Source organism: Sphingomonas floccifaciens, assembly GCF_042681125.1.
In the GTDB taxonomy this organism is placed as follows: Bacteria; Pseudomonadota; Alphaproteobacteria; order Sphingomonadales; family Sphingomonadaceae; genus Sphingomonas; species Sphingomonas floccifaciens.
Genome location: NZ_JBHUFC010000016.1, coordinates 1 through 41799, shown reverse-complemented (window position 1 = coordinate 41799; position 41799 = coordinate 1). Strand labels below are relative to the sequence as shown.

Here is a 41799-nt window from a genome sequence, read left to right as displayed (position 1 = left end):
AGGTCCGCAGCCGCGAGGGTGAAGCGGTGGACGATTTCGTCGGCGGATTGGTGCGTCATCTTCTGTCATCCTTCCTTTTTTTCCTCACTTCCCATGAGGGCAGTTCAGAAAAGGAACGTTGGAGAGCCCATCACTCGGTGCGAAGGCGAAGCGGCTTCTTGCGTCAGCGCCGGTAGCGGCCATGCCAGTCAATCCGTTCGACGACGGGCCGAACCGATGGCCCGAGCGAGCGGAGGAAGACGCTCTCGCCGGAGATCCGTTCGTTATCCCCGTCGATCCACCAGAGGCGACGCCGGGCATCCCAGCGGTATCCTGCACGCCTCAACACGTCCTTCATCGCCATCGGCGCATGGTGTGCGAACAATCGCCATGTCGGCCGGCGCGCACGCTCGACCAGATGCGCTGCGGTGGCACGGCCATCATCGGCGATCCGGGCCAACAGGCAGGCCAGAGCCCAGGCGTCGGCGCTGGCACGGTGCGCACCCGCCAGGAAATAGCCGGCCGAGGCGAGCAGATGCCCGAGTGCACGACCTTCCAGGCCCTGCCGCTTCCAGTCCATGTCACCCAGCGTACAGGCCCACGGAAGGTCGAGATCGCCGAAGCGCCGTGTGAGGAATCCGCGGTCGAACGCCGCATTGTGGCTGACGATGACGTCGACGCCCGCGATCGCTTGCGAAAACATCCTGTCGTCGAAACGCTGCCCCTGGAGTTCCGAAGCGGAAATCCCCGTCAGTTCCTCGATCTCGGGCGACAAGAGACCGCCCGGATCTTCCATCATCCCCAGCGGAGCCGATAGTTCGACGAGATTGCCATCCCCGTCGAGGCCCATCCGGACGACCGCAAGCTCGATCATCACATCGCTGTCGGGATCCAGTCCGGTCGTTTCCGCATCGACGACCGCCAACATCGTATGCGGCCCACCGGTCGGCGTGGGGTGCAGCCATATCTCGTGCCACCGCGGCAGGCGCCGCAGGACCCGGTAATCGGGGTACATGTCGAGATGGTCGACTAGGCTTTCGGCATGGCCATCGTCGAACCGGGCATGAAAATTCTGCATGATGTATCCCCTCACAAACTTCGAGACGGACAAGGGACCGGGGACGTAACCTGATGGATCATGGGCAGCGTGCCGCCCCGGATCCCTCCGGCGCGGCGCTATGCCCAGGTTGCAAGACTGGCATAGGTGACGGTTTCGAGTTGCTCGTGGGTCATTGCCCCGGCGGCACGATGCAGCCGTTGCCGAGCACGCTTCATGCCGGCCCCTAGTGCCCGCGTTGGTCGCGTCGGAAAGGAAATCAACGCCTTGCCATCCTGCGCGAAGCAGACGTTCACCCCGGGCGGCATGATCATCATCGGCCCACCGTCCCGCGGCGCCCAGAGGGCACAGCCGATCCAACGAAACACCGCCCCGAAACGGATGCAGAAGATGCTGATGTCGGTTGGGCCGAACCGCTCCCGCCCCTCGTCGAAAGCGAGATGGACAAGGTCCATGTCGCTGTCGACGGCCATCAGCGACACTTGGGCAAGCGTCGCCGGGGTCAGCGGCCGGCCGGCCAAGAAGACGGTCGACGGCGCATCCTGTGCGAACGCCGGATCGAGCGGATGCCGCAGCAGTTCCGCCGCAGCGAGCGTGAAGCGGTTGGCAATCTCGTCCGAAAGCTGCTGCGTCATGTCGTCATCCCTCCTTTTTCCTCACACCTCGCGAGGACACGTCGGAAGGATCCGGAATCAGCAATTAGGCGGCATAGGCGAATGGTCGGCGGGACGCTCCGGCTACCCCGCCAATGCGATCAACTGCGCCAGCGGTGCGGAGCGACGGGCGATCTTGCGGCGGATCCGGCTCCAGCTAGCGCCCAGCGTTACACCGGCCGCAGGTGGCGCGCCTCGATTCGTAGACGCAAAAGCTCCTACGCCACCGCCTGCAACGGCGCTGCGACCGCGCGTTGGCGCGGGCGCATGCGTACGGTCGTCGTCACCGACTTGCGCCGGCGGCCGATCGTGTCGGTGTGTTCGCCGCTTACGGTTTCGAGCAGGTCGACGTCATACTCAGGCAGGCGGTTCTCGCTCTCGATGGCCTTTACCAGCTGCTTCAGCCGCTTCACCGGTCCCATCGATCCGATCTTGCGATGAAGGTCCTCCAGCGTGATCTCGATCGAGCCGTTCTCGCAGTAGCAGTGCGCGATCTCGTACATCCGCCGCTCGATCGCGCTCAGCCGGAAATAATCATGGTGGTAATGGTAGATGCGCTGGTCGCGCTTGATCGCGCGGTAGAGCCAGTTGCACGGGCGTACGCGGACGTAGCGGAGCAGCTCGTCGCCGTTCGCCATCTTCTCGTACTCGACCTGGGCTTCCGACAGCCACGAAAACCATCCGCGGTCGATCTTCGAGCCGGTTTCGATATTCGTCTTGATCTGCGTGCCCTGAAGCCGCTCGAGCGCCTCGGCGAACCGTCGATAGTCGCGGGTCGACGGGCGCTGGACACCGGTGATGCGGAAGAAGTCGTGCGCGGCGAACGTCACTTCGGCGTCCGCATCCTGTCCCTCGGCGATCGCCTGGGCAACCAGGGACGCGACGTAGAGAAGGATTTCCTTGTCCCACATCGTCGCGACACCCGTCGCGCTCGGCCGGATCTGGATCGTCACGCCATCATGCTGATATTCGATCGGTTCGAGATGCGCGTTCTTCGACAGCGAGAAGAACGGGAAGTCCATGATGCTGCGCTCGCCACGGACCTTGCCGTGCAACGGGCTGTCCATGTCGAACAGCGAAATGCGCCGAGACTGGGCAGGGGACTTCGCCATCATCGCTCCATTACGAACCGTCTCCATCATAGCAGCTCTGCGCGGCTTGGCATCCACGTCGCCACATAGGGTAACTGAAAGCACGAGGATCGACCGATTTTATAAAAATTGGCGTCGCTTCCCTTTCCGGAGCGATTGATGACGGACGGGAGGTTCGTGCTTTCAGTTACCCTATCTCCATTCACAGTAATCGCCCCGATCCGGTGCCGCGAGCCAACCGCAATGCAGCGGCCGCGATCTGGCCGACGGCGCGCGGTTCGGCACCGGTCGCAAGCGAGCGCATGCCCTCGATCCTGCCGCTCTCCTTTAGACCGTGGAACGTTCGACCGAGGTTGAGCAGGCCGGCGGCGGCATGCCTGTTCATGCCGCGCAGATAAGCTCCGGGGCGATCGACGTCACCGCGCAAATGCTTGTGCGCCGTCGCCAGCACCGAAGCGGCCGCGCCCTTCTGTCCCATCAGCCGGCAGGCTTCCTGCCAGACGGTCCGGTGGATCGACGTCTGATCGACGATCCGCTCGGCCGTGGCGATGAGCGTCCCCCACGTCGGCCGCTCGGACAGGATGAACTCGGGCGTCACTGACGCGACGAAGTCCGGATCGACGCCGTATCGCGCCAGGTCGGCTTCGACCTCCGTCTGCGGCTCTTCATCCCGAACGTCGTATCCAGCCCCGCTACTCCTTTTCGGAAAGCCACTACTGTAATCTGCTTTAGCAGTTGAGGATTGGTTTGTAGTTGTAATGAGGGTGTCCTCAGAGTCGTCCGAGGGTGACTCTTTCCTTTCATATTGCGACGCGTTGCGGTCTTCCAGCGCAGCCGCAACCGCTCGCCCCAACGTCTCGGCCCGCCCCTCGATCTGCTCAACGCAGGCGCCTAGCAGCCCTTCGTCCCGCACCATTCGCATCTGCCGGGTCGCCATCAGGGCGATCTCGACGACGGTTTCTGCATCGATCCCGCCGATGCACTCGTCCTCGACCAATTGGGCGAGACTGCGGATGCGCCGCCGCGCGGCCGTCAGCCGCTTGCGCAGGACGTCGATCCGACCATCGGCAGCGCTGCCCTCGCTCGCTGTGCGAACAAACTCCTCATAGCGCGCGCCGAGCGGGCTGAGATCGATGCCATAGGCATAGATCAGCCGCCCGTCCTTGCCACGCGCGCCGATGCGATTGCCGTTGGCGCTGTCGCGGTGGGTGATAAGCCCGTAGCGGGTCGCGCTGGTCAGCATCTTCTGCAACTGCCGCACACCGATGCCGAGCTTGCCGGCAAGCGTCTCGTTCGACGGGAACACGATCGGTCGCTGTCCATCGATCCAATCGACGGCACGCGACCAGCTCATCAGCGTGTCGATCGCATGCACGAGGCGCGGGGGAATGCCGAGATAGGGGGCCGCGCGCTTGAACATGGTGAGGACCTGACGGTGCGTCACGTCCTGCGGCAGGCCGGTGAAGCTGCGGGCAAGCTGGTCGGTCGCGGCCGATCGTTCGTCGAGCCGGCGGTGGCCGGCCCCCGGCGCATAGGCGTGAGTCATCATTCGGCAAAATCCCCCCCGGGGGATTCCGTGCGGACGCAGACATCCGTGGCGCGAAACACGCGCTCTGCTTGCTACGTGACTGGAATTCGGCTAGAGGATCGTTGCTATACGGCCTCTATCGAGAGTCCTGAAAAGCCCGGCCTGGTGTCGGGCTTTTCCTTTATGCACGGCATCCCCTGTTCGCAGTGTCCCGCAGTCGGTCGACGGCGAGGCGGCATTCACCGGGCATTCCCGGTAAGCGGCGGCGGCAGCGTAGGCGGCAGATGCATCCAGAGTCCCGCTTCGTGACACGTGCTTTCCGTTACCGTGTGCGGGAAATTCTCGTGCTTTCAGTTTCTCTGTGGTCATGCGGAGCCCATCGGCGCCCGATCCCGGACATAGGGTAACCGAAAGCACGAGCCGACCGCGGGGAGCGCGCCTTTCGCCGCCGGGATGCGGCGAATCTCGTGCTTTCAGTTACCGTGTCTTTCCGTATCGGCAGGATACCCCGTCAAACCAGCGCTCTTCGACAGCTAGACGTGTCGACATAAGTCGTCGGCGCCTATCGACCGCCCTTGCTCGACAGTCCGCCGATTTACCAAGAACGACGCTCAGCCGACGCCTTATTTACCCCGCCAACGCAATCAACTGCGCCAACCCATTCGCGCCCGTCTTCGCGATCACTGCAGCGCGGTGGTCTTCGATCGTCTTGGGCGACAGGCCCAACCGGTCGGCGACCACCTTGTTCGGGTGCCCCTGAACCAGCAGGTCGAACACCTGGCGTTCGCGCGGGGTCAGCGTTGCGGTGCGGCGGGCGACGTCGCGGCGGGTGTGGCTCCAGGCGGCGCCTTCGTGGATTGCGGCAAGCAGGCGGGCTTCGTCGATCGGCTTTTCGAGATAGTCGAGCCCGCCGTAGCGCCGCACCGAGTCCACCGCATTCGCGGTCGTCGGCCAGGCGGTCATGAAGATGATCGCGACGGCGGGATCGAGCGCGCGGATGCGGTCGGCGAAGGCGAAGCCGTCGATGTCGCCCATCATCACGTCGGTGACGATACACTGCGCCATGCCGGCTTCGTACACGTCGATGACCATGGCGGGGTCGAGGAACGGTTCGGCCGCGACCCCGTTTCGCCGCAGCAGCCGCGCGACGCTGGCGCCGAGATCACGGTCGTCGTCGACCACGAAGACGGATGTGGCGTCGGTCATGCGATCTCTTCCATCAGGGGCAGGGTGATTTCGGCGCGGACCACGCCCGACGTGTCGACATGTCGGGCAAGCGTGCCGCCATGCGCCTCGACGATCGCGCGCGCGACCAGCGTGCCGACCCCCATGCCGGGTTGCGGCGCGACGTCGGGGGCGCAGCGGTTGACGACGACCAGCATCGCGGCGCCGGCGTCGCACCGGCTCTCGAGCATGACGTCGCCGCCCCGGGCACAGGCCTGGACGGCGTTGCGCACCAGGTTGACGACGGCCTGCGCCAGTTCGACCTCCTGCCCCAGCACGACGGCATCGGCGGGGACGGGGTCGACCCGCAGCGTCACGCCGGCCGCCACCGTCTCGGGCCGGGCGAGCGCCGTGACGGTGTCGATCAGCGCGCTCAGCGGCAGCGGGGTCGGTTCGTCGACCGCACGCCCGCCATAGCGGCGCAGCCGGCGGACCAGTGTCGAGAGATGCCCGGCCTTGCGGTCGATCAGCGCCACGGTCTCGGCGATGTCGTCGTCGGTGCCCGCGGTCAGCGTGCGCAGGTGGCGCGCCTCGATCGCCAGCGTGGACAGCGGCTGCGAGATTTCGTGGATCACCGCGACCGACATCGCGCGCAGCGTCTTCAGCCGGTCGGCCTGGAACAGCAACCGGTCGCGCCGGCTGAGGTCGGCGCGCGCCCGCACCGCGGCATCGGCGAAACTGCCGGCGAGATAGCCGACCGCGACGATCGTCGCGAGGCCGAGGTGGAACTGCAACCGCTCGGGCGTCGGCATTGCGCCCGCGGTGAGCGGCAGGAGCACCGCGGCGACCAGCAACACCGCGGCAAGCGCGCCGGACTGGCCGAGCCGCAGCCCAAGCCAGGCGATCGCGACCGCGATCGGCGCCGGCTGCAGCCCGAGCCCGACCCAGGCGAGCGCACCCGACACGCCGGCGCCGGTCGCGAAGACCAGGCTCGCCTCGACGATCGTCGCCAGCGGCGGGGCAGGCGCGGGGGCCGCGGTCGGGTGGCCGCGCAGCCGGTCGACGGCCCATAACAGCGGCGGCGCCACGAGCACGACGCCCAGCAGGTCGCCGACGGCAAAGGCACTGAGCGACAGGATGATCTCGCGCGCGTCGGCCACACCGGTCAGCTCGGGGCGCCAGAACGCCTGCGGCCCGGCAGCGAGCGCGGCGGCAAGCGGTGCCAGGACGCTCGCCAGCGCGAACGGCATCGGCGCGGTGGCCAGCGCACTGCCCGGCTGCGCATCGCGGCTAAGCCTGCGGACCAGCGCTACGACCACGCCGTACGCGATGACCGGCCGGACGACCCCGGTGATCGCATGGCCCCAGCTTTCGGACGTCAGCACCGCCGCGCCGGTCACCAGGTCGATCCCCAGTTCGATCAGCGCGACCGCCAACGTCAGCCGCGCACCCATCCGCCACAGCAGCGCAAGCCGCAGCCCGGCGACGGGAAACCACAGCGAATAATAGCCGCTGCCGCCCCAGGCGAACGCCAGTTGATGCGCGAGCACGAAGCCGAACGCATAGAGCGCGAGCACGGGCAGATCGTCCGGACGCGGCACGAGCCGGCGGAGCGAGAGAGCAGGGGAGGCGGGGAGCGTAGACAGCACGTGCCCTTCCTGCGGCAGCGTCTGCGCCCATGCCACCCGGATATTTCCCGGATGCGCCAAAGCCTTGGTCCGGGAATCTCCCGGATTCCGAAACCGTACCGCTCCCGTCATGATCCGTGTCGACTGCCGGGGTGGGGCACATGCCCGGCAGCCGCCCGACCTCCCGTCGGGTGGATGTGACAACCAAGGGACACGACCAACATGAAGACGATGCTGGCATGGGCGGCGCTCGCCCTGACGGGTGGACTGGTTCCGGGCGTGGCGGCGGCGCAGAGCGCCAAGCCGGTCGTCGCGGTGGTCCGGATCGACGACCTGACCCGCAGCGGCCAGGCGCAGAACCTGACCGCGATGATCGAAAGCGCGATCGCCGGCACCGGGCGCTTCCGCCTGATGGAGCGCGAGCGCATGGGCCAGCTGACCGGCGAACAGGCGCGCGCCCGCGGCGGGATGGTCACCACCAACACACCCGGCCGCGTCGGCGGGTTCGAAGGTGTCGATTACCTCGTCTACGGCACGATCACCTCGTTGTCGGCGAAATCGGGGGCGGATGCCGCGGGCAACCTGCTCCACGGCCTGCTCGGCAACAAGAACGCCGGGTGCAACGAACGCGCGACGACGCTGGCGCTCGACATCAAGATCACCGACACCGACACGGGCGAGATCCGCTATGTGACGCGGCTCGACGAAACGCAGACGACCAGCGCCTGCGGATCGGCCGCGCAGACCGATGCGACCGCGCTGCTGCGCACGGCGGCGGAAAAGATCGCGACCGGCCTCGTCACCAAGATCTGGCCGATGCAGGTCGCCGCGGTCGGCGCCGATGGCAGCGTCGTGCTGAACTACGGCGAAGGCACGGTCGCCGCCGGCCAGATGATGATGCTCTACGCCAAGGGGCAGGAGATCCGCGACCCCGCCACCGGCGACGTGCTCGACGTCGAGACGACGCCGCTCGGCCTGGTCAAGGTCGCCGCGGTCAACGGGCGCACGTCGCGCGCGCAGCCGGCCTCCGCCTTTGCCGCGGGCATTCCGGTCGGCGCACTCGCGCGTCTCGCTTCGAAGGAGGAAATCCGCGCGATGGGTCGCCGCAAGTGATCCGTCCCACGGCGCTGATGCTGGCGCTGACCACCCTGTCGATTCCCGCCGGCGCGCAGCCGGTGGGGGACGCGCGGAGGCAGGCGGTGGTGAAGGTCGCGCTGGTCGATGCCGATGCCATGCCCGACTTTCGCGACCGGCTGATGTCGGCGCTGCTGGAGGGGGGCGTGCGGCTGTCGACGACCAGCGACGGTCGCGACGTGCCGGCGCCGACGCTGATCGTGTCGGCGCGCGTGCAGCCCGGCGGAATGACCGCCAGCGTGACTGGCGGGTCGGGATACTGTGTGGGCGGCACGCGGCTGTCGGCCACCGTCGACCTGCGCGTGCGTGACGCGGCGAGCGGCGCGGTGGCCTGGGGCGGGGTGGTCCCGGCCAGCGTCACCGTCGGCAGCGACGTCGTCGCCGGGCGGCGGGTGGGTGCGGACGACTGCGGCAGCATGACGCCCGCGTCCGCCGACTATCGCCGGCTGACGACGACGCTCGCGCTGGCGACCGCACGCCGCATCGCCTTCCAGATCGCACCGCTGCGCGTCGCCGCGGTCGATGGGCGCAGCCTAGTGCTGGACCGCGGGGCGCCGCTCGTGCCTTTGGGCGCGATGGTCCAGGTGGCCGGCATCGGCGGCGCACCCGTCCTCTACCGCGTCACCGCCGCGACCCCGGCGAGCGCGACCGCCACGCCCTATGGCGCCCCGGCCGCGATCGCGCCCGGCGCCATCGCCCGTATCCTCGAAAACGACGATCCCGCCGCCGCTGCGCGGCGCTTCGAAAAGGTGGACCTGCCATGATCCGAACCCTTGCCCTGGCCGTTCCGGCCCTGATCGCCCTGTCGGGCTGCGGCCCGCTGTCACCGGTCGGTTGTTCGAACGACATCGCCCAGTCGACGCTCGTTTCCGTCATTCGGGATGCAGTGGAAGCCGGCATCGCCGACGAGCTCCGCGAAGCAGGCGGCGGCCGTGCGATCAGCCGTTCGAGCATCCGCGCCGCGCTCGCCGATGTCGTCATCAAGCTCGACGACATCCGCACTGCCAAGGAGGATCCCAATTCCTCGCGCCGCTTCTGCACCGCGACGCTGGCGATGCGGTTCCCGGGCGACACCGTCGCCGATGCCGACGCTGCCCGCCGTGCAGTGGGCGAGACGAGCGTTGCCGACCTGGCCGCCAACAACGACGTCGAACGCGCCGCCGACCGCTACTCGGCCGATATCGAATTCAACGTGCAGCCGACCGACGACGGCGAGAAAGTGTTCGCCGAAACCGATCGCGGTACCGCGATGATCCAGTTCGCCAAGGAAGTGGTCGGCGCGAGCCTGCTGCGCAGCAAGCTGGAAACCGCCAAGCGTGCCGCCGACCAGGCCGTCGCCGACCAGACCGCCGCCGAAACCGCAGCGCTCACCGAACAGCGCACCGCGGCACTGGAATCGGCAAAGGTCGACAATCAGCTCGCCTGGCAGACGATCCGTGCGACCTGGGGCACGCTCGACAAGGCGACGCGCACGCAGTTGCAACCCGTGCAGACCGCCTGGACCCGCAAGACCGACGCCGACTGCCGCGTCGAGGCGGCCGCCGCCGCGATCGACCCGAGCGAACGCGAAGCCGCGCACCTCAGCTGCAGCACGCGGATGGTTCAGGAACGGATCAGATGGCTGAACGGCATGCGCCGCGACGATCCCACCGCGACGACCACCCAGGCGGTCGCGGTCCGCGAACCGGTGCCCACGCCAGCGGACGATCTGTAAGGGAGAGGGGGCAGAAAAATCCCCAAACTCGTCGTCATGTCGGCTTGTCGACATGACGACGGGGCAACTGATCGACATGATGAATCACAGACATCCGACTGATTCAGACAAGTCGTAGGACGGCGATTCCGCGCGGCCGTAGACCTTGGCCATGGACACGCTGCCTCCCGCCCCGATCGAGCTCGTCGCGGTCGATCGGACCCGCAACATCCACCGCCGCTGGTCGCTGGTTGCTGGCCGCGACTTGTTCGGCCGGGTGGTGGTCGAAACCGACTGGGGCCGGATCGGTCGGCGCGGGCAGCAACTGGTGAAGAGCTTCGCCGACGAAGCCGCCGCGCTGCGCCACATCCGCATGTTGCTGGCGCGGCGGCGCAGTGCGGAGCGACGCCTGGGCGTGGGGTATGTCGCGCGCGAGGACATGGACGTGCGCGCCTGCTGACCGCCCTTACGTCGAGCAACGGCCGATCAAATCCGCATCTGGCCTCTGCTAGATCCTCGTAGAATGCCGAACGCCCAAGTCACAGCGATGCCTTTGCACACTATCCAAAGCTCGCTTTTCGGTGTGGCCGCTATCCTGTAATGTTGATCTTAATCAGTAGATAGATTTTTACAATTTGACTGCTACAGCTTAGCAAGTTCTAGCATACGATTTTTACAAAATCGGCAGAATTCCTTATATATTCGATGGTCTGGTGCCACCCGCGCCCATACATCTGTCCCGGACTCCGGATTGACAAGCGACATATTCCGGGAAAATATATTTAGCTTGGCATTTAGCATGTCGATTGTCGCATCCGATCTTCGTGGGGACGAGGTCGATGCGGTGGAGAGGGCAGGCCATGCAGGCCGACACGAGTGACTTTGAATTGACGACGTTGGGGGAGATTGCATTTGCCTGGCTTGCGGCCGACCATCGTCCAAGGATGATCGTCCGGCCCGACGGGACGGTGCTATGGGCGAACGCGGGCGCCCATCGTCTGTTTCGGGAGTGTTCGGGAATGAGCGTCGCGCACGACGTCATCCATCTGACCGATCCCGACCATGACGCCAGCTTCCACGGCTTCCTGCGAAGCGTGACGACGACCGAGTCGCACACGATGGCGCTGAAGTTCGAAGGTGAGGCAAGCTTCTGCGTATTCCGAGGGCATCGCATCCCCGGGATAGACGGTTGCTGCATCGATGTCCGCTTCTCGAGTACCAGCCATCCGCCAAGTCTGCTCGGCTTCGACCATGTCTTCGGCCTGACCGCCAGCGAGGCGCGGACGGCGATCGCTCTATATGGCGGGCAAAGCGCCCGCGAAGTTGCCGACGAACAAAGTATCTCGATCGATACCGTTCGCAGCCACATCCGCCAGATCTACTCCAAGATTGGCGTTTCCGGCCGCGAACAATTGTTTCGGCAGCTGGACGCGTTCCGCGCCGATTAATTTTCGTAGCTTTTGAAAACCTAAAAAGTTTTTCTGCGGCGAAAGCTGGTCGAAATCTACCAGACAGGCCGATTGTTACGGAACCGTCGCATTGTCTCAATCTGAAACGATCCACAACTAATCGCCCGGACGGCCGCGAACGTGGTCGACCGCCACGTCTACATCACCCAGATCGGCTCGGGAAACCGCGCGACCGCGACCCAGACCGCGCCCAATGCCTATGCCTCGGTCCATCAGGATGGCACCAGCAACGTCGCGACCGTAAAGCAGAGCGGCGTCGCCATCGCCTATGCCGATATCTGCCAGCTCGAAACCGCCAATTCGGCGGAGGTCACCCAGGGCGGCGTCACCGCCGGCAACATGCTGCGCGCCACCCAGTCGGGCAACGCCAACACGATCAGCAGCAGCCAGACGGCGACGACCGGCGAAAACGGCGCGATCCTGTATCAGCAGGGGGCCGCGAACCGGATGACGCTCACCCAGACCGGTGGCGACAATCTCGCCAACCTCAGCCAGACCGGCGACAACAACACGATGACCGCGAGCCAGAGCGGCTCGGGCAACCGGCTCGTCTGGGCGCAGCAGGGCGATGGCCTGTCGAACCTTGCCATCAGCCAGAGCGGGGGCCAGTCTGTGATGATCACGCAGAAGAAGTGAGTGCGATGCTGATCGTCCTGTCCCTGGCGCTGGCCCTTCACCCGCAGACCGCGCCGCGACAGGACACGGTGACGCCCCCCGGCGGACAGGTGGGGGCAGGATATACCGACGTCGATGCCACCCAGATTACCGCGACACGCCGGACCGACACGGTCGACCAGCTGTCCCGCACCCCCGACCAGCGGCCCGCGGCGGTGCAGGTCGCCCCGCGCGAGATCGCGACGCCGCAGCCGCAACTCACCCGCGAACGGCGCGGATCGTCGGGGTCGCCGCAACTCGGCCCCGCGACGCGGTCGGCCGCCGCCCCGCCGTCGAGTGCCACCCGCGCCGACGGGCGTCGCACCGAAGTGGTCCGCGTCGGCGGCCGCGACCGCTGCGCCTCGGCCGATACGCCCGACCCGCGCTGCGCCGCGGTGATCGAGACCCGCGCGGCCGAATTCTCGGCGCCGCGCGCGCCGGTGCTCTCCCCCGAACAGCGCCTGTTGCTCGACCAGGACCGCGGCGAAGCGCGCAGCGTCCGCGCCGCCGCGCAGCGCGCGGCCCGCAACGACATCGATCCCAACGCGCTCGACACGCAGGCACTCGCCGCGATCAGCCTCGCCACACCGCCCGAACCGACGCCCCCGCCGACCACCGATCCAGCGGCGGCCGCAACCAGCGACCTGGTGAGCCAGATCGTCGAAGCGGTCCAGTCGATGTCACCGAAATTCTAGAGGATGACATGCGCAGTCTCGTCTTCGCCGCAACCCTCGCGGCCCTTGCAGGAGCCCCGGTGATGGCCAGCGATACGCCGAAACCCGTCCATCTGACGGTGCAGGAAAGCCCCGACGGCGTCGACCTCGTCGTGACCGGCGCACCCGGCACGCCGCAGGACGCGCGCTTCGACCTGGAAGTCGAAAGCAAGGGCGCCGGCGGCACCACCCGAACGGTGCAATCGGGCACCAACCGCGCAGGCGGGGTAGGGGGCGTGCTGCTCCGCTCGACGATCCGCACCAGCGGCCTCAACCAATGGACCGCCCACCTACGCGTCCACGCCGATGGCGGCGAGTATAGCGAGACGCGCTCCAGCGGGGGGTGAGGCGGGGCGGATCCCGCCCGAGCCTCAATGCACAGCCTTGTCTATGTGTCGACACGACGACACGTATAATAGTAGTATATTCTGGTATGAGGATGCTGTAGCGACGAGATTGTCACGGGTGGTGACAAGCACGCGGTCGCGAACATCGCCGGCGACACAGCGGCGGCGTCACCAAAAGTCAGCTACGCACCACAGTCCATATAAGGACGATATATTTGCTTATATGCGCCATATCGGCCATATAGGGACGATGCTTTTTACGCCGTCGGAACTGGCTATCACCATTGGTCAGCGCATTCGTGCCCGACGAAAGGCTATGGGTCTGACGCAGGCCGATAGCGCAATCCGGGCCGGCGTATCCTATCGCACGTGGCGGCGGATGGAGGCTGAGGGAAAGGCGTCGATCGACGACCTGGTCCGGGCAGCGCTGGTCCTGCGGTGTGAAGATGCGCTGACCAGCTTGTTTCCGCCACCCGCCGCGGCGAGCATGGATGCCCTGTTGCGCGATCAGCGACAGGCGCGACGGTGAAGCTCGCCCCCGGACAGCCACTCCTCGTCGCGCTGCATGGCGAAGCTTCCGCGGCCCGAGTGGCGATTGCGGACGGTGTCGCCCAGCTCGAATGGTCCGCCCAGGCCGTGGCCGACGGGCGGCGGTTATCACCGCTTTATTATCCGCCCGAGCCGGGCCTGCAGGCGGCACGCACGCGCGATTTCGACGGGTTGCACGGCTTCCTGGCCGACAGCCTGCCGGAGGGGTGGGGAGCACTCCTCATGCGGCGGCGGCTTGCCGCGCTCGGCGTGGACATGGGGCGCCTGTCCGCACTCGACCGGCTAGCGCTGGTCGGCGACCATGGCCGCGGCAGCCTGACCTTCGCGCCCGCGACCACCCCGGCTGCGGAAGCGGATGTCATCGACCTCGACGCGCTGGCAGCGGAATCACAGGCGATCCTGCGGGGAGAAGGGGGTGCACTCGGCGACCTGCTCGCGGATCTCGGCGGGGCGTCGGGCGGGGCACGGCCCAAGGTGCATGTCGGCTTCGGCCCCGACGGTGCGATCAGCATCGGGGACGGCGAACTGCCACCGGGACATGCGGCGTGGATCGTGAAGTTCCGGGCGAGCGCCGATCCGATCGATATCGGCCCCGTCGAACAGGCCTATGCCGTGATGGCGCGCCAGGCCGGGCTGACCATCGGTGAGACCCGGCTGATCCCGGCCCGCGCCGGCCCGCCGTGGTTCGCGGCGCGGCGTTTCGACCGGCCGGGTGCGGGCGCGCGCGTGCACATAGTGTCGCTGGCCGGCGCGATCGAGGCGCCGCCGCAGGCCGCGGGCGCGATCGACTATGACATGTTCCTCCGCGCGACGCGGGCGATCACGCGCGATGAGGAAGATGTCGTCGCCGCCTTTGCTCGCATGGTGTTCAACGTGCTGGCCGGCAACCGTGACGACCACAGCCGCCAGCATGCCTATCTGATGGACGATGCCGGCAACTGGCATCTTGCCCCCGCCTATGACCTGACCTTTTCCGATGGTCCGGGAGGCGAGCATTATCTGGCGGTGGCGGGGGAGGGGGCGATGCCCACGCGTGGCCATGTCGATCGCGTCGCCAAGCTCCACGGCATTGCCCCGAAGCGCGTCGCCGAGATCGTCGAGCAGGTCGGCCACGCGGTCGCCGGATGGGACGCAGCCGCCCGCGATGCCGGCGTCAGCCGCGACACGACCGCGCTGGTTGCGGCAAGATTGGCGACGATCCGCACCGAATTCGCCGGCTGAACGCGGCGGTTAGAACGGCTCGTCATTGATCCGAAGGCATACGCTCGCCGGGTCGATCACACGCTGTCGGATTCCTGTGACGCCAAACCCGGCCCGCCCCCGCCCGCAGCAACCTTCGCGCGATGCTGCGCCGTGACCCGCTTGACCTGTGCGATGCTGCATCCCGCCAGTTCGGCAGTGCGAGCGATGCTCATGCCCGCCTCGCGCAACGCGATGATGCGGCGATGGTGCGCCAGGTCGGGTTTGCGCCCGGTGTAGCGACCGGCGCGCCTGGCGATTTCTATCCCTTCGCGCTGGCGTTCCCGGCGCGTCTCATACTCGTCCCGCGCGGTCTGCAGCGCGACGCGCAGCAGCATGTCCTGCACCGCCTCGAGCACGATCCGGGCGACGCCGCTGCTGTCGGCGACCAGGTCGCTCAGGTCGACGATCCCCGGCACCACCAACCGCGCGCCCTTCGCCCGGATCGCGGCGACGAGACGTTCGGCCTCAGGGAGGGGGAGGCGGCTGATCCGATCGATCTTTTCAGCAATCACAACTTCGCCGGGTTGCAGGTCGTCAATCATTCGCAACAGCTCGGGCCGATCCGGCCGCGCGCCCGACGCCTTCTCGCGGTAGACGGCAGCGACATAATACCCCGCCCCCCGCGCATTCGCGACGATCGCTTCCTGACGCGCGAGATCCTGCTCGTCGGTACTCACCCGCAAATACACACGCGCGGCGCGGACCAATGGCGGGGCAGGGGTGGCGCTTTCGGGTATACCCATCGGGGCCGATGGTGCGCCGGGTGGCTCAGGGAAGCAAGGGCCGATGCTATTGCGCCAGGCCAGACAAGCCGGGTTAAATGAGCCAGGTTGGCGTGCTAGGGGGTCCGACGTTCAGATTCGCCCGAACCGAAATGGTGATCCCGTGCGGCCCGGGCGCCGTGTACCAAGCGACCTAAGCATCGGAGGCGCGCTGAGGCTCCGCTGACAGACCGGTGTGGGCCGAAGGTCGAGCGGCCCTAAATTGGTCGGAAACCGCGTTAGCGCGGCCGCCCGGTCGTGCGCGCCTGATCCTCGGCGACGACGAACGGATCGGTCGCCCCCGCCTGCGGATCGTAATTGCGGTCGATCCGGGTGCGCAGGCGGTTCTGCACGCGATTCTGGATCCGGCTCGCGATCCGCGCCATCGGCTTGATGCTCGCCTGCTCGGCCGCGGTGTCGCGGGTCTGGCGCTGGCCGACCTGCCCGGCCGAGGATTGCGCGGTACGGCCGGGCTGGTTGGTCTGGAGCGGCGTCTGCTGCTGTTGTTGCTGGGCGACCGGTTGTTCGTCGTCCTGTGTCCCGGTGCCGGAGGTGGTCGTCGCCGACTGACGTACCTGCGCGACGGCGGGCACTCCCATCAGCACCACACCGAGGCCGGTCAACACGGACAGGCGCATCGCCATCTCCCTCACCGCGCCGGCGCCAGTTCAACCCGGTCGAGTTGCCCCGACAGACCCGATACCGCATCCGACGGCCGCGCCATCAGCAACAGCGTCTGCACCGGGCATCCTGCGGGTATACTGAACGTGCCGGAGAAATTGCCGCCGGCGACGCCCGAATTCGGCACCTCGACGCGGCCGAGTTCACGCCCGTCCTGGCAACGCAGCGTCCAATAGGGCAGGGCGCCCGCGGCTTGCTCGATCCCCGTGCTGTGTCCGGTCAGGCGATAGCTGCCGGGGGGAAGCAATTGCAGCTGCTGGAGCATCGGGCCGCCGACGCTGGCCGGCGCAGCGAAATCGAAGATGCCACCCTGGATACTGGTGGTCAGGCCGGACCCGTCGTTGATCGGCGTCCAATCAAGCTGCGACGGGCTTTCGGTAGCTTGCGCGAATTTCGGATCGCGCGCGCGACGGCGATCGGCGCCGGGATGAACCGCTGCATAATAGGACCAGGCCGCGTCGATCTGCCCGGCGGCGATCAGCGAATTGATGGCACCCGCACGGGCGCTCTCAGGCACTGGCACGTTCGCACGACGCAGGGCGGTGAACAGGGCTGCAGTGGACTGAGGATCAACACCATTACCGGAAACGAAAGTGATGAAATTTTCACCCCACAACGGCTTGGCCGCCAGCGTCTTGACCAACTCGACGCGGATCAGTGGATCGTCACTTGCCGCGGCCATGACCGGGTAAAGCAATTCTCCCATTGTCGGGAAAACGCGCAACGTGATGTCATACTGCCGAACAGCACCCGGCAGGTCGCCGCGCTCGACCGCATCCTCGATCATCCACAGCTGCGTACGCAGATCACGACGTGACAGCTTTTGCGCATAGGTGAAGTAGCGTCGCGCTGCCGCCTTGTCACCGCGGCCATCGGCAATGATGCCAAGCGTCGCGGCGGCCGCGACCGCCGTCGGATCCTGGCGCAGAGCCTGCTTGGCAAGCCTCTCGGCCCGAGCGCGATCCTGCGGCGTCGCCCCTTCACCGGACAGCGCCTCCGACAGCGCAGCGGTGATCCGCCCGTCATAGGGTGCGAGCCGGAAGGCCAGCTCGGGATCGCTCGTGACCACCACCTGCGCGATGGAGAAGGTCACGCTATAGTAACCGAGCACCGCCGCCGCCACGGCCAGCACAAGGCGCACCCCCCATTCCTTTGGCGAACGGCGCGCCAGGTCGCGACGAAGGGACATGATCGCTACCGCTTAGGCCTTCTTCGGCTCGCCACGGCCATAGCCATAGCCATATTCGTAGCCATAGCCGTAATGCGCCTTGCGTGCGTCGAACTTGGTCAACACGCCGCCGAAGATCCGCGCGTTCGCTGCGGTCAGGCGGCCGAGCGCGGTCTTCACCAGGCTCGAGCGGATACCATGCGATTCCACCGCATAGACGACGCCCTCTACCCGGCTCGCGATCAGCGGCGCATCGGCGAGGCCCATGACCGGCGGTGAATCGATCACGACATGGTCGAACCGCTCGAGCAGCCGGTCGATCAGCACGCCCAGGCGATTGCCCGTCAGCAGCTCCGCCGCATTCGGCGGGATCGGCCCCGCCGACATCGCGATAAAGCCGAGGTCGCTCATCGGGAAGGTCAGGGCTTCAATGTTGTCCTCACCCGCCAGGAAGTTGCTGAGGCCGTGATTGTGGTCGACCCCACCCAGGTGATGAACCGATGGCGAACGCATGTCGCCATCAATCAGGATCGTCCGCTTGCCCGCACGCGCCAGCATCGTCGCGAGCGCGAGCGCCGTGGTCGACTTGCCTTCCGCCGGTCGCGTCGAGGTGACGGAGAAGGACCGCGGCACACCATGCTCGGTAGTGAAACCGAGATTGGTGTTGATCGCGAGATAGGCGTCGACCAAGTCCGATTTGCGGTCGAGCAACTCGTCGCGCGGCGCGGTGCCGTCGGTGACCTTCGGCACCGATCCCAGCAACGGCAGGCCGAGCCGCCGCTCGACCTCCGCCGGATCGGCGATCGCCTCGTCCATCTGCTCCAAAGCGAAGGCGGCGAGTGCACCGAGACCGAGTCCGACGAACAGCGATGCCAAAAGGTTCAGGACGAGCCGCGGGCTCGAAGGCCGCTGCGGTACATCAGCCGTATCGACCACCGAAACATTGTTGACCCCGACGCCGCCGGCGACACCAACCTCCTTGTAGCGCTGAAGCAGGCCGTCATAGAGTGCGCGGTTGGTATCCACCTCCTGCTGGTAGATATTGTACTGGATACTGCGGCGGCGATTATCGAGATAGCTCGACTTGAGTTGATTGACCCGGGCCTGAAGCGCGCTTTCGCGCTGCTGTGCTTCACGATATTCAGCCTGGACCGATCCCGACACACGTGCTTCCTCGCGCGCGATCGAACGGTCGAGTTGGTCGATTTGCGTCTGGATCGCCTGAGCGGCGGGATAGCCCGGCTCGAACTGGACCATCAGTCGCTGATATTCGGCGGCAAGTTCGGCGCGGCGCTGCCGCAGGTTGTTGATTGCCTGGTTGCGCAGCGCCTCGGCCGACGCACCGGCACGACCGCCCTGCTGTGCGCGAGCCTCCGCCTGAATGCGTTCCGCAGTCGCTTGAGCGAGTGATGCATTGAGAGCTGCAAGGTCGTCGGCGACAATCGACCGCTCAACCGTAGGACCGCCGCTGCCCCCGCCCTGCGCCGGCAAATTGATAATCTGCTGGGCCGACGCATAGGCGACCAGCTGGCGCTGGCTATCGTCGAGGCGCTCCTTTTGAAGAGCTAGCTGGCGCTGAAGCAGGTTACGGCCATAGGACGTCGCCTGGATCTTGCGCTCTAAGTTGGTCTGGATGAAATTGTCGGCCCAGGCATTCGCCACACGCGCGGAAAAACTCGGATCCGCGCTGGTGAAGGTAATATCGACCAGGCGGGACAATCGCGTCGGATCGACCGACAGATTACGGAGCAGTATCTCACCTGCAACACGCTGACGTTCGGCTTTTCCCGTCGATGGGTATCGACCATTGATCAACCGGAATGCGGGAGTATCCTCCCTTTCCCGGAACAGTTCATAGAATTTGGGATCATCAACCAAACGCAGCTGTGTCGCTACACGCTCCGATAAAGCCCGCGAGCGCAACAGGCCATATTGCGTCTGATAGAATTCCTGGTCGAGCGAGCCGGTTTCCCGCTCGACACCCTGAAAACTGGTCACCTGATTTGCTTCGCGCGCAATCTCGACGGTTGCAGTCGCCGTATATTTCGGCGTCATCAACAACGTGATGACAAGGCCGAGCAGAACACACGCGACGGTCACGCCGATAATGACGTACTTCCAGCGGAAGGCAATCCGCAGATACTGCCGGAGGATCGAGATGCGATCGGCCTCGACCGGAGAAGCAACCGGCATTTGCGAGGGCCCAAAGGCTGCAGAACCGCCCAGGTTCGACGAAATAAGATTCATGGACGTTCGAAGCCTTACTGCAAAACGGCGATAAGAGGTGCGGCAAGAAGCGGCGCCAGCGACACGAAGTCGCGGAACAGGCGGCGTTGCGGCGAGTCCCCGACGACAACGACGTCGTTGGCATAAATCGGGGGATCGTCATACGCACCACGGCGGATCGCGGCGATATTGTAGAGGCCAGCCAATTTGCGCCCCTCGACGGTACGGAGGATTACGACGTCCTCCTGACGTGCGAATTCCGACAACCCCTTGGCCGAGGCAAGTGCACGCAACAACGTCATCTGGTTGGTGACCGGATAGAGTCCGGGTTCGACGACCTGTCCATCGATCGTCACGACCTGACTGACCGAACTCTTGATGTTGACGGTCACTTCCGGATTGCGAACATAGCGGCCGCGGAGCGACGCCTGGATCATTTGGGCCAGTTCGCCTGCCGTGCGGCCGCGCGCATCCACTGTTCCGACCAGCGGCATGGCAATGCGACCGCTCGCATCCACCTGAATCTCCCGGCTGAGGTCGGGTACGTTGAAGACATCGACTTGGATCGTGTCGAGCGGACCGATCAGTGCCGGTCGATCCGCCGCCGTCAGGTCCTGACGCGTCGGGGCAGGCAGCGTCGCCGTATCTTCGACGACGGTCAACCTGTTCGTGGACACCAACGGCTCGCGTCGGGCGCATGCAGATATGGCAACGACTACCAAAAGGGCGGTAACGATTTTTCGCATGCTCTCGGGAAGCTTCCGGAAGATATAGGAGCCGCCGCGCTATAGATGCTACGGGACCTGCGGTAAAGCAGACGCCTCCGCCGACCTTTGCGCGCTCGCCAACCACGCTGCCGCAATCGCCACGACAGCCATCATAACCGGCGTGCGCGCGGGATAGTCGACGATGCTGGCCAGCATGACCAATAGCAGCGTAGCCGAACCCAGACGCGCCATCGTGATATCGTCGTTCGCTCGTCTCCGCCATGCCTGGATAGTGGACCATCCCCACCAGCACACCGCCCCCCCTGCCAGCACCAACCCAGGCAAGCCGGCATCGATCGCCAATTCCAACCAATCATCGTGAGCGTGATTGAAGTAACTGGGCTTGAGCAATTCGAGCGGCTCACCAAGCCGGAACATCGCATCGAACCCGCCGAAGCCATAACCTGTCGGAAAGTAGGTGCCGAACATCGCGAGCACGGTCGGCAACCCCCGTGACCGCATATCCTGGCTTGTGTCCATCGCGAATGCACGGTCGATCGACACCGCCCGGTCGGCGGCGACACTGATAAGAACAAAAATTCCGATGACCCCGACGATGCCCGCGACAAGCGCGAACATCGCCCATCGAGGCGCACGTCGTATCCTGGTACGAATTCTTCCCCCGGCTACGAGCAGACCAAGGCCCAAGCCGAGCACTCCTAACACCATGCCTGCCCGCGACCCGGTCGCCAGGATGGTCAGGACGAACAACGGTACCAGTCCAATGGCGGTAGGTATCCGCCATCCCGTTTTTGCCTTGTCGGCGAGCGCCCAAGTTGGAGCAAGGAGGCACCCGATAGCCAGAAGCAGTGCGAAGTGATTGCGGTTGGCGAGGGGCCCGCTCACCTGCCCCGGGGAATCGTTGACGAAGACATTGTCGATCCCGACACCCGAGAACTGCAGCAGCCCGGCGACCATCGCGATCGTGACGGCCGCCAGCACGAGACTTAGCAGCCATCGGCGGTCGTGCTCATCCAAACCCGCCATCAGGAGCAGTACGACGAGGGGTACGGTCAAGGTCGAAATTGCATTCACAGCGAATTGCGGGGCGATCGCGAGTGGACGCGACAATTGGGCCGTACCGCCCAGCACGTCGGCTTCGGCGAACACAGTTCGTCCTGGTAGGAGTTTCCACATATCATATGGTAAGGGGATTAAGTGCGACAGGATCAGCACGAATGCGGCCGAAAGGATCAGCAGCGGACCTTTTACCGTCTGTAGGGTGCCCATCCTGGCGAACGCGATGATGACGATCAATATCGCGCAGGACGCGCCGCGGGTAACGGCCTGCCCCGACACGTCGCCACGCGACGCTCCCCCGGCCAGCAGCAAGACCGCGATCAATGCACCCAGAAGCATTAGCGACAGGCTCGGCCAAGGCCGCTGTCGCGCAAAATTGCTGACCACCGATTTATTCCTCCAGCAGGTCGATAATCAAATGATCGACCCGCCTCGAATCGAAACGCTCCTCTGCCAGCACACGACTGGCCCTGCCCATCCGCTGCGCTAGTCCCGGCTCTTCGACCATATGAAGCATGGCATCGGTCAAGGATTGCACGTCCTTGATCGGCACCAAATAGCCGTTGACTCCAGGCACCACGGTATCACGGCATCCGACATGATCCGTGGTGACGATTGCCCGCCCGAGGGCCATCGCTTCCTGAATGCTGCGCGGCACGCCTTCCCGATAATAGGATGGCAGCACGAACACATCAGAACGCGTCAACCATGCCTGAACATCCGACACACGTCCGGGCCACTCGATCAAGCCTTCATCTACCCATGATCTGACTTCCGCAGCCTGCAACGAACCTGGGTTGTCGTCGACTTCGCCCAATAGAAGGAAAGCAGTATCGGGATGGCGGCGCCGAACCTGTCTAGCCGCCTCGACATACTGGCGTACACCTTTCTCTTCGATCAACCGCGCCGCCAGCGCAAAGACTGTCGCACGATCACCAACCGGCTTAGGTGTAAGGGTGTCGAGTTCTACGCCGATACCACCGATGTTCGTCGTCTTCTCCTGCGCCACCTTGAGATCGGTGACCACGACCGACAGATCATCCTCGTTAAGGACCAGCGTCCGGTCAGCGCGCGCCAATGCGAAACGCAGCAAGCCACGCATCGCCGCGGCGATCATTCGGTGGCGGATAGATGCGCCAGCATCCTCTGCAAAGCCGTAGCCCAGCCCTTCGAGCATGACGATCCGGCGCGGCACTCGCGCCAGGAAAGCCGCTAGCGTCCCATAAATACTCGGTTTTATAAAGTAACAGAGGACTGCTTCAGGTCGCCATTCCATGAGCCGTGCGCGCAACTCGACGACAGTGGCCAAGTCGACGGCCGGGTTCGTTCCGCTACGCTGCAGCCGATATCCGACCGGCTCGGCGCCCAATCCAGCCACCGCCGCGCCGCTTTGGGCGTCATAGTCTGGCGCGAACGCCTGAACCTGATGCCCCCGCTCGACCAATCGACGGATTAGCGATGCCCTGAACGCCAAGACCGATTGCGCGCTGTTGCCGATAAGCGCGATACGCATCAGCAATCACGCCCATCTGACCTGCCAGACGTTAATGTACGGTATCCAGTAATTTGCGAATGTTGCATATAGCAACCATACCAGAAAAAGAATAGCGTACAAAACAATTATTATAACTGTCGCAGGTATTTCGTAGATCGGATTCCGCCGGCCGATCGAGGCAGCCAAGCCGGCATATGACATACTTTGAAACGGCACGAGAAGAATACCAATACGATCCATAATAGTCCGAGATGGTATTATGAAATATAGCGGCAGCATGATGATCATCATCATTGCCATATTCCTGAATAGGGCATAGCGGTCTTCAAATATTTCTTTTCGCTCTTTTATTAGGAAAAAGGCTAGACCTGCAACCAGGCCGATCGCTATTCGTGGCAGAGTACCGGATGAGTCGATATCTCCTTCCAGATAGAGAGCCAGAGTGTCACCCAACCCGCGTGCGACAACGAGGATGAGAGCGGCGATAATGATGCCCCCCCCGACTGATATGCTGACCCAGCGATTGCGCGAAGCGGCCAGAACGAATGGCGGGAATATCAACAGCGTCGATTTGTGAAAGAGCAGACCAAGGCAGAGCCAGCCCAACCATCGCCAGCTGATCGAGCCGTGGAATGCGCGGCACGCAAGCATTATGCAGCCGACCGCTGCCGCTTGGCGGGTGTAGCCCATCGCGGTAATGACGATAAGCGTTGGGACCGCCACGACGAGCGCCAATCCCGGACGCGGCAGGATTTGACAGAATAATATCAGTCCAGCGCTGAAAATACCCGCACATATCAAGTTGACGTGCCATACCTGACCACCAGCTTGGCCAACCAGCCAGTTGATTAACGAGTAGGCGCTGTCCCCCTGCCCCAGCGCATCGAACAAGGTGCTCCTGGACGCATCAAGAAAAATAAGCTCGTACGTGACCCAGTCGACGCCGATCTGGTAACGATAGCCGATGAATATCGTAAGAAAGGCGAATATCATGAATGCCAGGACGTAACCCCCGGCCGGCTTCCACAATTTGAAGGCGGCAATCAGTGCAAATGCGATGTATGTTGCCAAATATATCAGCAATTCTGTCTTCCCACTTCCCTGGTACGATCATCTCGGCACATCGACACCGAGCGGGCACGTGACGCAAATTGCCGTCATCGGTCAGGATTGGCCTCGATCCGGCCAAAGCCATGCCATTTGCCGGGCGCGACGCAAACCCAGCCAATGACTTTACCCGGTTGCGGTTTGTCATTGAGCCAGATTGCTCCGGCTGCAAACCTCCCGGCAGACGGCGGAGCGGCACCCGCACCCAGAATAGCGGCTTGGCCGCTCTCGCCGATCGTCATGCCGTTCGGCAACCACGGACGCGAAGCCCGGACGTTCGCGGCTATGTCTCCGGCCGGGAGACGCAGCACGGGAACGTCGCCGTTCAGGACATCGACGTAATTCTCCGATAAAAGCTTGGTAATTCGAACGCGGTGCCCGTCGCCATGCATCAGATCGACACCACCGGTTCCCATGCGGAGATAGCGACCAGCAGCGCCGGGCGGGCGGGCGGCCCCGGCTTCGTCGTCCGCAAACACCTGCGCCGTCCGCGAGAAGACTTCGCCCGAAGGCAAAGTGCGCAGCATCGCGCCGGAGTGTCCACTAACATAGCCGAGCGGCGCAAACACCATGTTACGGCTGTTTAGGTTGTAGCTCTGTCCTGGCTCCGCATAACAGGCAATATAGACGCTACGGTTGGGTAGCGTGGGATCCGACACGAACCCGCCGCTGCGGTTTCCGTCGACCTCGCCTCCGATGTAGCTGTTGCCAAGAAGGCTGCGATCGTAAAAGCCAGCTCCGTCATTGTCGAATGACCTCGACCCGATCAGTATACAGGCATTTGCGTCATCGCCGTGGAAAGCAAAGCCATTACCGCCGTTGGCGCGCGCCGAACAGTTGAAGAAAGCGCTGCCGTTGGCATTGCCTTGGATGCGCTCGCTTTGTGCTTCGATATGAAATCCATCCCGCGGGAAAGTGACGACGTCGACTTCATGGAAATAGGCCGGCGTGGCGCTGAGAATGCCATCCACCTCCACATCACGGTGTCCGACCCACTCGACAGTAAATCCTGCAAAATGAGTCCGGCGAGCGCTCCCCCCGGTTGCAGTCTTTTCATGCGGCAGGATGACTGCCGCCCGCCGTCCGCCCAGGCTCGCATAGCTCCCATCGGCGAAGATTAATCGGGTATGCTCTTTGGTACCGCCGGTGATCGATAGGGGCCGGCGAAAGACCAGCGACCGCGTCAAACGATAGGATCGTCCGGGCGCCAGCTCGAGCGCATCGCCCGCCCCGAGGGACGCAAGCGCTCGCTCGAAAGCATGGGTATCGTCGGCTTTCCCGTCACCGATCGCACCAAAGCCCTCGATCCGTCGCCCGACCCCACCGGAGGGCGGGGCAAGCCGATCCTCATTGATCGGAGTCGACGCTGCCGCGTTGACACCGATCAGTCCCAATCCGGACAGGACATACCGGCGATCGGGATTGGTTGGCGTCATGGTCCCTACGCCCCGTAACAGGCGTTGAGCATATGAAAGAAATCGTCGAGCTGGGTCTGGCGCAAGGTCGAGAACTTCTCGTCCCACAACCGACGCCCCCGGGTCCCCGCCGCACTGCATGCGGCCGCATCCAATGTTTCGAACGTGGCGACCAGGTCCGCCAGCGTCCCATCGAACAGGAATCCACTCCCGGCCTCGGCGACGAGCGCGGCGGGTGGAGTGCCGACATTGGTCACCAGCGGCTTGGCCAATACCAGATGCTCGTACATCTTGTTGGGCGACGCATAACGATGCGCTGGAGCCGAAAGCAGATAAGGACCATACATCACATCGGCTTTCGCCATTTGGCCAAGCGCATCGGAATAGGTCTGATGGCCGATGTACGACAGATTCCGGATATTCGCCGCCTTATCTATAAAGAATTGATGTAGTTCACCGGTACCACCGACCACGAATTCAATTCTCCCTGTCAGCGCTTCGCAGATTTCAGGAATATATTCCAGGCCGCGATGCCGCGCTTCCAAAGTACCAATATAGACTACACGCAATATATTATGATTTTTTGATAATTGTGGCACATAATCCGGCACGTCCGGAATATTGGATATGATGGCGGTGGCTGGCGTCCGGGCGACGCCGTACTGGGTGAGGCGAACGGGATCAGGAAAGATGACAACCGATGCGGCCGATATCCAGCGACGCTCCAATGACATCATCACCGAACCCAGACGACCCTGCCCTAGAATGGCACCAATACTGTCGAAAGCATCGTATACGACGGTCTTACCGAGAATACGGCCCAGAGGAACACCGATAATCGCGGTGTCGAAATCGACCGCGTGGACGATGCCATACCGCTTGCGATATGCGATCATCCGCGTCACGATGAAGATCATCCAGCGTAACCGCGCCGCCAGACCGCGCAATCGCCGGCCGTATCCCCCGGCCGCCTCGCAAACGACCGTGTCCGCCTGATCGGACACTGGATCGCCGCGTGACCAGACGAGCTTGGTCACACGGAAGCCGCGTCGTTCATACTCCTGCGCCATCCTGGTCGATCGGGAATCACGCTCAAGAGGTAGCGAGCGCAGCATCATCACGTTCGGCATCATGGGATCATACTCGGACCGACAGGGAAATGCCGGGTCAGTCGCGTGCGCAATCGCGGCGGCAACGCGTTGGCAAACCCGCTCAGGCCCGACAGCAGCGCTGCGACGACGAATGCCACGCTCGAAAGGCCAAGCGCCACGAGCCAGCCACCCGGAAAATCGAACAGTGACACCCCTATGATAGCTGTCAGTGTCAGGGCGGCGCAGGCTGCCAATATCTTTGCCATTTCGCGGATGCGCGAACGGACTATGCTGATCGTCGCACTCCAGGCTGACCAGATCGATATGACTACGCAAGTGGCCAGCGCCGAGTACCATGCCGCACGTGTCAGTTCGCCGCCCCACCAGGCACCAAGCATGGCAGCTGCCGCTGTCGTGACGACCATAGCGACGATCAGTCCGAACCGCCGCCGTGCCAACCCGACCGATGCGAGACTGTAGAGAACCAACAGTCCAGCACCCTGCAGGATCGCGGGTACGACGACCAGGCTCGCGTTGGGAGCCTGTGCAACCGGAAAGACCAGCGCCACGATCCGCGGCCCGAAGATCGCTCCTCCGATAGCATAAGGAATTGCTATCGAAAGGGTGAACTCGAATAAATCCCGCGCAGTGCGGGCAATCGAATTCTCATCTTCGCTCTGTGCGGCAAGATAGAGCAGGCGTATCTGAGACAGGCCATATGCGTTGCCGATAACGGCAAGCGGGCCATAAAACAGGTCTGAGCAGAGCGCCCAAACACCTGCGCCGGCAACGCCTGTGACATGCCCCATGATGTTACGGGATGGCGCATTCACCGCAATATAGATGCCGAGAGTGGCGGCCCCCGCCACCCCTAGTGAGATATGCCGCCTCAGCGCCCGTAACGTATCCATCGACGGTCGGGCGACCTTCCACATTTCGACTACCGATGACATGCCGATCAAGGCAAGCAGGGTTCCAAGGATCTGACCGGCCACCGCGCCGACGAAGCCATACCCCGCCAACACAAACGAAACCGACAGCAAGAATGCCGTGCTGTTTCGTATCATGGCCAGACGGCTGTAGCCCCTTTCATCTCCCGCCGCATTCTTGATTGCCAGCGTAGTGTCGTAGCAGATGAGCAGGAATGCCAAGGCGATGACCGATGCGAGACGCGCCGCATTCATCGGAACAAGAAGTGGGGCGAATGCGGCCGTCGCAATTGCGATCAGAAGAACCAGTATCAATGCGGAGGCGATTGAAGACAGGCCTTCCCGATCTAGTGATCCGTCAGTCGTGAGAATACGATTTGCAATGGACGTCAGCCACGCACCCAGTATCATTTGCGCGAGCAGGGCGTTGGTGACAACAAGAACATATCGTCCAAGCGCCGGCGGATCGAGAAGATACGACAGCGTCAAGGTCGACAGCACAGTGATGAGCCGCGTACCTATCACGGCAATCAGATAGAGCGGCTGCATTGCGTTCCCCCTGGCGAAACGCTTAGCGCAGCCGTACGGCCAGCATCGTTGCGATGCCGGTCATCGCGCGCCATGCCCCGATATCATCGTCAGGACGGTGCGCAGTGCGATCAACATGTCAATCCATGGCGATAAATGCTTTATGTAATAGAAGTCATAATGCAGCTTCGCCTTCACATCCTCGACGTTTGTGACATGGCCTTGGTTCACCTGCGCCCATCCGGTGACGCCCGGCATAACGATGTGACGATAACGGTAGAGCGGTATCTCGTCTTCGTACCAAGCGGAAAGAACCGCCGCTTCCGGCCGTGGCCCGATAAGGCTCATTTCGCCGCGCAGGATGTTGATGAGCTGTGGCAGCTCATCCAGACGCGACTTGCGCAGGAATGCACCGACCCGGGTGATCCGCACATCGTCGGTTCGCGTCATTGCGGCTGATCGGCTATCACCGTCCGCCTGCGCCACCTGCATTGTCCTGAATTTTCGAACGATGAAAGGATGTCCCCGGAACCCAATCCGTTTCTGGCGGAAGATCGCAGGTCCCGGAGAATCCAGTCTGACGATCAATGCGACGGCGAGCATAACAGGGCAGAACAGGATCAGGGCGATCGCCGCCACTATCATATCGATAGCCCTCTTCAGGAGGATATAGAGATATGGTGGCGATAGGGTGCCGTAACTTGTCTCTGCCAGATGCTCCAGCTCGACCATGCCGGTCACGGATTCCCGCAGATGCTTGATATGGTAGACCGGAATTCCGGCCAGCGCGATATTTGTGATCCGCCTTTCCCATGCTTCGGGCAGGTCGGCGCGCAAATCGACGGTCAAGGCATCGATGTTTTCGATCAGCGTATCCGGATCGGATACTATGATCCATTCGATATTCGGGGCCTGAAAAGGCTTAGCTGATTTACTTTCGACGATCGCGATACGAAGCTGCCGTCGCTGTGATCCAGAGAATTGCTCCGCAAATAGCAGGCCGACACACAGTAAATAATTACCTATCAGAACGCCACGCACATAATCGATACGACCAATCAAGAACACGACGACCAGACCGCAATAGATCAGCGATGTCAAAGACAACACCGATGACACAGATTCTACACCGGGGTATTGCTCGATGTTACGTATCGCAAAAACGCTCAATACGCCACCGAGTAAGCCGGCCGCCAATGTCAGGTGCAGCCCGTTAAGACTCGGCTGATCTTGACTGATAAAAAGCAGCCTTATTGCATAAGGCACAACGGCACTTAGCAATATAATTAGCATCTGGTATTTTAATGAATGTCGGCGGCTCTGAATATTTTGAAAACGCATAAAATATCCCGTATCGCAGCCAGCATAAATTATAGGAGCGGCCTACGAATCGCTATTTACCGGTCTAGTGCGATGTAACCGCAGCATCTGCGATAATATCTGCGATCCGTGCTGCTGATTTTCCATCTCCGAACGGATTATGTGCACGAGACATGGTCAGATAGGCTTCCGGCCGGTCCAGAAGCTCGTTGACACCAGCCACGATCTGCTCGGTCTGGGCACCGACCAACCTGGCCGTTCCCGCGATCACACCCTCGGGACGCTCGGTCGTTTCCCTCATCACAAGCACAGGTTTGCCTAGCGCGGGCGCTTCCTCCTGCACTCCACCGGAATCCGTGAGTACGATATGGGCGAGCGACAACGCGCCAATAAAGCTGGGATAATCGAGCGGATCAATCCGCAGGACATTGCCTCGGTCGCCGAGCATCCGATCCATGACGGATACCACACCGGGGTTTGGGTGCATCGGAAAGACGACGACGACATCCTCACGCTCCGCTATCCGGCCGATCGCCGTTGCGATCTGGTTCATCCCGTCCCCGAAATTTTCTCGCCTGTGCGTCGTCACCAAAACTACCCGGCGGTCACCGATGCGCGCCCGAACGGGATCCAGCGCGCTCGCTAGATCGGGTTGTTCCGCAATGCGCGCCATGGTGGCGTGAAGCGCATCGATCACGGTATTGCCAGTGACGTGCACACCTCGACTGATACCCTCATTCCGCAAAGCGTTCGCCGCTATCTCGGTTGGTGCGAAGTGCAGATCCGCGATCGGAGCGATCATGCGACGATTCACCTCTTCAGGCCAAGGGTGGTAGATGTCCCCCGACCGTAGCCCCGCCTCGACATGCGCAACCGGAATCTTTCGATAGTAAGCCGCGAGCGCGCCTGTCATCGCGGTGGCCGTATCTCCCTGAACGATCACGCGGTCATACTGCTCGCCATCCAGGATCGACCCGACTCCCGTCAGTAATCGGGCGGTCAGGCGGTCGAGCCCTTGGTTCGGTTCCATGATATCCAAATCGTGATCCGGCACGATCCCTGCTATATCCAGCACCTGGTCAAGTAGGCCCCGATGCTGTGCCGTCACACAGGTGCGAACCTCCATTTCTGGCATGTCCGCAAGGGTTTGAACCACCGGGAAAAGCTTAATGGCTTCAGGCCGCGTGCCGAAAACGATGAGAATGCGCTGCTTAATCATGCTGCGCCGTTAGACGGTTTTCCCGGTGGAGGTAATAGAAACATGCTTGTTGAGGCCGGCTTGGCAGTACCAGAAGGAAGGCTTTCAGCCAGTCGAGAATCGACACGGTCCGCTCAATTCCGCCCATTTCCTCGAAGGCGAGGTCGACCCGGTTCAAGCATTCATAGGCGGCCAAAGGCGTCGCCATCGGTCCCGATACTGGCTTGACCTCATGCCTGCTTCTGCGGGTCTTGCTGGCAACCTACCAGCGCGAACATGGTCAGGGAGATGGCCGTTGCGACCGTGGCTCGCCCAGTCCTCTCTCGCCATTCCTTGAGACGCTATCGCTTCAGACGTCTCGACGGCAGTTTGATGGTCGTCCCGCAACGCCGGTGATGTCTGCGCAGCATCGTATTGCTCTTCGGTTTTCGAGCCCGTCCGGGGCGAACCGCACAGGCGCATTTCTCAGACGCAGACGTGTCGGTCGTCCTGCTCGTCATAGCCCTTCCTCTTCGGAGTTAGACCTTCGACAAAACCGGATTGGTACAGTTCGATGATAAAGATCAATCCCCCACCGGGCTCTCGCCATGTTTCCGCAGCACGTCGTTGAACGCCTCGGTCATCAGCGCCTGCAGGCTTCTTCCCTGGCGGCGGGCGAGCATGTGCATGGCGAAGGACATTTCGGGCGAGAAGAAGCCGGCGATCTGTTTGCGGCCCTGGCGGCTCGGGGGGGTCTTGTCGGTGGCCTCCCCTGCCCCGGCCTGGGCGGGGTTCGAACCCGTCGGTGCGGGGGCCGGCGCGGCCGGCGTGGTGCCGCGCAGGTTGGCGAAGCTGGGTTTGCGGCTCATGCGGTCGCCTTTCCTTTGCGCTTGGGTGCCGACATGCCGACCTGTCGACATGTCCAATCGTAGATCTGTCGGATTTCCTCGGCCGCCTTGCCCGACGGTTCGGTCTCCAGCACGCTTTTCCCCTCCGCGCTCGCGTGGCGATAGGCGGCGCGGTCGGGCAGGATGATCGGGCAGGGCGGCGTGCCGTAGCTCTCGACCAGCTCGCCCGCCTCGGCATAGACGCGCGGGGCGTTGGGGCTGCCGGCGGTGAAGACGACATAGGCGGGCTTGCGCAGCAGCTGGACGAGCTTGGCCGTCGTCTGGATCGCGGCCAGGTCGAAGGCGCTCGGCCGGCACGGGATCAGCACCAGGTCGGCGACCTCGACCGCAGCGCGCGCGGCGCTGTCGGCATGGGGGGGCGTGTCGATGACGATCACATCGGCACCCTGCCCGCTTGCCTGCGCCACCTTGGCGGCGAGGCGCGGCGGCGGGGAGTCGATCACTTCGGGCGGCGCATCCTGACGCCACGCGGCCCATTGGCTGGCGGTCGCCTGCGGATCAGTGTCGATGATCAGCGCGACGCGGCCGGCGGCCTGCGCGGCGGCGGCAAGGTGCAGCGCAAGCGTCGTCTTCCCCGCCCCGCCCTTCTGGCTGATGATCGCGATCGTCGGCATCAGGTCTTGTCCTACATGTCTACATGGCGATCTGTCGAGCAGGCGCCCGGGCAAAGATTCCACCCGCTTCTATGGCGATCAGGCCTCGACAGCTAGTCCTGTCGACACGTCGAACGTGCAACATGTCGACGGTCAAGCGTCGGCGGGATGCCCAAGCCGCTTGCTCTCATCGGAGAGCATTTGGACCGGCGCAGCCGGGCCGTCCCGGACGGTTCGCGGGCATGAGGGTGATGGAGGGATCTGTCGTTTCCACGGTCGCGCCGTCAGGCGGGACGCTGTCGGCCGTCTAGGCCGACATCTGCCTGGCCCTGTTCAATAGACATGAGGAGCGGTTGAGGATCGGAATGAGACTCGCGCTCCTTTGCATCGAGCGCGGCGCCGAGCTTGGCGAGGACGCGGCCCAGTGCGCCGCCCACCGTCACCTGCGCCAGCTCGCGCCGCGTAAGGCTCGCCTTCATCGCGGCAAGCTCGGCGGCCTGCGCATCGATCCGCTGCGCCGCATCGCACGGCACCGGCGCCGGGCGCATCCAGCGCGGCAACAGCCCCAGGATCGCGCGCGGCAGCATCGGGCGATAGGCGTTGGAGGTCTGGGCATAGCGCGGCCCCGCCCCTGCCCCCGCGACGCGGGTGAAGCGGCGCTGGCGGACGAGGAAGCCGACCGCCTCCAGTGCGGCCAGCGCGCGCGCGATCGTCGCGCGGCCGAGGCCCGTCACCTCGGCCAGACGGTCGTAGCTGGGACAGACGCGCCCGCGATTGAGCCGGGCGAGCGTGCAGACCTCCTCATAGACGCGCACGGCGCTCGCGGTCAGGCGGGTCAGCAGCGCCTCGGCCGCGGTCAGCGCGCGTTCGCCGCTGCGCTCGATCCGGGCGAACCGGCGGCCGGCATCCAGCGCCTGACGAGCAACGCGCAGCAGATGGTCGCACTCGCCCTTCGCCGGCACCGCGAAGAACATCGCCTCGAACGTCCCCGCCTCGATGCTGTCGCGGCGCACGGGCGCGCCGGTGCGGTGGAGCGCGCCGCGGCGCACCGGGCGCAGGCCGGCATCCGGCCGGGCGATCCGCACGCCCGAAAGCGCCCGCAGGCTCGCTTCGCCCAGGGTAAACACCGTCATCTTCCGTCCCCTCATGGGGCTGGGACCGGGCACGCAGAAATCGGTGGCGCGAGCTTACGCGCATCCTTGAACCGGCAAGGGTTCCGGGGTATCTGGAGGGTCTTGGGTAAGACCTCGGTCGACGTTTGGCGACGTCGCTCCATCAACCTTTCGGGATGCCCGGCCTTCGTGCCGGGCGTTTCTTTATGGGGTCACAGCCGCTCCAAATTGCATTGTCCGGGCAGGACGCCCGTGAAGCGGCCAATCTCGCAGGGAATTTCCAACAACGGAAGGCACAGAAGTTCGTGCTTTTAAGTATATTGTAAGAAAAACTTCGTGCTTTTGAGTAGCAATTCACGCTCGACTCCGTGCTTTGGGGTATGAATTCGCCGGCGGGCCGCGGTTGATCGAGGTTCACGCCGCCGGTGATTCGGCACCCGATTCGCCCCGGACCTCGTCCGCCCCCAGCAGGCGCGGCTTCGGCGTGATGACGACGGTGACCGTCCCCGCCTTGCGCCCGCGCTTGCCCTGTTCGGGCTCGGGCGCCGGCCCCTCGACCAGCGCGATGTGATAGTCGGGGATCGCGTCCGCCGCGGCGATGCCCTTCAGCGTCGAGCGGAAATTGGCGAGCGGGTTCTGATAGCCGATCTGCAGGCGGAAGGTCGCCAGGTCGATCTCGAGCTGCCAAGGTCGTCCTGATCTCCGACGCCGAAGGCATCGCCCAGGCCGGCGAGGACACGATCGCGACGATCGAGATGCCGCGCGTCCATCCGCTCATCGCGCCGATCGTCTATGCGGTGCCGATCCAGTTGCTGGCGTACCATGTCGCAGTCGTCAAGGGGACCGACGTCGATCAGCCGCGCAATCTGGCGAAATCGGTCACGGTGGAGTGATGCGGGTCGAGCGAGGCAGAACGCAACCTCTGCCTCGCCACGGTGCCGCCGGCTAGAGAGGCAAGGCACCCATTACCGTTTCCCAGTCCTCGATCAGCCGCTGCCGATGTCGCGGGGTTCCCAGCCACGCGATGTTCGGCTGCCCCAGTCTTGTCCCCGCCCGCCAGAAGCGGTGGTTGACGATCACATGGAGGTGCGGCCGCTTGATCCAGCGGCCATCGTCGTCCGCCAGGGAATGGATCGCCCACTCGGCGACCATGCCGTTCGCCACGATTCCCCGATCGAGGAAATCGAGCGTCAGGTCCTGCCAGAGCTCGCGACGTGCATTTGTCGGCAGCCATCCGATGATGTGATGGGCGACCGGCGCGCTCGGACGGTCGCCCTGCGCCGCACGGTCCGCCGCGTCCCAGAGCGCCAGGCCGGCCAGCGTGTCGGTGTCGCAGCCGGTCGGGCCCCGGCGACCGCAGGCGATCAGGTCGTTGCCCTGTGCCAGCTTCTCCGAAAGGTCAGGCGTCGATCCGAACAGGTCGGTACCCTGCTGGCGGCGGATGTAGAGGACGTTGGCGACTGCGGACCAGAAGGTACGGCTGCGCGGGTCGGGGACGCCGTCCCGGGGATGGATGATCGGGGTGATCGTCAGCGACGGTGTCGGATCGACGACACCCGTCGGGGCACGCGGGGACGACGCCGCGCCGGTCAGCGGCGCGACGGTATAGGTCGGTGTCATAGTGTCTCCATGTCGACAGGTAGAGCCGGAACAGCCCGGCGGCTTCGCACCCGAAAAATGGGCGGGAAGAAGGATCGGCGGTGGCGTCAGAGCCGGTCACCCGCTGACGGACCCGCTCGCTTCACGGCCCCTTGCGCGATCTGTCGCGGCGAACCGGGGCAGGGGGGTGGGTGAATCTAGCGTTTCAGCTTCGACGAACGTCGGACGAGAGGCCGAGCGCGGCGACGGCTTGTGTCAAGGCGTGGACCTCGGAGGACGGGGCCGGGACGAAGACCGACCAGGCGCTTTTCCGCTCCCTTGCGATTCGTCATCCGCTACGCATCCGTCCCGCGCTGTCATGTGTCGATTAACCTACACGCAAACATGTCGACACATCAGGGTCGTAACCGCCCCCTCTCGGCGAGCCCGGCAAGTCGCGGGTGGCTGAACCGCAGGCGGCGACGATCGGGATCGAGCATGGCGTCGTCTGGATCTTCCTCCAGCACATCGCTGTAGCGGCTCTGGCCACGCTCGATCCTGGACAGCCGGGAATAGGACAGCGCGCATTCGGCAGCGAGCGCACGCAGGCTCAGCCCTGCCGCCTTCCGGCCCTTGCGGAGCATTGCCCCCAGATCTTCGAGATTTTCCTCGCGCTCGTTGCGGGGGAAATGGCGCGCCGGGCGCTCGGCGCGTCCCCGGATCGCGATCTGATGCCATTCCAGGCCAAGCTGCCCCATGATCCGGTAGAGGGTGTCGTAACCCGGGCACCGGCGTCCGCGTTCGATCCGCGACAGGCTTTCGCGCGTGATGCCGACGTCCGCGGCCAGATTCTTGAGCGGGATGTTCTCGCTCTTGCGCCGGTCCCGCAGGATGTTCCCCAGGTCGGCACGAAGCTCGACGAAGCCCTCCGGCAGACGCATCCGACCCGACATAGCACCACCGTAAAGGAAAATGTGACGCTGTTGCATGCATGGAAAGGGGCCTGCCTACAACCCGTGCATGACACAGCACCTCACCCGCGCCGCTCTCCAGCTCGAACTCGAACTGCCGGCCCCGCCCATCGTCGTTGTGGATGCTGCCGATCAGGCGGCGCTGGACGACACCAGCGCGTCGGATGTCGCACTCGACCAATATTACACCCGGTCGGACGTCGCCGCGCATTTCTACGCGGTCTTCCGGGATCATTTCGACCCGGCCCGCTTCCTGATGGTGGAGCCCAGCGCCGGTACCGGCGCGTTCCTCGCGCTGTTGCCGCAGGGCAGCCTGGGGTTCGACGTCGATCCAAAATACCCCGGCATCCGGACCGCCGACTTCCTGACGGTCCAGATCGTCAGCGACCGGGACACCGCCATCATCGGCAATCCGCCCTTCGGCAAGAATGCCAGCCTGGCGGTCCGCTTCTTCAACCATGCCGCCCGCCAATCGAACGTGATCGCGCTGATCCTGCCGCGGACGTTCCGCAAGGCCTCGATCATCAACCGGCTCGATCCCGCCTTTCATCTGCTGCGCGAGGAAGTGGTGCCCGACGACGCCTTCCTGTTCCGGTCCCGACCCTATAACGTGCCCGCCGTTTTCCAGATCTGGGAACGCCGCGGTACACAGCGGGCGCCGTGGCTGCTGGAAACCCGGCACCCGGATTTCGAATTCACCACGCCTGACCGCGCCGACTTCGCGATCCAGCGGGTCGGCGCCCGGGCAGGACGGGTACATCACGATGTCACGGCAAGCCCGTCGTCCCATTATTTCATCCGGGGCAATGTCGAAGCCGTCATGGCCGCGCTCGACTTCGCAAGCGTCGTGGGAAACGTGGCCGGCAACCCGAGCCTGTCCAAGTCGGAGATCGTGGCGCTCTACCGGGCCTATGTCGCAGGGGCGTCGTGACCGGCGTCCGCTCCCCCCGTGAAGGCCGCTCCGGCGACGGCCCTTTTCCCCTCATAATCGTCAGAGCACGCCTTCCCGTCCCGGTCGCGGCATGTCCGCATTTTAGCGAAACCTTCACGGCTGCGCCGGCATTGCAGGATTCTTCCTGATGCCCCGGACATGCCATGCCGCCCCTGCACGCCGAGCCCATCGATCCCGCCGCCTATCTTGAGAAGGAGGCCGCGCGGCTGCATGCACGGCAACGTCAGGGCTGGGGGCGGGCCTATGCCCGGTCCAACCAGGTGCTGCCCTATGGCGGCACCTGCCTGACGCCGGGAGAGGTCGAGCGCATACGCCTCTGGCTGGAGGGGGCTGGGGCGGGGGTGGGGGCGGGAAGCCCGCAGGGTGCGGCCCTAGTGTCGGCGGTGATGACGACCGGACGATCCGCAACGACGCTGGCGACCGCGCGGGTCGTGACAGCCATCGACACTCCGCCAACCGCGCCGCTGCTGCACCTGGGGACGCAATGGACCTGGTGGCTGGCACCAGGCCAACCCCGCTCGCCACAGCTTCGTCAGCGGTCCAGACCGGTCCAGACAGTTCCGCGTCCCGCCTTCCTGCCGTTTCCCGTCTCGACCCGGACGCGCCGCCTGCTCGAACAGGCCGGGATCGAGGACCGCATCGGCGCGCATATCGTCGGGAATGCCGACATGGCCGCGTGCGCGGTGCGCGACGCGCTTCGTGCAGCCGGTGTCCGTGCCTCCGCAGCGATGGTCACCAAATGGCTGTTTCACCGCCTGGCGACCATGCAGGACGGCGACATCGCACTCGCCGCGCTCGTCACCGGACATGTTCCGATCACCGCCGCAACCGTCGTCCAATATACGATGATCGATGGCGCAGACGTGCCGATCCGCCTCGCGCGCGCGCTCGAAGGTTTCGACACCGTCGAGGACATCGCAGGGGTCGAAGGTCCGCTCCCGCTCGGCAGCCGCAACGCGCCCACCCTGAACGACGTCCGAGCCATCGTCGCGCGGCTGACGCGCCCCTTGTGCCGGGACCGCCGCGGCCGGCGGAGCGCGATTAGCGATACGCATAATGCGATCACCCTCTACACCGCGCTGTTCGGGCTGTTCGCAACAGGCGGACGCCCGATCGAACCCTTCATTCTCGATCCTGATCGGATCGATCCGGCGACCGGCTTCCTCATCGTCGATGACAAACCGACGATGGACAATTTCAAGACCCGCCTCGTCTGGGCAAGCGATGCATACCGCCGGCAACTGTCGCTCTATCGCCGCCATCTGACGATGCTGATGGAGCGGCGACCGGACCTTGCGGGCGCGGCGACACGGTCTCCCTTCCTGCTGAACGCGCAGGGGCAGGCCATACCCCTCACCCGCCATGCGATACGGGCTGCGCTCGCCGGCCCCGACTGGCCCTATCCTCTCAATGCCGGACGCCATTTCCTGCGATCGGCCCTGGTCGGACGGCTCGGTAGCGAGACACTGCACGCGTTCCTCGGGCACTGGCATCTGGGAACCGAACCCTGGGGTGCAAAGGCCGGCCTGGACCCGCTCACCTATCGGGCGGAGCTGGCGATCATCCTGCCACCGCTGCTGGCCGACGCCGGCTTCGTACCGATGCCCGGCCTGGAATGATGCCGGACCTCGCCGATCCCGACAGCCGCTTCTCTCGCCCCTCCAGCCCCTTTGCACTGGAACAGCTGCTCTATCAGCGCCGGGCCGACCTCATCGAACGGGTCGCGATCACGCGTCTCGATGCGGTGCTGGCGCGCGCGGAAAACGTCGCTGTCGCGGAGCGGGAGGGGGCGCTGCTCACGAGTGCGATCCTGTTCGGCGCCTTGCTCGACAGGCGTCGCTGGGGCGAATGGCTGATCGCCTCGCGCGGGATGTTCGTCGGCATCGACTTTCGCCCGCAACAGACAGGCACGATCACCGTCACGGCCGGAAACGAGACGGTCGCGGTTCGCACCATCCCCCGGCTGCACCATCATGGACGTGTCTGGATCGATCTGCCGGTGACGGCGGGCCGTGATGCCAGGCGGTGGGTCGCCGATCCGCTGACGCACTGCCTGCTGCGGCATTGGCAGGACGCCCGTGTCCGTATGCCGCCGCCGACGCTCAGCCCGGCAGAGGCTGTCGGCGCGTTCCTGGGATGGCGCGGTCTGGATCCCGGACCGGCGGACCAGCTGCTCGACGGGCTCTACCGTGCGGCCGTGCTCAAATGGCGGATGCGGATGCCCGGGTTCCTCGTCGAGGAGATCGGGGTCGACGGACGTTGCGTCAGCCTGCCCGACGAGCGCTGGCGCGCCATGCTGAGCGGCATGGTGCGCATCGTCCCGGCGCATCGCACGCCATGGCAGCCAGCGCCGCGAAAGACAGCAGGCAACGACCCGGTCATGGCCATCCTGATCGCCGCACTCCCCGACGGGCGTCACAGCGGCGGGCGGAGCTTCGTCGAGGCTGCGCGGACGCTTGCGCAGGCGGCTCAACGCAACAGCCTGTCTCCGGTCGAGCGTGGCGTGCTGCTCTGGGCCGCGGACCGGATCGATCCGCGTCGCGACCGCCGCCAACGACAGCGCGGCCTGGCGCCGAGCACGATCCGGGGACGGGCGCAGCGGCTGCTGCATCTGCTCCGCGGCGCCTTTGGCCAGAGCGATCCCCTGACGCTGGACGCAGCGGGCTTCGCCGGGCGGCTGAACCACCATCTGAGCGAAGTCCGCCTCTGGCAGAAGGACCATGCTCATCTGGCCTGTTATACCGATTGGCAACAGCGCAGGACCGGCTCGCTGTCGGTCGAATGGCATGGTAGCGAACGCCGCGCGGGCGGTGTGCGGAACACGATCGTCACCGGCGCCGAATATGCGGCCCTGCTCGATCGCTTCGATCGTGACACCGCCAATGGCGCGATGGCACGGCTGCTCGTCATCCTGGGATTTCGCGCCGGCCTGCGCTGGCAGGAGGCGATCGGCCTGCGCACGCACGATCTGCTCGTAACAGGTCGACATGTAGAGTTGTCGATACGTCAGAATGTCGATCGATGGCTCAAGACGCCGGCCGGTCGACGTGTCGTGCCATTGCACGCGCTGCTGAGTGCGTCCGAGCGGCAGGAACTGCTCGACTGGTGGCACGACCGCCGGATCGTCGCGATGGCGCGGACCGGACCGAACACAGCCGATACCTCGCGGCTGTTTCCCTGCTGGGGGCTGCCGCTGCAGGGGGCGTTGCGGCGGGACATCGCCCATGCCTTGACCGAGGTTACCGCCGGCAGCGTCGGGAATTTTCACCAGCTGCGCCACGCGTGCGGCTCCTATCTGCTCGCCACACTCGCGTTGCCGGGCGACCTGGCGGACAAGGATCTGGCGCCGCCGATCGACCCGACGCTCGTGTCGCAGGCGCGGCGGCGGGGGATTGCGCCGGTGCTGATGGGGGAGGGAGCGGGCACCCGGGGCGCGGTGCATGCGGTCGGGGCATTGCTGGGCCATTCGGGGGATCAGGCCACGCTGCGCTCCTACATGCATCTGCATGATTGGCTCGCCGGCCTCCATGTCTCGCGCCCGGAATCGCAACCCGCACTGCCTGCGTCCCTGGCCGCGCGCCTGCTGGGAATGCGCGTGCCCGCCGTCGAACGCGCGAACCGGCGCGCTGCGGCCGCCGACATGCCCGTGAACCATGTCCGTCGCCGGGGTCGCCCCCGAACCGATGACCACCGCAAGGGCGCCGTCATCCTGGGGCGTCTTCTCGACCGCCCCGGTCCGCCAGGCGCGGGTGGGCATGAACCGACGCGCCGGCAAGGCCCGATCGCCGGGCACCCACCGGAATGGCAGATGCTGGCAGCGTTGCTTGGCGTCGCGGACGACGCGGAGCGGCACACCGTGCTGGATCATCCCCAGTTGCGCTCGCCGTATGGCCGACGGATCGCAGCGGCGTTGCTGGCGCTGATCGAGGAACGGACGCGGGGGCGGGGCGGCGTGACCCGCCGACGCTTCGTCGATGCGCCCGGCGAGGGCAGGCAGCGCCGCGCCCACCGGCTTGGCGAGGCGGAGGCCGAGCGACTAGGTCGCCTGTACCGCGGCGTGCTCGCCCTCGCGCCTGCGAAGCGCCGCCTGCTGTGTTCGGTTTTCGTGAAGGGCTATGATCGGCCGCGCGGTGTGCTGCGCGTCCCCGACACGCAGTTCGGCGCGGTGATCGAGGCGCTGCGGCTCGCCGACTGCCGGGAGCAGGAGATGACGATCATCCGCAGCCAGCGAAGCGCGACGATCAGGATCGGTGACGATGGACGTACCGATCGCGGCTTCCTCTGGGCGATGCTGTTCGCCACCGCCGTGCAGCAATCGGGCAGTCGGACCGGTAGAAGGCCGCTCTGTTGACGGAGCTTTTCCTCTCATAATCACCAGAGCGACATGGCCCGCCGGTGTCGGGGCGGCGTCCGCATTTTCCGGCAATTCCCGACACGCAGATGCGCGACAAACCGCACATTTGCGCAGGCCCCTTGCGCAAATGCGCAGCATCCCGCGCATCGACACCGAAGTCAGCCATGCCGGGCGAGCGGCATGACTTCCGACTGTATCGAGAGGCCCGGCGCACGCAAAGACGGTCTTTCGGCTGCACGGCCGCGGAGCTGGTCTGCCGTCATCGACCAAGCGGAGCGGCGCAGGCGCCCACGGGCGCGCTTGATTCCGGCACCGAGCGCTACCTTCGGCCCTGACGGGAACGACAGCATCGCCTTGCCGTCATGTGCGAAGCAGGCGTTGAGCCCCAGCGGCACGATGAGCAGCGGTCCGCCGTTTCTGGGCGCCCACAGCACGCAGTCGGTCCAGCGGAACATTGCCCCCCGGCGCATACCGAAGACGCCCACACCCGTCGGTCCGAACCGCTCCCTGCCGGGTTCGAAGGCCAGGTGGATCAGATCCAAGCCTGCCGTCTCCGCAGCCTGGCTCACGTCATCGGCCGCGGTCCCGTCGAGCGGCGGCCCGGCCAGGAAGACCGCGGAAGCCACATCGTCCACAAACCCGGGATCAAGCGGATGCCGGAGCAGGTCCGCAGCCGCGAGGGTGAAGCGGTGGACGATTTCGTCGGCGGATTGGTGCGTCATCTTCTGTCATCCTTCCTTTTTTT

39 protein-coding genes and 1 pseudogene are annotated in these 41799 nt (G+C 64.6%); 14 read left to right on the top strand and 26 right to left on the bottom strand.

All coding sequences use genetic code 11. From position 1 onward, the window contains the following. Window positions 1-163: 163 nt before the first annotated feature. From ACFSC3_RS17095 to ACFSC3_RS17070, 6 genes are all read right to left on the bottom strand, one after another. Entirely contained in the window at window positions 164-1057 is an 894-nt protein-coding gene (locus tag ACFSC3_RS17095) for a 3'-5' exonuclease (RefSeq protein ID WP_380941553.1), read from the bottom strand. Window positions 1058-1155: 98 nt separating this feature from the next. Beyond that, entirely contained in the window at window positions 1156-1671 is a 516-nt protein-coding gene (locus tag ACFSC3_RS17090) for a hypothetical protein (RefSeq protein WP_380941552.1), read from the bottom strand. 236 nt (window positions 1672-1907) lie between these two features. After that, window positions 1908-2801, bottom strand: a complete 894-nt coding sequence (locus ACFSC3_RS17085; RefSeq protein WP_380941551.1) for a replication initiator protein A — start codon at window positions 2799-2801, stop codon at window positions 1908-1910. 181 nt (window positions 2802-2982) lie between these two features. Continuing rightward, window positions 2983-4329, bottom strand: a complete 1347-nt coding sequence (repC, locus tag ACFSC3_RS17080; protein WP_380941550.1) for a plasmid replication protein RepC — start codon at window positions 4327-4329, stop codon at window positions 2983-2985. 606 nt (window positions 4330-4935) lie between these two features. Beyond that, window positions 4936-5514 carry a response regulator transcription factor gene (locus ACFSC3_RS17075; RefSeq protein WP_380941549.1) on the bottom strand — a complete coding sequence of 193 codons (579 nt, stop codon included), beginning with the start codon at window positions 5512-5514 and terminating at the stop codon, window positions 4936-4938. Next, window positions 5511-7121, bottom strand: coding sequence for a sensor histidine kinase (locus ACFSC3_RS17070; protein ID WP_380941548.1), 1611 nt, complete (start codon window positions 7119-7121; stop codon window positions 5511-5513). The genes ACFSC3_RS17075 and ACFSC3_RS17070 overlap by 4 nt, the downstream gene beginning before the upstream one ends. A gap of 201 nt (window positions 7122-7322) precedes the next feature. On the opposite strand from ACFSC3_RS17070, the gene ACFSC3_RS17065 reads away from it, so the two are divergent. The 10 genes from ACFSC3_RS17065 (at window position 7323) to ACFSC3_RS17020 (ending at window position 14880) form a co-directional block, all read left to right on the top strand. Further along, entirely contained in the window at window positions 7323-8213 is an 891-nt protein-coding gene (locus ACFSC3_RS17065; protein ID WP_380941547.1) for a CsgG/HfaB family protein, read from the top strand. Beyond that, window positions 8210-8998, top strand: coding sequence for a hypothetical protein (locus tag ACFSC3_RS17060; protein WP_380941546.1), 789 nt, complete (start codon window positions 8210-8212; stop codon window positions 8996-8998). Before ACFSC3_RS17065 ends, ACFSC3_RS17060 begins: the two co-directional genes overlap by 4 nt. After that, window positions 8995-9948: a lysozyme inhibitor LprI family protein gene (locus ACFSC3_RS17055; protein WP_380941545.1), complete on the top strand. Its 954-nt coding sequence runs from the start codon at window positions 8995-8997 to the stop codon at window positions 9946-9948. Before ACFSC3_RS17060 ends, ACFSC3_RS17055 begins: the two co-directional genes overlap by 4 nt. 151 nt (window positions 9949-10099) lie before the next feature. Further along, window positions 10100-10387 carry a WGR domain-containing protein gene (locus tag ACFSC3_RS17050; RefSeq protein WP_380941544.1) on the top strand — a complete coding sequence of 96 codons (288 nt, stop codon included), beginning with the start codon at window positions 10100-10102 and terminating at the stop codon, window positions 10385-10387. 400 nt (window positions 10388-10787) lie between these two features. Beyond that, a complete protein-coding gene (locus ACFSC3_RS17045; RefSeq protein WP_380941543.1) occupies window positions 10788-11375 on the top strand; it encodes a helix-turn-helix transcriptional regulator in 588 nt (195 codons plus the stop codon). Window positions 11376-11516: 141 nt separating this feature from the next. Next, on the top strand, window positions 11517-12032 hold the full coding sequence (locus tag ACFSC3_RS17040) for a hypothetical protein (protein ID WP_380941542.1): 516 nt from the start codon (window positions 11517-11519) through the stop codon (window positions 12030-12032). Window positions 12033-12037: 5 nt separating this feature from the next. Then, window positions 12038-12745: a hypothetical protein gene (locus tag ACFSC3_RS17035; protein WP_380941541.1), complete on the top strand. Its 708-nt coding sequence runs from the start codon at window positions 12038-12040 to the stop codon at window positions 12743-12745. A gap of 8 nt (window positions 12746-12753) precedes the next feature. Then, complete coding sequence (gene csgH, locus ACFSC3_RS17030; protein ID WP_380941540.1) at window positions 12754-13110, top strand: curli-like amyloid fiber formation chaperone CsgH; 357 nt, start codon at window positions 12754-12756, stop codon at window positions 13108-13110. Between the two features lie 223 nt (window positions 13111-13333). Continuing rightward, complete coding sequence (locus ACFSC3_RS17025) at window positions 13334-13639, top strand: helix-turn-helix domain-containing protein (RefSeq protein ID WP_380941539.1); 306 nt, start codon at window positions 13334-13336, stop codon at window positions 13637-13639. After that, on the top strand, window positions 13636-14880 hold the full coding sequence (locus tag ACFSC3_RS17020; RefSeq protein ID WP_380941538.1) for a type II toxin-antitoxin system HipA family toxin: 1245 nt from the start codon (window positions 13636-13638) through the stop codon (window positions 14878-14880). Before ACFSC3_RS17025 ends, ACFSC3_RS17020 begins: the two co-directional genes overlap by 4 nt. Window positions 14881-14936: 56 nt before the next feature. Here the strand turns inward: ACFSC3_RS17020 and ACFSC3_RS17015 are convergent, their stop codons facing one another. From ACFSC3_RS17015 to ACFSC3_RS16935, 17 genes are all read right to left on the bottom strand, one after another. Then, complete coding sequence (locus tag ACFSC3_RS17015; protein WP_465270259.1) at window positions 14937-15578, bottom strand: recombinase family protein; 642 nt, start codon at window positions 15576-15578, stop codon at window positions 14937-14939. Window positions 15579-15901: 323 nt separating this feature from the next. Further along, window positions 15902-16300 carry a hypothetical protein gene (locus ACFSC3_RS17010; RefSeq protein WP_380941536.1) on the bottom strand — a complete coding sequence of 133 codons (399 nt, stop codon included), beginning with the start codon at window positions 16298-16300 and terminating at the stop codon, window positions 15902-15904. Window positions 16301-16311: 11 nt separating this feature from the next. After that, on the bottom strand, window positions 16312-17484 hold the full coding sequence (locus ACFSC3_RS17005) for a tetratricopeptide repeat protein (RefSeq protein WP_380941535.1): 1173 nt from the start codon (window positions 17482-17484) through the stop codon (window positions 16312-16314). Window positions 17485-17544: 60 nt separating this feature from the next. Then, entirely contained in the window at window positions 17545-19704 is a 2160-nt protein-coding gene (locus tag ACFSC3_RS17000; protein WP_380941534.1) for a GumC family protein, read from the bottom strand. Window positions 19705-19772: 68 nt separating this feature from the next. Beyond that, window positions 19773-20399 carry a polysaccharide biosynthesis/export family protein gene (locus tag ACFSC3_RS16995; RefSeq protein WP_380941533.1) on the bottom strand — a complete coding sequence of 209 codons (627 nt, stop codon included), beginning with the start codon at window positions 20397-20399 and terminating at the stop codon, window positions 19773-19775. A gap of 132 nt (window positions 20400-20531) precedes the next feature. Beyond that, on the bottom strand, window positions 20532-21911 hold the full coding sequence (locus ACFSC3_RS16990; RefSeq protein ID WP_380941532.1) for an O-antigen ligase family protein: 1380 nt from the start codon (window positions 21909-21911) through the stop codon (window positions 20532-20534). Between the two features lie 4 nt (window positions 21912-21915). Then, entirely contained in the window at window positions 21916-23037 is a 1122-nt protein-coding gene (locus ACFSC3_RS16985; protein ID WP_380941531.1) for a glycosyltransferase family 4 protein, read from the bottom strand. 6 nt (window positions 23038-23043) lie between these two features. Then, a complete protein-coding gene (locus ACFSC3_RS16980) occupies window positions 23044-24102 on the bottom strand; it encodes an EpsG family protein (RefSeq protein ID WP_380941530.1) in 1059 nt (352 codons plus the stop codon). A 74-nt stretch (window positions 24103-24176) separates the two neighbouring features. Beyond that, window positions 24177-25562, bottom strand: coding sequence for a hypothetical protein (locus ACFSC3_RS16975; RefSeq protein WP_380941529.1), 1386 nt, complete (start codon window positions 25560-25562; stop codon window positions 24177-24179). Window positions 25563-25567: 5 nt separating this feature from the next. Beyond that, the gene (locus tag ACFSC3_RS16970) at window positions 25568-26674 is read right to left on the bottom strand and encodes a glycosyltransferase family protein (RefSeq protein WP_380941528.1); all 1107 of its coding nucleotides are present in this window, start codon (window positions 26672-26674) and stop codon (window positions 25568-25570) included. Then, complete coding sequence (locus ACFSC3_RS16965) at window positions 26671-28110, bottom strand: MATE family efflux transporter (protein WP_380941527.1); 1440 nt, start codon at window positions 28108-28110, stop codon at window positions 26671-26673. The genes ACFSC3_RS16970 and ACFSC3_RS16965 overlap by 4 nt, the downstream gene beginning before the upstream one ends. A 60-nt stretch (window positions 28111-28170) precedes the next feature. Next, window positions 28171-29430, bottom strand: a complete 1260-nt coding sequence (locus ACFSC3_RS16960) for a sugar transferase (RefSeq protein WP_380941526.1) — start codon at window positions 29428-29430, stop codon at window positions 28171-28173. Between the two features lie 64 nt (window positions 29431-29494). Then, window positions 29495-30628, bottom strand: a complete 1134-nt coding sequence (gene wecB / locus ACFSC3_RS16955; protein ID WP_380941525.1) for a non-hydrolyzing UDP-N-acetylglucosamine 2-epimerase — start codon at window positions 30626-30628, stop codon at window positions 29495-29497. Continuing rightward, window positions 30621-30815, bottom strand: coding sequence for a hypothetical protein (locus ACFSC3_RS16950; protein WP_380941524.1), 195 nt, complete (start codon window positions 30813-30815; stop codon window positions 30621-30623). The genes wecB and ACFSC3_RS16950 overlap by 8 nt, the downstream gene beginning before the upstream one ends. Window positions 30816-31170: 355 nt before the next feature. After that, on the bottom strand, window positions 31171-31455 hold the full coding sequence (locus ACFSC3_RS16945) for a ribbon-helix-helix domain-containing protein (protein WP_380941523.1): 285 nt from the start codon (window positions 31453-31455) through the stop codon (window positions 31171-31173). Beyond that, the gene (gene parA, locus ACFSC3_RS16940) at window positions 31452-32108 is read right to left on the bottom strand and encodes a ParA family partition ATPase (protein ID WP_380941522.1); all 657 of its coding nucleotides are present in this window, start codon (window positions 32106-32108) and stop codon (window positions 31452-31454) included. The genes ACFSC3_RS16945 and parA overlap by 4 nt, the downstream gene beginning before the upstream one ends. Before the next feature lie 263 nt (window positions 32109-32371). Then, complete coding sequence (locus ACFSC3_RS16935; RefSeq protein ID WP_380941521.1) at window positions 32372-33220, bottom strand: helix-turn-helix domain-containing protein; 849 nt, start codon at window positions 33218-33220, stop codon at window positions 32372-32374. 650 nt (window positions 33221-33870) lie between these two features. Here ACFSC3_RS16935 and ACFSC3_RS16930 point away from each other — a divergent pair. Further along, window positions 33871-34092 (top strand): annotated as a pseudogene (locus ACFSC3_RS16930) (glutamine--fructose-6-phosphate transaminase (isomerizing)); the annotation flags it as partial. A 52-nt stretch (window positions 34093-34144) separates the two neighbouring features. Here the strand turns inward: ACFSC3_RS16930 and ACFSC3_RS16925 are convergent. Both ACFSC3_RS16925 and ACFSC3_RS16920 read right to left on the bottom strand, forming a co-directional pair. Continuing rightward, window positions 34145-34819, bottom strand: a complete 675-nt coding sequence (locus ACFSC3_RS16925; RefSeq protein ID WP_380941520.1) for a MobA/MobL family protein — start codon at window positions 34817-34819, stop codon at window positions 34145-34147. Window positions 34820-35193: 374 nt separating this feature from the next. Beyond that, the gene (locus ACFSC3_RS16920) at window positions 35194-35718 is read right to left on the bottom strand and encodes a helix-turn-helix domain-containing protein (RefSeq protein WP_380941519.1); all 525 of its coding nucleotides are present in this window, start codon (window positions 35716-35718) and stop codon (window positions 35194-35196) included. Window positions 35719-35797: 79 nt separating this feature from the next. Here ACFSC3_RS16920 and ACFSC3_RS16915 point away from each other — a divergent pair, with 79 nt between their 5' ends. The 3 genes from ACFSC3_RS16915 to ACFSC3_RS16905 all read left to right on the top strand — a co-directional run bounded on the left by ACFSC3_RS16915 (window position 35798) and on the right by ACFSC3_RS16905 (window position 41051). Next, the gene (locus tag ACFSC3_RS16915; RefSeq protein WP_380941518.1) at window positions 35798-36679 is read left to right on the top strand and encodes an SAM-dependent methyltransferase; all 882 of its coding nucleotides are present in this window, start codon (window positions 35798-35800) and stop codon (window positions 36677-36679) included. Window positions 36680-36843: 164 nt separating this feature from the next. Then, a complete protein-coding gene (locus ACFSC3_RS16910; RefSeq protein ID WP_380941517.1) occupies window positions 36844-38319 on the top strand; it encodes a hypothetical protein in 1476 nt (491 codons plus the stop codon). Next, a complete protein-coding gene (locus ACFSC3_RS16905; protein ID WP_380941516.1) occupies window positions 38316-41051 on the top strand; it encodes a site-specific integrase in 2736 nt (911 codons plus the stop codon). Before ACFSC3_RS16910 ends, ACFSC3_RS16905 begins: the two co-directional genes overlap by 4 nt. A gap of 161 nt (window positions 41052-41212) precedes the next feature. On the opposite strand, the gene ACFSC3_RS16900 is transcribed toward ACFSC3_RS16905, so the two are convergent. After that, the gene (locus tag ACFSC3_RS16900) at window positions 41213-41776 is read right to left on the bottom strand and encodes a hypothetical protein (protein WP_380941515.1); all 564 of its coding nucleotides are present in this window, start codon (window positions 41774-41776) and stop codon (window positions 41213-41215) included. Between the last annotated feature and the right edge of the window lie 23 nt (window positions 41777-41799).

What these genes read in the sequence shown, in the direction of transcription:
- ACFSC3_RS17055 (WP_380941545.1), top strand. Translation starts at nt 8,995, where the DNA reads ATGATCCGAACCCTTGCCCTGGCCGTTCCGGCCCTGATCGCCCTGTCG.
- ACFSC3_RS17085 (WP_380941551.1), bottom strand. Translation starts at nt 2,801, where the DNA reads ATGGCGAAGTCCCCTGCCCAGTCTCGGCGCATTTCGCTGTTCGACATG.
- ACFSC3_RS17090 (WP_380941552.1), bottom strand. Translation starts at nt 1,671, where the DNA reads ATGACGCAGCAGCTTTCGGACGAGATTGCCAACCGCTTCACGCTCGCT.
- ACFSC3_RS17065 (WP_380941547.1), top strand. Translation starts at nt 7,323, where the DNA reads ATGAAGACGATGCTGGCATGGGCGGCGCTCGCCCTGACGGGTGGACTG.
- ACFSC3_RS17000 (WP_380941534.1), bottom strand. Translation starts at nt 19,704, where the DNA reads ATGCCGGTTGCTTCTCCGGTCGAGGCCGATCGCATCTCGATCCTCCGG.
- ACFSC3_RS16950 (WP_380941524.1), bottom strand. Translation starts at nt 30,815, where the DNA reads ATGGCGACGCCTTTGGCCGCCTATGAATGCTTGAACCGGGTCGACCTC.
- ACFSC3_RS17025 (WP_380941539.1), top strand. Translation starts at nt 13,334, where the DNA reads ATGCGCCATATCGGCCATATAGGGACGATGCTTTTTACGCCGTCGGAA.
- ACFSC3_RS16975 (WP_380941529.1), bottom strand. Translation starts at nt 25,562, where the DNA reads ATGACGCCAACCAATCCCGATCGCCGGTATGTCCTGTCCGGATTGGGA.
- ACFSC3_RS16985 (WP_380941531.1), bottom strand. Translation starts at nt 23,037, where the DNA reads ATGCGTATCGCGCTTATCGGCAACAGCGCGCAATCGGTCTTGGCGTTC.
- ACFSC3_RS17075 (WP_380941549.1), bottom strand. Translation starts at nt 5,514, where the DNA reads ATGACCGACGCCACATCCGTCTTCGTGGTCGACGACGACCGTGATCTC.
- ACFSC3_RS16935 (WP_380941521.1), bottom strand. Translation starts at nt 33,220, where the DNA reads ATGACGGTGTTTACCCTGGGCGAAGCGAGCCTGCGGGCGCTTTCGGGC.
- ACFSC3_RS16920 (WP_380941519.1), bottom strand. Translation starts at nt 35,718, where the DNA reads ATGCGTCTGCCGGAGGGCTTCGTCGAGCTTCGTGCCGACCTGGGGAAC.
- ACFSC3_RS17095 (WP_380941553.1), bottom strand. Translation starts at nt 1,057, where the DNA reads ATGCAGAATTTTCATGCCCGGTTCGACGATGGCCATGCCGAAAGCCTA.
- ACFSC3_RS16960 (WP_380941526.1), bottom strand. Translation starts at nt 29,430, where the DNA reads ATGCGTTTTCAAAATATTCAGAGCCGCCGACATTCATTAAAATACCAG.
- ACFSC3_RS16925 (WP_380941520.1), bottom strand. Translation starts at nt 34,819, where the DNA reads ATGACACCGACCTATACCGTCGCGCCGCTGACCGGCGCGGCGTCGTCC.
- ACFSC3_RS16965 (WP_380941527.1), bottom strand. Translation starts at nt 28,110, where the DNA reads ATGCAGCCGCTCTATCTGATTGCCGTGATAGGTACGCGGCTCATCACT.
- ACFSC3_RS16905 (WP_380941516.1), top strand. Translation starts at nt 38,316, where the DNA reads ATGATGCCGGACCTCGCCGATCCCGACAGCCGCTTCTCTCGCCCCTCC.
- repC (WP_380941550.1), bottom strand. Translation starts at nt 4,329, where the DNA reads ATGATGACTCACGCCTATGCGCCGGGGGCCGGCCACCGCCGGCTCGAC.
- ACFSC3_RS17045 (WP_380941543.1), top strand. Translation starts at nt 10,788, where the DNA reads ATGCAGGCCGACACGAGTGACTTTGAATTGACGACGTTGGGGGAGATT.
- ACFSC3_RS16910 (WP_380941517.1), top strand. Translation starts at nt 36,844, where the DNA reads ATGCCGCCCCTGCACGCCGAGCCCATCGATCCCGCCGCCTATCTTGAG.
- ACFSC3_RS17035 (WP_380941541.1), top strand. Translation starts at nt 12,038, where the DNA reads ATGCTGATCGTCCTGTCCCTGGCGCTGGCCCTTCACCCGCAGACCGCG.
- ACFSC3_RS17010 (WP_380941536.1), bottom strand. Translation starts at nt 16,300, where the DNA reads ATGCGCCTGTCCGTGTTGACCGGCCTCGGTGTGGTGCTGATGGGAGTG.
- parA (WP_380941522.1), bottom strand. Translation starts at nt 32,108, where the DNA reads ATGCCGACGATCGCGATCATCAGCCAGAAGGGCGGGGCGGGGAAGACG.
- csgH (WP_380941540.1), top strand. Translation starts at nt 12,754, where the DNA reads ATGCGCAGTCTCGTCTTCGCCGCAACCCTCGCGGCCCTTGCAGGAGCC.
- ACFSC3_RS16900 (WP_380941515.1), bottom strand. Translation starts at nt 41,776, where the DNA reads ATGACGCACCAATCCGCCGACGAAATCGTCCACCGCTTCACCCTCGCG.
- ACFSC3_RS16915 (WP_380941518.1), top strand. Translation starts at nt 35,798, where the DNA reads ATGACACAGCACCTCACCCGCGCCGCTCTCCAGCTCGAACTCGAACTG.
- ACFSC3_RS17050 (WP_380941544.1), top strand. Translation starts at nt 10,100, where the DNA reads ATGGACACGCTGCCTCCCGCCCCGATCGAGCTCGTCGCGGTCGATCGG.
- ACFSC3_RS16970 (WP_380941528.1), bottom strand. Translation starts at nt 26,674, where the DNA reads ATGATGCCGAACGTGATGATGCTGCGCTCGCTACCTCTTGAGCGTGAT.
- wecB (WP_380941525.1), bottom strand. Translation starts at nt 30,628, where the DNA reads ATGATTAAGCAGCGCATTCTCATCGTTTTCGGCACGCGGCCTGAAGCC.
- ACFSC3_RS16945 (WP_380941523.1), bottom strand. Translation starts at nt 31,455, where the DNA reads ATGAGCCGCAAACCCAGCTTCGCCAACCTGCGCGGCACCACGCCGGCC.